Annotated in this window: 44 protein-coding genes, 1 tRNA gene and 2 pseudogenes (1 of these 47 running past the window's edge); 11 read left to right on the forward strand and 36 right to left on the reverse strand. The window is 65.3% G+C overall.

Annotated elements, in window-relative coordinates; genetic code table 11:
- From AC3WMR_RS18740 to AC3WMR_RS18750, 3 genes are all read left to right on the forward strand, one after another.
- A partial coding sequence (locus AC3WMR_RS18740; protein ID WP_492265706.1) for a VCBS domain-containing protein occupies window positions 1-5323 on the forward strand: 5323 nt, incomplete at its 5' end.
- 128 nt (window positions 5324-5451) lie between these two features.
- On the forward strand, window positions 5452-6135 hold the full coding sequence (locus AC3WMR_RS18745) for a transglutaminase-like cysteine peptidase (protein WP_492265707.1): 684 nt from the start codon (window positions 5452-5454) through the stop codon (window positions 6133-6135).
- Between the two features lie 17 nt (window positions 6136-6152).
- The gene (locus AC3WMR_RS18750; protein ID WP_492265708.1) at window positions 6153-8120 is read left to right on the forward strand and encodes a bifunctional diguanylate cyclase/phosphodiesterase; all 1968 of its coding nucleotides are present in this window, start codon (window positions 6153-6155) and stop codon (window positions 8118-8120) included.
- A 64-nt stretch (window positions 8121-8184) separates the two neighbouring features.
- On the opposite strand, the gene AC3WMR_RS18755 is transcribed toward AC3WMR_RS18750, so the two are convergent.
- The 3 genes from AC3WMR_RS18755 to AC3WMR_RS18765 are packed head-to-tail and all read right to left on the reverse strand — an operon-like array spanning window position 8185 to window position 11639.
- Window positions 8185-9024: a M48 family metallopeptidase gene (locus tag AC3WMR_RS18755; RefSeq protein WP_492265709.1), complete on the reverse strand. Its 840-nt coding sequence runs from the start codon at window positions 9022-9024 to the stop codon at window positions 8185-8187.
- Between the two features lie 42 nt (window positions 9025-9066).
- A complete protein-coding gene (aroC, locus tag AC3WMR_RS18760) occupies window positions 9067-10134 on the reverse strand; it encodes a chorismate synthase (RefSeq protein WP_175192609.1) in 1068 nt (355 codons plus the stop codon).
- 38 nt (window positions 10135-10172) lie between these two features.
- Complete coding sequence (locus AC3WMR_RS18765; protein ID WP_492281583.1) at window positions 10173-11639, reverse strand: putative bifunctional diguanylate cyclase/phosphodiesterase; 1467 nt, start codon at window positions 11637-11639, stop codon at window positions 10173-10175.
- 533 nt (window positions 11640-12172) lie between these two features.
- Here AC3WMR_RS18765 and AC3WMR_RS18770 point away from each other — a divergent pair.
- Window positions 12173-14146, forward strand: a complete 1974-nt coding sequence (locus AC3WMR_RS18770) for a bifunctional diguanylate cyclase/phosphodiesterase (protein WP_492266388.1) — start codon at window positions 12173-12175, stop codon at window positions 14144-14146.
- Window positions 14147-14247: 101 nt separating this feature from the next.
- Window positions 14248-15690 carry a sensor histidine kinase gene (locus AC3WMR_RS18775; RefSeq protein WP_492266387.1) on the forward strand — a complete coding sequence of 481 codons (1443 nt, stop codon included), beginning with the start codon at window positions 14248-14250 and terminating at the stop codon, window positions 15688-15690.
- Here the strand turns inward: AC3WMR_RS18775 and AC3WMR_RS18780 are convergent.
- The 3 genes from AC3WMR_RS18780 to AC3WMR_RS18790 all read right to left on the reverse strand — a co-directional run bounded on the left by AC3WMR_RS18780 (window position 15672) and on the right by AC3WMR_RS18790 (window position 18461).
- Window positions 15672-16391 carry a response regulator transcription factor gene (locus tag AC3WMR_RS18780; RefSeq protein WP_025135298.1) on the reverse strand — a complete coding sequence of 240 codons (720 nt, stop codon included), beginning with the start codon at window positions 16389-16391 and terminating at the stop codon, window positions 15672-15674. The two genes, AC3WMR_RS18775 and AC3WMR_RS18780, sit on opposite strands and share 19 nt — an antisense overlap.
- Before the next feature lie 214 nt (window positions 16392-16605).
- Window positions 16606-18093, reverse strand: a complete 1488-nt coding sequence (locus AC3WMR_RS18785; protein ID WP_492266386.1) for a protein adenylyltransferase SelO — start codon at window positions 18091-18093, stop codon at window positions 16606-16608.
- The gene (locus tag AC3WMR_RS18790; protein WP_175192613.1) at window positions 18090-18461 is read right to left on the reverse strand and encodes a DUF2069 domain-containing protein; all 372 of its coding nucleotides are present in this window, start codon (window positions 18459-18461) and stop codon (window positions 18090-18092) included. The genes AC3WMR_RS18785 and AC3WMR_RS18790 overlap by 4 nt, the downstream gene beginning before the upstream one ends.
- A gap of 17 nt (window positions 18462-18478) precedes the next feature.
- On the opposite strand from AC3WMR_RS18790, the gene AC3WMR_RS18795 reads away from it, so the two are divergent.
- Both AC3WMR_RS18795 and AC3WMR_RS18800 read left to right on the forward strand, forming a co-directional pair.
- A complete protein-coding gene (locus tag AC3WMR_RS18795) occupies window positions 18479-19792 on the forward strand; it encodes a YihY family inner membrane protein (protein WP_025135295.1) in 1314 nt (437 codons plus the stop codon).
- A 38-nt stretch (window positions 19793-19830) separates the two neighbouring features.
- Window positions 19831-20289, forward strand: coding sequence for a CBS domain-containing protein (locus AC3WMR_RS18800; protein ID WP_025135294.1), 459 nt, complete (start codon window positions 19831-19833; stop codon window positions 20287-20289).
- Window positions 20290-20349: 60 nt separating this feature from the next.
- Here AC3WMR_RS18800 and dusA read toward each other — a convergent pair whose 3' ends face one another.
- Window positions 20350-21366: a tRNA dihydrouridine(20/20a) synthase DusA gene (dusA, locus tag AC3WMR_RS18805; RefSeq protein ID WP_492266385.1), complete on the reverse strand. Its 1017-nt coding sequence runs from the start codon at window positions 21364-21366 to the stop codon at window positions 20350-20352.
- Between the two features lie 173 nt (window positions 21367-21539).
- Here dusA and AC3WMR_RS18810 point away from each other — a divergent pair, with 173 nt between their 5' ends.
- Together AC3WMR_RS18810 and AC3WMR_RS18815 are read left to right on the forward strand one after the other, a co-directional pair.
- The gene (locus AC3WMR_RS18810) at window positions 21540-22508 is read left to right on the forward strand and encodes a homoserine kinase (protein WP_492266384.1); all 969 of its coding nucleotides are present in this window, start codon (window positions 21540-21542) and stop codon (window positions 22506-22508) included.
- A 64-nt stretch (window positions 22509-22572) separates the two neighbouring features.
- On the forward strand, window positions 22573-23376 hold the full coding sequence (locus tag AC3WMR_RS18815; protein WP_492266383.1) for a BPSS1780 family membrane protein: 804 nt from the start codon (window positions 22573-22575) through the stop codon (window positions 23374-23376).
- 6 nt (window positions 23377-23382) lie between these two features.
- Here the strand turns inward: AC3WMR_RS18815 and AC3WMR_RS18820 are convergent.
- The 10 genes and pseudogenes from AC3WMR_RS18820 to AC3WMR_RS18865 all read right to left on the reverse strand — a co-directional run.
- Window positions 23383-23556 (reverse strand): annotated as a pseudogene (locus AC3WMR_RS18820) (DUF192 domain-containing protein); the annotation flags it as partial.
- A 56-nt stretch (window positions 23557-23612) separates the two neighbouring features.
- Entirely contained in the window at window positions 23613-24485 is an 873-nt protein-coding gene (locus AC3WMR_RS18825) for a type II secretion system F family protein (RefSeq protein WP_492266382.1), read from the reverse strand.
- 10 nt (window positions 24486-24495) lie between these two features.
- Window positions 24496-25341, reverse strand: a complete 846-nt coding sequence (locus tag AC3WMR_RS18830; RefSeq protein ID WP_492266381.1) for a type II secretion system F family protein — start codon at window positions 25339-25341, stop codon at window positions 24496-24498.
- Window positions 25338-27023 (reverse strand): TadA family conjugal transfer-associated ATPase, encoded by a 1686-nt coding sequence (locus AC3WMR_RS18835; protein WP_492266380.1) that lies wholly within the window; start codon window positions 27021-27023, stop codon window positions 25338-25340. Before AC3WMR_RS18835 ends, AC3WMR_RS18830 begins: the two co-directional genes overlap by 4 nt.
- A gap of 4 nt (window positions 27024-27027) precedes the next feature.
- The gene (locus tag AC3WMR_RS18840) at window positions 27028-28389 is read right to left on the reverse strand and encodes a type II and III secretion system protein family protein (protein ID WP_492266379.1); all 1362 of its coding nucleotides are present in this window, start codon (window positions 28387-28389) and stop codon (window positions 27028-27030) included.
- Window positions 28386-29222, reverse strand: coding sequence for a Flp pilus assembly protein CpaB (cpaB, locus tag AC3WMR_RS18845; protein WP_492266378.1), 837 nt, complete (start codon window positions 29220-29222; stop codon window positions 28386-28388). The genes AC3WMR_RS18840 and cpaB overlap by 4 nt, the downstream gene beginning before the upstream one ends.
- Window positions 29219-29809: a hypothetical protein gene (locus AC3WMR_RS18850; RefSeq protein WP_492266377.1), complete on the reverse strand. Its 591-nt coding sequence runs from the start codon at window positions 29807-29809 to the stop codon at window positions 29219-29221. The genes cpaB and AC3WMR_RS18850 overlap by 4 nt, the downstream gene beginning before the upstream one ends.
- A gap of 170 nt (window positions 29810-29979) precedes the next feature.
- The gene (locus tag AC3WMR_RS18855) at window positions 29980-30591 is read right to left on the reverse strand and encodes a pilus assembly protein (RefSeq protein WP_492266376.1); all 612 of its coding nucleotides are present in this window, start codon (window positions 30589-30591) and stop codon (window positions 29980-29982) included.
- Complete coding sequence (locus tag AC3WMR_RS18860; RefSeq protein ID WP_492266375.1) at window positions 30588-32012, reverse strand: hypothetical protein; 1425 nt, start codon at window positions 32010-32012, stop codon at window positions 30588-30590. The genes AC3WMR_RS18855 and AC3WMR_RS18860 overlap by 4 nt, the downstream gene beginning before the upstream one ends.
- Entirely contained in the window at window positions 32009-32275 is a 267-nt protein-coding gene (locus AC3WMR_RS18865; protein ID WP_492266374.1) for a hypothetical protein, read from the reverse strand. The genes AC3WMR_RS18860 and AC3WMR_RS18865 overlap by 4 nt, the downstream gene beginning before the upstream one ends.
- A 423-nt stretch (window positions 32276-32698) precedes the next feature.
- Here AC3WMR_RS18865 and AC3WMR_RS18870 point away from each other — a divergent pair, with 423 nt between their 5' ends.
- On the forward strand, window positions 32699-33889 hold the full coding sequence (locus tag AC3WMR_RS18870) for an acyltransferase family protein (protein ID WP_492266373.1): 1191 nt from the start codon (window positions 32699-32701) through the stop codon (window positions 33887-33889).
- Between the two features lie 29 nt (window positions 33890-33918).
- On the opposite strand, the gene mdtD is transcribed toward AC3WMR_RS18870, so the two are convergent.
- On the reverse strand, window positions 33919-35313 hold the full coding sequence (gene mdtD, locus AC3WMR_RS18875) for a multidrug transporter subunit MdtD (protein ID WP_492266372.1): 1395 nt from the start codon (window positions 35311-35313) through the stop codon (window positions 33919-33921).
- 120 nt (window positions 35314-35433) lie between these two features.
- Between mdtD and AC3WMR_RS18880 the strand changes: the two genes are divergently transcribed.
- A complete protein-coding gene (locus AC3WMR_RS18880; RefSeq protein ID WP_492266371.1) occupies window positions 35434-36354 on the forward strand; it encodes a glycosyltransferase family 9 protein in 921 nt (306 codons plus the stop codon).
- Window positions 36355-36440: 86 nt separating this feature from the next.
- Here AC3WMR_RS18880 and AC3WMR_RS18885 read toward each other — a convergent pair whose 3' ends face one another.
- The 18 genes and pseudogenes from AC3WMR_RS18885 to hisS form a co-directional block, all read right to left on the reverse strand.
- Window positions 36441-37583 carry a glycosyltransferase family 4 protein gene (locus AC3WMR_RS18885; protein WP_492266370.1) on the reverse strand — a complete coding sequence of 381 codons (1143 nt, stop codon included), beginning with the start codon at window positions 37581-37583 and terminating at the stop codon, window positions 36441-36443.
- Between the two features lie 441 nt (window positions 37584-38024).
- Window positions 38025-38312 carry a hypothetical protein gene (locus AC3WMR_RS18890; protein ID WP_492266369.1) on the reverse strand — a complete coding sequence of 96 codons (288 nt, stop codon included), beginning with the start codon at window positions 38310-38312 and terminating at the stop codon, window positions 38025-38027.
- A 997-nt stretch (window positions 38313-39309) separates the two neighbouring features.
- Window positions 39310-39388, reverse strand: a tRNA-Ile gene (locus AC3WMR_RS18895).
- Window positions 39389-39395: 7 nt separating this feature from the next.
- Window positions 39396-41663, reverse strand: coding sequence for an RNA polymerase sigma factor RpoD (rpoD, locus tag AC3WMR_RS18900; protein ID WP_025135231.1), 2268 nt, complete (start codon window positions 41661-41663; stop codon window positions 39396-39398).
- Window positions 41664-42414: 751 nt separating this feature from the next.
- The gene (gene dnaG, locus AC3WMR_RS18905; RefSeq protein WP_492266368.1) at window positions 42415-44475 is read right to left on the reverse strand and encodes a DNA primase; all 2061 of its coding nucleotides are present in this window, start codon (window positions 44473-44475) and stop codon (window positions 42415-42417) included.
- A gap of 19 nt (window positions 44476-44494) precedes the next feature.
- Window positions 44495-44707, reverse strand: a complete 213-nt coding sequence (gene rpsU / locus AC3WMR_RS18910; RefSeq protein WP_006218592.1) for a 30S ribosomal protein S21 — start codon at window positions 44705-44707, stop codon at window positions 44495-44497.
- 291 nt (window positions 44708-44998) lie between these two features.
- The gene (locus AC3WMR_RS18915; RefSeq protein ID WP_025135229.1) at window positions 44999-45541 is read right to left on the reverse strand and encodes a phosphoribosyltransferase; all 543 of its coding nucleotides are present in this window, start codon (window positions 45539-45541) and stop codon (window positions 44999-45001) included.
- 83 nt (window positions 45542-45624) lie between these two features.
- The gene (locus tag AC3WMR_RS18920; protein ID WP_029953375.1) at window positions 45625-46920 is read right to left on the reverse strand and encodes an adenylosuccinate synthase; all 1296 of its coding nucleotides are present in this window, start codon (window positions 46918-46920) and stop codon (window positions 45625-45627) included.
- Between the two features lie 76 nt (window positions 46921-46996).
- Window positions 46997-48154 (reverse strand): ATP phosphoribosyltransferase regulatory subunit, encoded by a 1158-nt coding sequence (locus AC3WMR_RS18925; RefSeq protein WP_492266367.1) that lies wholly within the window; start codon window positions 48152-48154, stop codon window positions 46997-46999.
- Window positions 48155-48399: 245 nt separating this feature from the next.
- The gene (gene hflC, locus AC3WMR_RS18930) at window positions 48400-49305 is read right to left on the reverse strand and encodes a protease modulator HflC (protein ID WP_492266366.1); all 906 of its coding nucleotides are present in this window, start codon (window positions 49303-49305) and stop codon (window positions 48400-48402) included.
- Between the two features lie 18 nt (window positions 49306-49323).
- Window positions 49324-50628, reverse strand: a complete 1305-nt coding sequence (gene hflK, locus AC3WMR_RS18935) for an FtsH protease activity modulator HflK (RefSeq protein ID WP_492266365.1) — start codon at window positions 50626-50628, stop codon at window positions 49324-49326.
- Window positions 50594-51703 (reverse strand): annotated as a pseudogene (gene hflX / locus AC3WMR_RS18940) (GTPase HflX); the annotation flags it as partial. The gene hflK and the pseudogene hflX, both read right to left, overlap by 35 nt.
- Before the next feature lie 81 nt (window positions 51704-51784).
- Window positions 51785-52021, reverse strand: coding sequence for an RNA chaperone Hfq (gene hfq / locus AC3WMR_RS18945; RefSeq protein ID WP_006218585.1), 237 nt, complete (start codon window positions 52019-52021; stop codon window positions 51785-51787).
- Between the two features lie 161 nt (window positions 52022-52182).
- Entirely contained in the window at window positions 52183-53250 is a 1068-nt protein-coding gene (gene hisC, locus AC3WMR_RS18950; protein ID WP_492266364.1) for a histidinol-phosphate transaminase, read from the reverse strand.
- A gap of 3 nt (window positions 53251-53253) precedes the next feature.
- Window positions 53254-54606, reverse strand: coding sequence for a ribosome biogenesis GTPase Der (gene der / locus AC3WMR_RS18955; RefSeq protein ID WP_025135222.1), 1353 nt, complete (start codon window positions 54604-54606; stop codon window positions 53254-53256).
- A 25-nt stretch (window positions 54607-54631) separates the two neighbouring features.
- The gene (gene bamB / locus AC3WMR_RS18960; protein ID WP_175192632.1) at window positions 54632-55789 is read right to left on the reverse strand and encodes an outer membrane protein assembly factor BamB; all 1158 of its coding nucleotides are present in this window, start codon (window positions 55787-55789) and stop codon (window positions 54632-54634) included.
- A gap of 5 nt (window positions 55790-55794) precedes the next feature.
- On the reverse strand, window positions 55795-56433 hold the full coding sequence (locus tag AC3WMR_RS18965; RefSeq protein ID WP_025135220.1) for a YfgM family protein: 639 nt from the start codon (window positions 56431-56433) through the stop codon (window positions 55795-55797).
- Between the two features lie 2 nt (window positions 56434-56435).
- Window positions 56436-57671, reverse strand: the 3' portion of a protein-coding gene (gene hisS, locus AC3WMR_RS18970) for a histidine--tRNA ligase (protein ID WP_492266363.1). 51 nt of this gene lie beyond the right edge of the window; the window shows 1236 of its 1287 coding nt (coding positions 52-1287); its start codon lies beyond the right edge, outside the window; the stop codon is at window positions 56436-56438.

Below are 57671 nucleotides of genomic sequence, written 5' to 3' on the forward strand. Positions count from 1 at the left end.
GGCCGAAGGCCAGAAGGTCACCGACACCATCACCGTCACGGTCGATGATGGCCACGGCGGCAAGGCCACCCAGACCATCACCATCGACATCACGGGCACCAACGACGCCCCGACCCTCACGGGCGCCACCACCGGCAGCGTCAAGGAAGACGCGGCCGACACCACCGTGTCCGGCCAGCTGACGCAGCACGACGTCGATGCCGCCGACAAACACACCTGGTCCGTCAACAACGACGGCAAGGGCACGTACGGCAGCTTCACCGTCGACCAGAATGGCAAGTGGACGTACACGCTGGACAACGCCGGCAAGAACGTCCAGTCCCTGGCCGAAGGCCAGAAGGTCACCGACACCATCACCGTGACGGTCGACGACGGCCACGGCGGCAAGGCGACTGAAACCATCACCATCGAGATCACCGGCACCAACGACAAGCCCACGCTGTCCGGTACGACTACCGGCAATGTCACCGAGGACGGCACCACCACCGCCACGGGCAAGCTCGACGTCGCCGACGTGGACGTGAACGACAAGCACACCTGGACCGTCAACAACGACGGCAAGGGCGCGTATGGCAAGTTCACCGTCGACCAGAACGGCAACTGGAAGTACGAGCTGGACAACGCCAGCGACAAGGTCCAGGCCCTGAAGGGCGGCGAGAAGGTCACCGACACCATCACCGTCACCGTCGACGATGGCCATGGCGGCACGGCCACCAAGGACATCACCGTCACCATCACCGGCACCAACGATGCCGCCGTCGTGACCCCGAGCAAGCCGGGCGCCGACGCGGGCATCGTCACCGAAGACGTCACCGAGACCGCCTCGGGCAAGCTGAACGTGACGGACAAGGATGCCGGCGAAGCGGTCTTCAAGCCGCAGACCGACTTCCAGGGCAAATACGGCACGTTCTCGATCGACGCCAACGGCAACTGGTCGTTCAAGCTGGACAACAACGCCACGGCCATCCAGCAACTGGGCGCCAAGGACAGCCTGAGCGAAACGTTCACGGTCACCACCGCCGACGGCACCACCAGCAAGGTCGTCATCACCATCAACGGCACCAACGATGCCCCGACCATCACCGGCGCCACCACCGGCAACGTCAAGGAAGACGGCACGCAGACCACCACCGGTCAGCTGACCCAGCACGACATCGATGCGACCGACAAGCACACCTGGTCGTTCGACAACGTCGGCAACAGCGGCAAGGGCCAGTACGGCACCTTCACGCTCGACCAGAGCGGCAAGTGGACCTACGTGCTGGACAATGACAGCGCCAAGGTCCAGGCCCTGGCCGAAGGCCAGAAGGTTACCGACACCATCACGGTGCTGGTGGACGACGGCAACGGCGGCAAGGCCACCACCACCATCGTCGTCGACATCACGGGCACCAACGATGCCGCCGTGATCACGCCCAGCAAGCCGGGCGCCGACGCGGGCATCGTCACCGAAGACGTCACCGAGACCGCCTCGGGCAAGCTGAACGTGACGGACAAGGATGCCGGCGAAGCGGTCTTCAAGCCGCAGACCGACTTCCAGGGCAAATACGGCACGTTCTCGATCGACGCCAACGGCAACTGGTCGTTCAAGCTGGACAACAACGCCACGGCCATCCAGCAACTGGGCGCCAAGGACAGCCTGAGCGAAACGTTCACGGTCACCACCGCCGACGGCACCACCGGCAAGGTCGTCATCACCATCAACGGCACCAACGACGCCCCGACCATCACCGGCCAGGCCACGGGTGACGTCAAGGAAGACGCGACCAGCACCACCGTGTCCGGCCAGTTGGCCAAGCACGACGTCGACGCCACCGACAAGCACACCTGGTCCGTCAACAACGACGGCAAGGGCACGTACGGCACCTTCACTGTCGACCAGACCGGCAAGTGGACCTATGTGCTGGACAACAACAGCGCCAAGGTCCAGGCCCTGGCCGAAGGCCAGAAGGTCACCGATACCATCACGGTCACGGTGGACGACGGCAACGGCGGCAAGGCCACCCAGACCATCGTCGTCAATGTCACCGGCACCAATGACGCCCCGACCCTGAGCGGCGCCACCACCGGCAACGTGAAGGAAGACGGCACGCTGACCGCAACCGGCCAGCTGACGAAGTCGGACGTCGACACGAACGACACCCACACCTGGTCCGTCAACAATGAAGGCAAGGGCGCGTACGGCACGTTCACCGTCGACCAGAACGGCAAGTGGACCTATGTGCTGGACAACAACAGCGCCAAGGTCCAGGCGCTGACCGAAGGCCAGAAGGTCACCGACAGCATCACGGTCACGGTGGACGACGGCCATGGCGGCACGGCCACCAAGACGATCGTCATCGACATCACCGGCACCAACGACGCCGCCGTCATCACCCCCAGCACGCCGGGGGCCGACAAGGGCACCGTCAAGGAAGACACGATCGACACGGCCAGCGGCAAGCTGAACGTGACGGACAAGGATGCCGGCGAAGCGGTCTTCAAGCCGCAGACCGACTTCCAGGGCCAATACGGCAAGTTCTCGATCGACGCCAACGGCAACTGGTCCTTCAAGCTGGACAACAACGCCGCCGCCGTGCAGCAGCTGGGCGCCAAGGACAGCCTGACCGAGTCCTACACGGTCACCACCGCGGATGGCACCACCAGCAAGGTGGTCATCACCATCAACGGCACCAACGACCTGCCGACCATTACCGGCCTGGTCACCGGCAACGTCAAGGAAGACGGCACGCTGACCACGAGCGGCCAGCTGACCAAGCAGGACATCGACGCCACCGACAAGCACACTTGGACGGTCAACAACGGCGGCCAGGGCACGTACGGCACCTTCACCGTCGACCAGACCGGCAAGTGGACCTATGTGCTGGACAACAACAGCGCCAAGGTGCAAGCCCTGACCGAAGGCCAGACGGTGAACGACGTCATCCGGGTCACGGTGGACGACGGCAACGGCGGCACCGCGTACAAGGACATCACCGTCACCATCACCGGCACCAACGACATTGCCAAGATCAGCGGCCAGACCACCGGCACGGTGATCGAGGACAACACGCTGCTGACCTCGGGCAAGCTGACGGTGTCCGATGCCGACGCCGGCCAGAGCAGCGTCATCGCCCAGAACAGCGTGGCGGGCAAATACGGCACGTTCTCGATCGACGCCAACGGCAACTGGACCTACTCGCTGAACAACAGCCTGAAGGCCGTGCAGGACCTGGCCCCCGGCAAGGTCCTCAAGGAAAGCTTCGAGGTCACGTCCGCCGACGGCTCGGCCAAGCAGACCATCACGGTCGACGTGGTGGGCACCAACGACGCCCCGACCGCGGCCGACAACGCCACCACCGTCAGTGCGGGCGCCGGCCATGCATTCACCACGGCCGAGTTCAACTTCAACGACGGCGCCGAAGGCAATTCGCTGCAAAGCGTGATCATCACCCGCCTGCCGACCGACGGCACGCTGACCCTGAACGGCCAGCCCGTGACGGTGAACGCCGTGATCTCGGCGGCGGACATTGCCTCGGGCAAGCTGGTCTACACCCCGTCGGCCGCCGGCCAGGACACCTCGTTCGGCTTCCAGGTCCGCGACAATGGCGGCACGGCCTACGGCGGCAAGGACACGTCGGGCGAATACAACTTCGCCATCAAGACCAACAACTTCATCTCGGGCGACAACGACGGCAGCGGCACGGGCACCAAGCCGCCCATCAACGGCGGCAGCGGCGACGACGTCATCCTGGGCGACAAGGGCGGCACCGTCACCACGGTGGAACCGGGCAAGAACTACAACATCGCGATCGTCGTCGATACCTCGGGCAGCATGTCGGACCCGTCGGGCACGAAGGGCCTGTCGCGCATGCAGTTGACGATCGACGCGCTCAAGAACCTGGCCAACAGCCTGAAGGGCCACGACGGCATCGTCAACGTGGCGCTGATCGGCTTCGAGTCGTCGGCCAGCACCAAGTACACGATCGACGGCCTGAACTCGACCAACGTCAATGACCTGATCAAGGCCATCGAGAAGCTGAGCGCCAGCGGCGGCACGAACTACGAAGGCGCTTTCAAGGAAGCGCTGACCTGGTTCAACAAGCAACCCACGACGTCCAATGGCAAGACATTCGAGAACGTCACGTACTTCCTGACCGACGGCGACCCCACGTTCAGCAACAACGGCAACAACGGCAGCGGCACCAGCACCGACTACCGCGACATGAAGGACGCCGTCGACGCCTTCAAGGGCCTGAGCGGCAAGAGCACGGTACATGCCATCGGCATCGGCACCGGCGTGAACGAGGGCTACTTGAAGTTCTTCGACAACTCCAGCGTTACCGGCACGGGTTCCGTCTCGTTCCCGGGCAACTACCCGTGGAGCCCCAGCCAATCCGTCTCGGGCGCCGTCGGCCAGCCCCAGATCGTCAACACCGCCAAGGACCTGGCCGCCGCGCTGCAAGGCGGTTCGTCCAGCACGGACCCGGCCGCCGTCGGCAACGACATCATCAACGGCGGCGCCGGCAACGACATCATCTTCGGCGACACGCTGAACACGGATGGCACGGTGCTGAACTGGAGTTCCGTGGGCGGCCGCCCCAGCGACCTGCTGCAGGGTTCGGGCCTGAAGGCGTTGCAAGTGTTCCTGGAAATGCGTGACGGGCACCCGCCGACCAACAGCGACCTGTACGACTACATCAAGGACCACCACGCCGACTTCAACCTGGCCGACGACCCGCGCGGCGGCAGCGACACGATCCACGGCGGCACGGGCGACGACATCATCTACGGCCAGGGCGGCGACGACATCCTGTACGGCGACGATGGCAACGACATCATCTACGGCGGCGCAGGCGACGACAAACTGTACGGCGGCGACGGCAACGACCTGCTGCACGGCGGTTCGGGCAACGACACGCTGGAAGGCGGCAACGGCAACGACATCCTGATCGGCGGCAAGGGCGATGACATCCTCATCGGCGGCGCCGGCAGCGATACCTTCAAGTGGGAACTGGGCGACCAGGGCACCACTGCCAAGCCCGCGGTCGACACCATCAAGGACTTCTCGCTGGGCAAGCCTTCGGACGGCGGCGACATCCTGGACCTGAAGGACCTGCTGGTCGGCGAAAAGGACGGCACCCTGACCCAGTACCTGAACTTCCATAAGGAAGGCAACAACACGGTCATCGACGTCAACACGCAAGGCAAGCTGGGCACCCAGGGCGCGGACCAGAAGATCGTGCTGGAAAACATCGACCTGACGCAAGGCGGGCAGATGAACAACCAGGCGATCATCAACGACCTGCTGCAAAAGGGGAAGCTGAACGTCGACCACAGCTAAGGCCGTACCCGGTCAGGGCCGCCCGCGGCCCTGACCGGTCTGAAGCACAGGGCGCGGCGCGTTTGCGGCGCGGGGGATTTTTTCCGGATGACACCTGAATCATCCGGAAAAATGTGAAAATCCGTTTCATGCCATCAACCCGCCGTTTCCGCGTCACGCTGAACCTGTGCCGATGGGTTTTGCTTTGCCTGGCGTGCGGCTGGGGCGGCAGTTTCGCCCTGGAGATCAACGCCGACAAATTGCAGAGCCTGTCGGCCAGCCGCTATGGCGCCAAGGGCGCCAAGGCGGTGTCGAACTGGCTGCAACTGCTGCACACCCCGCCCCCCGCGCTTGAGAAAGACAAGCTGACGGTGGCGAACGATTTCTGGAACCGCGCCCTGCTGTCGGGCGATGACATCACGATCTGGGGCAAGGACGATTACTGGGCCACCCCGCTCGAATCGCTGGGCAAGGGCGCGGGCGACTGCGAAGACTACGTCATCGGCAAGTACTTCACCCTGCTGTCGATGGGCGTGCCGGCGAACAAGCTGCGTTTCATCTATGTGCGGGCACGGGTCGGCGGTCCGGCCAGCAGCAGCCAGATCGCCCACATGGTGCTGGGCTACTACGAAACCCCGAACGCGGTGCCGCTGGTGCTGGATAGCCTGATTTCCACCATCCTGCCGGCATCGCAACGGCGCGACCTGACGCCGGTCTTCAGCTTCAACGCCGACGGCGTGTACGTCGACGGCAAACCCGCCGCACCGGTTGACCGCCTCAGCCGCTGGCGCGATCTACTTCAACGCATGGAACGGGAAGGCATACGCCCCTGATGTCCGGAACCAAGACTATGTCCATACTTCGACAGCTCCTGCTCAGCGTCACCCTCGCGATCGTGGTGATCCTGCTGGGGACCCTGGCGCTCAGCGTCAACGCCGCCCGCGAATACCTGTCGGGCCAGTTGCAGGTGCAAAGCACCGATGCCGCCGTGTCGCTGGCCCTGTCGCTGTCGCAACCGGCCAACAACGACCCGGTGGTGCAGGAACTGCTGGTGTCGGCGCTGTTCGACGGCGGCCATTTTTCGCTGGTGCGCCTGGCCGACCCCGAAGGCAAGGTGCTGATCGAACGCCAGGCCCCCTCCGCGGGCGCCTCCGTGCCGCGCTGGTTCCAGGCGCTGGCGCCACTAGACGCGCAGTCGGCCTCGCACGCGGTCAGCGACGGCTGGCGCCAGATCGGCGAAGTGACGCTGGTGGCCAACGACGCCTACGCCTGGGAAGCCCTGTGGCGCAGCAGCTTGCGCATGATCGCGCTGGTGGTGGGCGCGGGCCTGATCTGGGCGTTGTTCGCCTTTGCCCTGGTCGGCTGGATCAAGAACCGGCTGCTGCGCGAGATCAGCGACCACGTCCGCAGCATCGGCCAGGACACGCCGCCGCAGCAGATGCAGGCCCGCGTGTCGGAATTGACCGACGTGGTGCAGGCGCTGAACCAGACCCGCGAGCGCGTCTACGCCAGCGTCGAGGAACAGAACGCCAAGATCGAATCGCTGGAACTGGAACTGAACCAGGACCCGGTCACGCGCCTGCCCAACCGCAAATACTTCGTCAACGAGTTCCGCCGCGCGCTCGAAGCTGGCCCGGTCCAGGGCGGTTCGCCGGCGCGCGCCCCCATCGACGGCGGCCATGTGCTGGTGTTCCGCCAACGTGACCTGGCCGACCTGAACCGCCACATGCCGCGCGAATTCATCGACCAGTGGCTGCGCGCGGCCTGCGAGCGCATCCAGGGGTCGCTCAAGTCGCTGCACGTGGCCAACCCCCTGCTGGCACGCCTGAACGGGTCCGACTTCGCCCTGCTGCTGCCGGGTTGCGCGGCGCCGCAGGCGATGATGATCGCCGAACAACTGCGCGCCGACCTGCATGCCTCGCGCATCCCTGTCGGCGAAGGCCACCTGTGCCGCTGGGCCCAGGCCATGGCCGACTACAGCCACGGCAATCCGGCCGGCCCGGTGCTGGCGCGGCTCGATTTCGGGCTGATGCGGGCGGAAAGCGCCGGCAACGACCAGGTCGTCATCGCAGGCGCCGCCGATGCGCAGTCGCCGTCCGAATCCGGCGAACGCGCGTGGAAGGACGCCATCCTGTCGGCCCTGGAAGGTCGCCGCTTCGAACTGGCGACCGAACCGCTGCGCGCCGCCGATGGCACCGTGCTGCGCACCGAAGCCATGCTGATGCTGCGCACCGCTCCCGACCAGGCACCTATCCCCGCCACCTTGTTCATTCCGCCTGCGGTGCGGCTGGACCTGGTGGCCGAATGCGACCTGCAGGCCGTGGAACTTGGCCTGGACTGGCTGGCCGCCCATGACGGTGAACTGGCCCTGCGCGTGGCCCTGCCCTCGCTGCGCGGCCAGAAATACCTGCGCCAGCTGGCCTTGCTGCTGACCGAACGCCGAGCGCTGGCTCGCCGCCTGTTCCTGGAAATCGATGCCCACGGCCTGGTGGAATGCCACGAGCAGATCGCGGCGCTGGCACGGGTGGCCTCGGAATTCGGCGCGCATATCGGCGTGCGCCGCCTGGCGCAGCAATTCGGGGCGGTGGCGCAGCTGCACACCCTGCCCCTGTCGTACGTGAAACTGGGCGGCGGCTTCGTGGGCGGCATGTCGCAAAGCCCGGGCAGCCAGCAACTGACCGCGTCGGTACTGGAAACCGCCCGCAAGCTGAACATTGCGGTGTACGCCGAAGACGTGCCGGACAGCGAAACGCGCCGCATCCTGGCCGACCTGGGTATCACCGTCATGCGCGGGCCCGGCGTCAAGCTGCCCGCCTAGCCATCCGCGGCAGACGCAAAAAAAGGCATCCGCGGCGACACGGATGCCTTTTTTCTCTGTCCGTTCAGCGAGCCGCGCGGCCCTTGGACTGCTCGTACAGCGGCAGCACTTGCTGCGCAGCGGCCTGCAGATCGGTGATGCGCGACGCGGCCGACGGGTGCGTCGACAGAATTTCAGGCGGCGCATTGCCGCTATCGGCGGCCCCCATCTTCTGCCACAGCGTCACGGCGGCGCGCGGATCGAAACCGGCCCGCGCCGCCAGCTCGACGCCCATGCGGTCGGCTTCGGTTTCGTGGGTGCGGCTGTTGGGCAACGTGAACATCACGCTGGTGAGCTGCCCGCCCAGGTCCGATGCGGCGCTGGACCCGGTGGCGATGGACAGCACCTGCAAGCCCAGGTTGGTGGCCATCTGCTGCGACACGCGCTCACGAGCGTGTTCGCGCAGCGCATGGGAAATCTCGTGGCCCAGCACGGCGGCCAGTTCATCGTCGGAAGGCTTGATCTTGTTGATGAGACCCGTGTAGACCGCGATCTTGCCGCCGGGCATGCACCAGGCGTTGATCTCGTCGCTGGTCAGCACGTGCACTTCCCATTTCCAGCCGGACGCATCCGGCCGGAACACGCCCGCCTGCGCGATCAGGCGCTGCGAGATGGCCCGCACCCGCGCGACCTGCGGGGCATCGCGGTCCAGCAGGTTCTTGGCCTGGGCCTGCTTGAGGATGTCGGCGTATTGCTGGTTGGCTTCCTGCTCAAGCGCCTGCGAGGGCACCATGCTGGACATGTACTGCGTGCGATTGACGCCGATGGCGCCCGACTGGGTGGTATTCATGCCCGTGCAGCCGGCCAGCGCGGCCAGGCCCAGGACGGCCGCCAGGCGGCGCAACGGATAGCGGTTACGGCTCATGTCGGCCTCCAACAGTGGCTGAAATCGGGGACCCGCCGGACCTCAGGCCCGATCGCCGCACTGCCCGCGGTGACGCAGGGCGTGGTCGATCAGCACCAGGGCCAGCATGGCTTCGGCGATGGGCGTGGCGCGGATGCCGACGCACGGATCGTGGCGACCCAGCGTCTGCACCATCACCGGCTCGTTGGCACGGTTGACCGAACGGCGCTCGACCCGGATGCTGGACGTGGGCTTGATGGCCAGCGACACCGTCACCGGCTGGCCGGTGGAAATGCCGCCCAGCACGCCGCCGGCATGGTTGGTCAGGAAACCGTCGGGCGTGATTTCGTCGCCGTGCTCGGAACCGCGCTGCGCGATGCAGTCAAAGCCGGCGCCGATGGACACGCCCTTGACGGCGTTCAGGCCCATCATCACGTGGGCGATGTCGGCGTCCAGGCGGTCGTAGATGGGTTCGCCCCAGCCGGCGGGCAGGTTTTCCGCCACGACCTCGATGCGCGCACCGACCGAATCGCCGTCGCGGCGCAACTGGTCCATGTAGGCTTCCAGTTCGGGCACGACATCGGCGTTGGGCGCATAGAACGGGTTGTTCGGCACTTCGTCCCACGACACGAACGGAATCGGGATGGGGCCCAGCTGGCTCATGTAGCCGCGCACCTTCACGCCGTACTGTTCGGCCAGCCATTTCTTGGCCACGGCGCCCGCGGCCACGGTGGGCGCGGTCAGGCGGGCCGACGACCGGCCGCCGCCACGCGGATCGCGCAGGCCGAACTTGCGCCAGTAGGCGTAGTCGGCGTGGCCGGGCCGGAACGTATCGGCAATGTTCGAATAGTCTTTGCTGCGCGCATCGGTGTTGCGGATGAGCAGGCCGATGGGCGTGCCAGTGGTCAGGCCTTCGTAGACCCCCGACAGGATTTCGACCTGGTCGGCTTCCTGGCGCTGGGTGACGTGGCGCGACGTGCCGGGACGGCGGCGGTCCAGTTCAAGCTGGATATCGGCAGCATCCAGGGACAGTCCCGGCGGACAGCCATCGATGACGCAACCGATGGCCGGCCCGTGGGATTCGCCAAAATTCGTGACGGTGAACAAGGTACCGAGGGTATTGCCGGGCATAGGAAGTCAACAGGTCGTGAGTTTGCAAGCAACCCCGATTATGACACCGCCGAGGCCAAAGCCTGAATCTCGGCGGCCGGCGCGGGCCGGCCCAGCAGGAATCCCTGCATCACGCGGCAGCCCAGCGACTTGAGGATTTCGCGCTGGCCTTCGGTTTCAACGCCTTCGGCCACCACCGGCAGGTGCATCGCCTGGCACAGCCCGAACAGGGCGGACACCACCTCGCGGCTACCCGCATCGGACTCCAGCGCGGAAATGAAGCTGCGGTCGATCTTGACCCAGTCAATGGGCAGGTGGCGCAAGTGGTTCAGGCTGGAATAGCCGCAGCCGAAATCGTCCAGCGCCACGCCGATACCCTTGGCGCGCAACGTGTTCAGGATCTTCACGTGGCGCTCGTAGTGCAGGATGAAAATGGATTCGGTGATTTCCAGCACCAGCTTGCGCGGCGCCAGGCGGGTCGAGGCCAGCACGTCGGACACCAGCTGCACCAGGCTGTCCTCGTTCATCTGCTTGACCGACAGGTTCACGTGCACCCGCCAGGCCGCCGGCCACAGTGCGGCCTGCGAGCAGGCCCGTTCAAGTATCCAGGCGCCCAGCGGCACGATCAGGCCGCTGCGTTCGGCCAGTTCGATCGTCACGGCAGGCGACACGCTGCCCAGTTCCGGGTGGTGCCAGCGCAACAGCGCCTCGCAGCCCTGCACCACGCCCGTGCCGCTGTCGCACACCGGCTGGTAATACAGTTCGAACTGGTCCATGGACGCGGTGGTCAACGCCAGCCGCAGGTCATTTTCCAGGCCTTGCTGGTCACGCTGGCGGGCCAGCATGCGAAAGTCGAACATGTTCCAGCCTGGGCCGCCCCGCTCTTTCAGCGGCACCATCGCGACCTGCACGCAACGTTGCAATTCTTCCACACTGCGGCCGTGGTCCGGATACAACGCCGCCCCCACGCGGAACACCGCGATCAGGGGCCGGCCACCCAACTCGTAGGGCACCGACAGATCTTCGAGCAGCTTGGCCGACACCTGCGCCGCGCCTTCCTCGTCGACCTCGGGGATGCAGACCGTGAACGTGTCGGTGCCGCTACGGGCCACCATGCCGCCCAGCGCGCGCGTGATCAGGCTGAGCCGGTCGGCCACCATCACCAGCAGGGTCTGGTCTTCGCCCGCCCGCAGCATCGCGCTGATCTCGGCGTACTGGTCAAAACTGACCAGGAAGAACGCCCCAATGCCGCGCGCGCCCGTACGGGCGCGCGCAATTCCCAGCGTCTCCCTGTCCGCCTGCGCCGCGCCGCCCGGCCCGAAGGCGCCGCGGCCGGACTGCTTGTCCGCCTGGTTCAGCCAGGCGCGCGCGCGCCGATGCAGCTCCCGCTGGCTCAGCACGCCGGTCAATTCGTCACGCGTCAGTCGACCGCGCAGAACACGTTCCCTGCGGACGAAAAACAAACTTATCGCTGCAAGTGCGCCCGCGAGCGTCAGGCACAGTGCGAGCAGGTAACTCTCACGCACGGAGCCCCCTATCTAGAAACCCTTGGCGTTGTGGTCCGGAAAGAAACCCAAGGGCTGTAACATTTTTTAAATTATGCATTATTTTCGCAAAAAAACGCCACACTTCAGGAGCAACGCGCTCCTTTTCCTTCGATTCCTGCACTGGTCTGATTGCTCGCGTGGGGTCATGACGGTCCTTGGATAGCAGTCGCTGGCCGGTCCCTTGCGCCATGCCGTGCCCTTACTACGACAGCCAGAGCCGGAAAATTAATACGGCCTGTCTCAATAGTTATCATCCGGGCAATTATCACGAACGAAATAATTGCACAGGTTGTCTGATATCGCAGGTGATTTCGTAATATTCTGTATGTTCTGTGACATGCGGAATTACAGCGTACGCGACGACACTGAGGTATTAGTAACGTGTGTCACGTTTCTTATCCAGCATTTTTCCCGATCGGGCACTTTCGCTGCCTGACGTTCCCCCTTTTACTGGCAGGCCGGCATTGCGCGGCACCGGCAACGGTGCGGGCCACGAAGGGAACCCCTACTACATGTCCACATTACGCCGGCTGATCCTCTGCACCGCCCTCCTGATTGCCTTCATTTTGCTCGGTGCACAGGCGCTGGGGATGCTGGCCGCCCATCGTTACCTGAACACCCAGCTGGCCCAGCAAGGCCAGGCTGGCGCCAGCGCCCTGGCCTGGGCCTTGTCGCACGATGCCGGCCGCACGCAGGACAGCGCCAAACTGGCCGATGACCTGTTCGGCGCCGGCCTGTATTCGCTGGTACGGATTGCCAGGGAAAATGGGGACACCTTGGTGGAACGCCGCAACCCGCCCGCCGACGCGCCTGCCCAGGCGCGCGACTGGCGCGACAGCTGGCTGACGATGGCTGCCCCCGCCGCCACCCGGCCCATTGTTTCGGCAGACGGCCGCCCCCTGGGCAGCGTCACCGTCCAGGCCGATGCCCGGCTGGCTCGCGACACGCTGTGGCAAGGCGGCGTGCGCGTGATCGGCCTGGTGCTGGCAGCCGGCGTCTTCTGGACCCTGTTTGCCGTCAACCTGCTGCGCTGGATTGAAGCGCGCACCTCGCGGGATATCTGCGAACGAGTACGGGCGCTGGCGCCGGGCGCAGACCCGACCCCGGGCCGCGCCTGCGAGCTGGCCGGCGTGGACCAGGCCCTGGTCGACGCCCAGCGCAAAGTGGCCGCGACGGTCCAGGAGCAGAACGCGCGCATTGAATCGCTGCAAAGCGAGATCTCGCGCGATGCCGTGACCCGCCTGCCCAACCGCAAGTACTTCATCGACCATTTCCGGTTGGCACTGGCCAGCCAGGAGCCGGACGCGGGCGGCCACGTGCTGCTGTTTCGCCAACGCGATCTGGCGCAGATCAACCGGCATCTGTCGCGCGCCTTCACCGACCAATGGCTGCGATCGGCCTCCGATCGCCTGCGCAAGCTGGTGGGCGATTCGGGCGGCTCGGCCGCCGTGCTGGCCCGCATCGGCGGCTCGGACTTCGCACTGCTGATGCCCCGCACCTCGGCGCCCCAGGCCGGCCTGCTGGCCGAGCGGGTGCGCCGGGAGCTTCGGTCGCTGCGCGTACCGATGGACAAGCACGGCTGGTGCCGCTGGGCCCTGGCGATGGCCGCCTACGCCCCCGGCGACAACATGAGCGACACGCTGGCGCGACTGGACCACGCCCTGATGTGCGCCGAAAGCGCCGATGACGACCAGATCGCCCCGGCCAGCCAGGCCGCCGACAGCACCCGCATCGGCGAATACAGCTGGCACGATGCGCTGTCCACCGCCCTGGAGCAGCACCGGTTTTCGCTGTCGGTGCAGCCTCTGGCCGACATCTCGAGCGACCTGCTGCATTACGAGGCCAGCCTGACCCTGCACGACGCCGCAGGTGCGGACCCGGTGCCGGCCTCGATCTTCATGCCGCCTGCGGTGCGCCTGGGCTTGTCGGCCGAATGCGACATCCAGGCGATCCGCCTGGGCCTGGACTGGCTCTACACCCACACGGATGCGCTCACGGTGCATCTGTCGCGCGCCTCGCTGGCCCAGGCGGCGTTCCTGTCGCGGCTGGAACGCATGCTGGCCGACCGCCCCGCGCTCACGGCACGGCTGATCGTCGAAGTGGATGCCGCCGCGCTGGTGGAACATGACGCCGAAATGCGCCAGCTCTGCCATATCGTGACCCAAGCCGGCGGCCGGGTCGGCCTGTCGCGGCTGTCGCAGCAGTTCGGCGCCATGGAACACCTGCATGAATACCCCCTGTCATACGTGAAGTTGTGCGGCGGGTTCATCACCGGCATCCTGCACAGTCCCGGCAGCCAGCACCTGGCGGCCACCGTCGTCGCCACGGCCGTTTCGCTGAACATGGCCGTGTACGCCGAAGACGTGCCCGATGCCGCCACCCGCGACATCCTCGAGAAAATCGGCATCCGCACAATTCGCGGCGCTGTCGTAAACTTCGCCCGCGCGCCCGACCTCGCGCCTGACCAACAATGGGTTCCTAGTTGACGGAAGGATTGTTTCTTCGCGCCCTCTGGCGCGTGCGCCATCGCCGCGCAAGCCACGCCCGCCTTCAGCGCCCGGCGCGATCAAGCTGGCCGGCATGGCTGATGGCGGCCCTGTCATGGCCCGGCCCGCTGATGGCCGCCGGCCCCGCCCATCCCTACCCCGATCTTCAGGCTGGCCTCGTTGCCGGTGTCGCCCTGGCCTGCGCGGCGGCATTCGCGGCCGCCTGGGCCTACACGCGCGCCGCTCGCTACGGTGCCGCCCTGGCGTTCGTGCTGGTGGAAGGCGTGCTGCGCGTGCAGCCCCTGCTGTTTCCCGCCGGCGCCTTGCAGGCCGGCTCGTTCGCCGCGCTGCTCGCCTTGTCCGTTCCGCTCATTGCCGGCAGTCCTGTCGCCGCCCGGTTGGCCGCGGCATGCCGTTGGGCCTGCATCGGGCTGACGGGCCTGGCGGCGCTGGCGCTGATCTTCGTCTATGACGCCGACGGCGGCCTGCTGCCCGGCCTGATCGCCGCCGTGTGCGCAGCGGCCAGTGCGGCGCTGGCCGCGTGGTTCCTGGCGGCCGCGGCCAGGCGTGGCCCGCACCGGGCCTCTGCGCTCGCACTGGGCGCCGCCTACACGCTATCGGCCTGGGTGCTGGCCCAGGACGCCTGGTCCCCCACTGTCGGCGGAGCGCTCGCGCCCGAATTGGCCCGACTGCTACTGGTGCTGGCCGCCCTGTTGCTGGCCGGTATGGAACGCCAGCCGCGCCAGGACCCGGCCCACACCGATCCCACCGGGATCGACCATCAGATCGAAGGCGAACTGCGCCTGGTCGAAATGGCTGGCGCCCTGGACACCCAGCGCCAGATGAACGCCCTGATCTCGCACGAGCTGCGTGCGCCGCTGGCCACCATCAGCGCGGCGGCCCAGTCGCTGGACATGATCCTGTCCGGCAGCGGCGAGGCGGTCGATAACCGCCTGGCCCGCATCCACCGGTCCGTCACCCGCATGACCGAGTTGATGGGACAACTGCTGAACCAGGATCGCCTGGGCCGCGAGGCCTGGACGCCGCGTGGCGAAGTGGCCGACATGTCGGAACTGGTGGGCGACGTGGTGGCCGCCATGCAGCCGGACACGGCGCACGCCTTATTGCTGCAGACCGACGCCGACACCCTGCCCGTGTATTGCGACCGCCCGCTGACCAGCGTGGTCGTGCGCAACCTGATCCACAACGCCATCAAGTATTCGCCGGCCAGCGAACCCATCCGCATCGACACCGGTCGTACCCTGGAAAACGGCGTACCCATGGCCTGGATGGCGGTTACCGACAGCGGCCCGGGCATCGGTGAAGAAGAACAGGCGCGCATCTTCGAGCCGCACTTCCGCCGCTCGGCGCACCGCGAAACACAGGGAATGGGGATTGGCCTGTACCTCGCCCGGCGCATCTGCCAGGCTCAGGGCGGCTCGCTGACCATGCAAAGCCAGGTCGGCGTGGGCACGCGCTTCGTCATCACCCTGCCCGCGCGGCCACCGGCGGCGGCCGACATGGATCAGGCCGCGAACACGTAGCCCTGGCCGCGCACGGACAGCACGGGCAACTTCAGGCCCGCGCTTTGCGCCTTGGCGCGCAGGCGGCTCACCAGCACGTCGATACGGCGCAACTCGAAGCCCCCGGGGCTGTCAGGCAGGAACAATTCGGCCAAGGCCTGGCGGCTGACTGCCGACCCCGCCGCGTCCATCAAGGCCATCAGGAACGTGCGTTCCTGCGCGCTCAGGTGCAGCGAGGCGCCGTCCGGCGCCACCAGAATCCAGCCGCCATCCTGCAGCGACCAGGCGGTATCGGCCGATGCCCGGGTTTCGGCGTCGGCCGGACGCGGCACCTTGGCAAGGCGCATGCGCCGCGCCAGGCTGCGGATGACGGAACTGAGCTCCAGCAAATCCACCGGCTTGGTCATATAGACGTCGGCGCCGCCTTCCAGGCCGCGCACCCGATCTTCAAGCGCGCTGCGGCCCGTCAGCATCACAATGCCGACCGGGCTCAACGCGCGCAAGCGCGTGGCCACCGAAAAACCGTCTTCGCCAGGAAGATGGGCGTCAAGGATGACGATGTCGCAGGGCTGCTCCTGCAGGCGACGGTAAAAGGCCGCGGCGTTGTCACAGGCAAACGCCACTCGGAAACCGTACCCACCCAGGCCCAACGCCAACTCCTCCCGGAAGTCCGCATCATCCTCAAGCAGGCCGATACACAGCAAACCATCTGCGCCAGGCATATTTAGAGTGCTTTATATTGAAAATTGTCGACAAATGCCCCAAGGACGGGCGTACCGTCCTGAGTGTCCCGCAGGCGACAATCTTACGACTTTTACAATGGAAACGAATGATTGCAGAGAAAAAAACCGCGATTTTTCGTCTCAATGCGCCGATTTTCTACGGTATCCACCTCTAAAAAGACGTTTTGTCGTCAAGAATCGCTCAAAACGAACATCAAGACGAACAACTGACTTCAATGCCATTGGCCCAATCCGGTGGCAGGCTGGCATATTTCTCATAGCCAGCCTGTTCCGTGAACGGCGCGCGCAACAGTTTCATCAGCGTATCGATCTCGCTGGCGTCCCCCGTCTTCGCAGCACGGATCGCCTCTTCGGCCAGATGATTGCGCAATACATATAGCGGGTTGACCCGGTTCATGGCCTGCGCGACCTCATTGGCCGGCCGGCCATCCTGCGCGTGGCGCGCCAACAGCCGATCCAGCCACGCCGCGGCGGCGGGTCGGTCGATGAACAGGTCTTCGAACGGCGCGCGGCGGCCCGACACCGCATCGGCCAGACGGCGCCAGGTCAGGGTGAAGTCCGCCTGGTTGGCGTCCATCAGCTTGAGCAGGTCGTCCAACAGGGGTTCGTCAGCCGGACGCCACGCCGCCAGCCCCAGCTTGGCGCCCATGCGGTCATGGAAGGCGCGCGTAAATACCCCTTCGTACTCGTCCAGCACGGCGCGCAGGCCATCGACGTCCTGCACCAGCGTGTGCAGGCTGCCCCCCAGGCGGTACAGGTTCCAGAGTGCCACGGACGGCTGGCGGTTCCAGGAATAGCGGCCTTCGGAGTCGGAATGGTTGCATACGTGCCCCAGGCGGAAGCCGTCCATGAAGCCATAGGGGCCGTAGTCCAGCGTCAGCCCTAGAATCGACATGTTGTCGGTATTCATGACCCCATGGCAAAAGCCCACCGCCTGCCAATCCGCCATCAATACCGCCGTGCGGCGGGTCACTTCGCGCAGCAGGCCCATGAAGGGTGCGGCGGCATCTTGCGGCTCGCCCGCCGGCGCGGCCCGGCATTCCGGATAGAAGCGGTCGATCACGTAGTCGGCCAGCGCCTTGAGCATGTCCGGCTGGCGGCGCGACGACCAATGTTCGAAGGAACCAAAGCGCACGAAACTGGGCGACATGCGGGTGACGATGGCCGCGGTTTCCACGGTTTCGCGCCACACCGGGTCGTCCGAGGTCACCAGCGCCAACGCGCGGGTGGTCGGCACGCCCAAGCCGTGCATGGCCTCGCTGGCCAGGTACTCGCGCACCGACGACCGCAGCACGGCCCGGCCATCGCCCATGCGGGAATACGGCGTCAGGCCCGCCCCTTTAAGCTGCAATTCCCAGGCGCCCGACGGCCCCTGGATCTCGCCCAGCAAGTGGGCGCGGCCATCTCCCAACTGGCCCGCCCAGACGCCGAACTGGTGGCCGCTGTATACCGCGGCCAGGGTGTCACCGCCCGGCAGCGGATCGGCCCCGGAAAAGACACGCAGGAATTCCGGCGTCTGCAACACCGACGGGTCCAGCCCGACCAGGGCGGCGGCCTCGGCGTTGGCGTGCAGCAAGCGGGGATTGTTCAGCGGCTGCGGCGCCAGCCGCGTGTAGAACGCCTCTGGCAAGGCCGCGAACGAGTTGACGGCCTGCAATTCGGACAAGGAATGGGCGCTCATGCGCGTTGGCTCCTGGCGGCCCGCTTGGCCGGCCGCACGTAGAAAATGGCGCTAAGGAAAAACACGGTGGACAGCACGATCTCGCCCCAGGCCATCAAGACCGACAGCGGTGCCGGATCCGACATCGCCCGCACCGCGCCTTCCATCAGGTACAACAGCGACAGCATCGAGGCCCACTGGTACGTATAGAGATTGCCGCGCAGGATGCCCCGCAGCGGCAACACCAGCGGCAAGGCCTTGAGCAGCATCCAGGAACCGCCCGGGCGCAACGGCGCCACGACCGTTTCCCAGGTCACGCACAACACGATCAAGGCGAACAGCGACACCGATGCCGCCAGGCGCAAGCGGGGGTTGAGTTCAGGGTTCATGCTGCTATTATCGCCTGATGAACCGCCCCGCCGAGCCTGCCGCCGCCGCGCCGGCGGCCACCGAGCCCCCGCCCCCACGCGCTTCGTGGGGCGCCCGCGTGGGCCGCGCCTTCCTGTTCACCGCCCAGCGCGCCGACGAAGAAAAGCTGCTGCAGGTTGCCTCCAGCCTCACCTTCACTACGGTGCTGGCCATCGTGCCGATGCTGGCCGTGGTCCTGTCGCTGTTCACCGCCTTTCCTGTTTTCCAGGAATTCCGGGTCGCCCTCGAAGACTTCCTGACCAACAGCCTGATGCCGCCGTCCGTGTCGGACAACATCATGGAATACCTGAACCAGTTCGCCCGCCAGGCCTCGCGCCTGACCGCGATCGGCGGCGGCTTCCTGTTGGTCACGTCGCTGCTGCTCATCATGACCATCGACAAGGCCTTCAACGACATCTGGCACGTTACCCGGCAGCGGCCGCTGCCGCAGCGCGCCCTGGTGTACTGGGCCGTCATCACGCTGGGGCCCGTGGTGGCCGGCGCCAGCCTGTGGGCCACCTCGTTCGTGGCCCGGGAATCGCTGGGGCTGGTGCGCGACGTGCCCGAAATCGTCAGCGTCGCCGTCTCGTTCATCCCGCTGGTGCTGACCGGCCTGGGGTTCGCGGCCCTGTTCGTGGTGGTGCCGAACCGCGACGTGCTGTGGCGCGACGCCCTGGTGGGCGGCTGTGTCACCGCGGTCGCGCTGGAAGTCATGAAATCGGCGTTCGCCTACTACCTGACCCGCTTCCCCACCTATACCGTCATCTACGGCGCGTTTGCCACGCTGCCCATTTTCCTGCTCTGGATCTACCTGTCGTGGCTGGCCGTGCTGCTGGGGGCCACCCTGGCCGCCAGCGCCCCGCTCATCCGGCTGGGCCGCTGGGAATTCAACCGTTACCCCGGCGCGCCCTTCGTGGATGCGCTGGACGTGCTGCGCGTATTGCGCCGGGCCCAGTCCGAAAGCCCGCCCGGCCTGCCCGCCAACCGGTTGGCTTCCGGCCTGAAACTGCACCAGGACGAACTGAACGAGGTCCTGGAGCGGCTCAGCGACATGGGCCTGATCACCCGCAGCCCGGACGACCTGTGGGTGCTGACCTGCGACGCCCGCGAGACATCCCTGGCGCCCGTCGTCGACCGTTTCCTGCTGGACCGCAGCCAGCCGCGGGTCCGCGACGACGCCGAAATCCTCAAGGTCGCCTCGGCCGTGATTTCCCAGCAAAACACGCCAACGCTGGAAGAACTTTGCGGAGAGGCGCAAAATACCGCAAATGGCATCGCCCCGGTCTTGCAGCTGGAAGCGAACAAGAAATAGCAAATAGCATCAGGGCGCGTTGCGCCCAGGAGAAACCGATGTTGAAGGTCAGCGAGATTCTGCGCGTCAAAGGAGACACGCTTTACACGGCATCGCCGGACATGCCCGTGTCCCAGGCCGTGCAAACCATGAGCGAGCAGGATATCGGCTCGCTCGTCATCATGGAATTCGGCACCCTGACGGGCATGCTGACGTTCCGCGAGATCATCCGCCACATGCACGCGCATGGCGGCGCAGGCGAAACCACCATCCGGTCCATCATGGACGACGCCCCGGTCAGCGTGTCGCCCAACACCAGCGCCGACGAAGTGCAGCGCCTGATGCTCGAAAAGCACGCGCGCTACATCCCGGTCATGGACGGCCCGACCCTGATGGGCGTGATTTCGTTCTACGACATGGCCCAGGCCATCGTGGCGGCCCAGCAGTTCGAGAACAACATGCTCAAGGCCTACATCCGCGACTGGCCCGCCGAAAGCGCCGAACCGGCCAAGTCCTGAGTCCGGCCCGCGGACACTTGCCGCGGACAGAGACGGCCCCTGCTCAGGGGCCGTTATTTATCAGATACCCGCCGGCGCCGCCGTCAACGCGGCGCCGCGCATATCCGGCGCGTGCCGTTGGCTGCGCCAGGCGTCATAGATCAGCGCCGGATTGTTCGCGGCCAACAAGGCCGGGTCCGACAGCATGCGGCGCCAGCGGCGCGCGCCTGTCTGGCCATTCACCAGGCCCAACATGGGCCGCGTCATGACGCGCAGCGGCACGCCCTGCGCCACCTGGCGCGCGGCATATTCCATCATGGCGTCGACCACCTGCGCATCGCTGGGCAGGCGCACCGATGGCCACAGCTGCAATGACACTTCGGACAGCACGCGTGGCGTGTGCCAAGCCGCACGGCCCAGCATGACGCCGTCGAAATCGGCGGCGGCGGCCACGGACTGGTCGGCATCGGCCAGCCCGCCGTTCAGCACGAACACGCAATCCGGGAAGTCCTGCTTGAGCTGACGCACCACGTCGTAGCGCAGCGGCGGAATTTCTCGGTTGTCCTTGGGCGACAGCCCCTTGAGCACCGCATTGCGGGCATGGGCCACGAACACCCGGCAGCCGGTGTCGTAGATCTTGCCGACAAAATCGCGCACGAAAGAATAGGACTCGTCGTAGTCCAGCCCCAGCCGGTGCTTGACGGTGACAGGGATGTCCACGGCGTCCTGCATGGCCTTGATGCAATCGGCGACCAGATCCGGCTCGGCCATCAGGCAGGCGCCGAAAGCCCCTTTTTGCACACGTTCCGACGGACAGCCGCAGTTCAGGTTGATTTCGTCGTAGCCCCACTGGCGCCCCAGCTTGGCCGACTGCGCCAATGCGTCCGGCTCGCTCCCGCCCAGTTGCAGGGCAACCGGGTGTTCGGCCTCGTCGAAGTCCAGGTGGCGGGCCACATTGCCATACAGCAGCGCGCCGGTCGTGATCATTTCGGTGTACAGACGTGCGCGCGGGGCCAGCAGCCGGTGGAAATAGCGGCAATGCCGGTCGGTCACGTCAATCATCGGGGCGACGCACAGCCGCCAGTCGGGGGAGTCCAAGAATCGCTCAGTAAAACAAGGGGATGCGGTATTTTACGGTGCTTGGCCGGTTTGTGTCCGGCAAGCGGATTGCGCGGCCGGTGAACCCCTGCCCGCCATGTGGTCTAAAATTGCGCCGCCGCCGCGTACAGCCATGTCCGCCCGCCCGTTAACTCCCCTCTTTCCGTACATCAATGGCCGTATTCACCCCCGTATCCGACGACGACGCGCGCGCCCTGTTGGCGCATTTCGACCTGGGCGAGTTCGTCTCGCTGCGAGGGATTACGGCGGGCATCGAAAACACCAATTATTTCCTGTACACCAGCCGTGGCGAGTACGTGCTGACGCTGTTCGAGGTGCTGACGCAGGCGCAACTGCCGTTCTACATCGAGCTGATGTACCACCTGGCCAGCCGCGGCATCCCCGTGCCGCAGCCGCAGACGCTGCGCGACGGCACCCGCCTGACCACCCTGCACGGCAAGCCCTGCGCCATCGTTTCGCGCCTGCCCGGCGGCTACGAGCCCGCGCCCGGCGCCGCCCATTGCGCCCTGATCGGCGCCACCCTGGCCCGCGCCCACCTGGCCGGGCAGGACTTCCCGATCCAGCAGCCCAACCTGCGCGGCCTGTCCTGGTGGGTCGAGACCGCCCCCAAGGTCATGCCCTTCCTGGAAGCCGGCCAGGCCCAACTGCTGCAGACTGAACTGGCCGACCAGCAAGCGGCCGCCGCCACCCCGGCATGGCAGACGCTGCCCGCGGGCCCGGCCCACTGCGACCTGTTCCGTGACAACGTGCTGTTCGCCGGCACCTTCGAAGACCCCCTCATGGGCGGCATCATCGATTTCTATTTCGCCGGCTGCGACACCTGGCTGTTCGATGTGGCCGTCAGCGTCAACGACTGGTGCATCGAACGCGATACCGGCGAATTCATCCCCGAGCTGGTCCAGTCGTGGCTCGCCGCCTACGCCCGGGTCCGGCCGTTCACCGACGCCGAACGCCAGGCCTGGCCGCTGATGCTGCGCGCGGCTGCCCTGCGTTTCTGGTTGTCCCGCCTGTACGACTATTTCCTGCCGCGGCCGGCCCAGACGCTCAAGCCGCACGACCCCCGTCATTTCGAAAGAGTGTTGCAGGCGCGCCACCGCGCGGGCCTGCCAGTATTGCCGTAACCGTTACGCCCCCCATAATGGGGGTAGCACGTCCCTTATTGAGAGATCACTCCCCAAGAGAGCCATGCAAGCAGCATTCCTACCCGCGTCCTCCGGCTGGCAATGGGTCCGAGACGGCTTCCGTCTGTTCCGCAAGCAACCCCTGGCCATGTACACCTGGGCGCTGGCCAACAGTCTCCTGGTCATCTTCGCTTTTGCCGCACAGATCGTCGGCCCGATCCTGTTCATTGCCCTGATGCCGTCCGTCACGCTGATGAGCCTGGCGGCCTGCAAGCATGTCGAGGCAGACCGCGTGATGCTGCCCTCGATGTGGGCCAAGCCCCTGAAACAGCCTGGCGTCTTCAGGAAACTGTTCCTGATGGGCCTGCTGTACGCCGCCGTCAGCCTGATCGCCGGCCTTGCCACCTTCCTGCCCTTCTCGGCCGCCTTCGCCGAAGGCATGCGCATCGCCTCCATCGAAAACAGCATGGAACCCATCTTGCAGGCGTTGCGCACGCCGCTCATCATCTTCACGGTGCTGTACGTGATCATCGCGGCGCTGTTCTGGTATGCGCCCGTGCTGGTGGCCTGGCATGGATTGCGCCTGATGCAGGCCCTGTTCTTCTCCGGCATTGCCTGCTGGCGCAACAAATGGGCCTTCCTGGTGTACGCCGCCACGTGGGTCCTGATTGCGCTGTTCCTCGATCTTTGCTCGGGCCTGCTCGTCTACATCGGACTGTCACCGCAATTTGCCAGCACGCTGCAGATTCCGTTCACGATCGCGGCGGCCGGCGTGTTCTATTGCAGCTTCTACCCGTCGTATACCGCCGTGTTCGGCATCAATAACGCCAGCCCGAACCTCGACAACGGCCACAGCGCCCAGGCATGACGCCACCCTGCGGGGCGCCAGCGCCCTGCAGACCTTCATCACCCGCCCCTCGCGCGACACGAAGGCCACGTCAATGGCGTGGCGCATGCCGAAGGTATGCACCGCCCAGCAAGGCGCCAGCAAAATGCCCGACCGCGGGCCCGGCGGGCGGCGTCCCAACAGGCCGCGCATCCTGCCCATCCAGCCCGACACCCGCAAGAGGCGCAGCCGCGTCCGCGGCAAAGGCGTCCGGCCGGTCACTGCGTCCCCTGCAGCAGTTGAATGGCGATGGGAAATGCCAGCACGATGAACGTGCACGGGAAGATGCAGGCAATCAGCGGCAGCAGCATCTTCACGGGCGCCTGCATCGCCAGTTGCTCGGCGCGCACCTGGCGATCATTGCGGCTTTGCGCCGCCTGGGCCCTCAGCACCGGCCCCAGGCTGATACCCAGGGCGTCCGCCTGGGCCAGCGCCGCGGCCCAATTGCGCGCCAGTGGGCTGTCGCAACGATCCGCCAACGCCTGGATGGCGGCCGTGCGGGAAACGCCCGCGCGCATGTCCGCCAAGGCCCCAGCCAGGGCATCGCGAAGCGGCCCCTTGGGGCCATTGGCCGCGGCCAGCTGCAACGCGCCATGCATGCTCAGGCCGGCCTCGACGCAGAGCGTCATCATGTCGAAAACGAACGGCAAATCGCGTTCGACACTGCGGCGCCGTTTCGCGCCCAGCCCTCTCAACCATAGGCCAGGCACGGCGCCGGTCACGGCTGCGGTGCCCCCGGCCAATGGCACCCAGGCCAGCACGCCGCCGTCCATCAATGCCCATGCCAATGCGGCCGCCGTCCCTGCCCCCGCCAGCGCAGCGGTCACTCCCAGGGCAGCCATGTGCTCGTAGCGAATTTCCGCGGGCAAGGCGGCCCGCTCGATAGCCCGGTCCAGCCGGCGCCGCCACCGCCAGGAACACAGCGGTGCCGCCAAGGGCGCCACCGCGAAAATCCAGGGCCAGGCCATGCGCCACCACCATGGCATGGCGCTGGCCACTGCGGGTTCGTCCAGCAACAAGGGGCGAAACACAATCCACGCCCACCAGGCCGTGCCCAACGCCGCCAAACCCATTCCCAGATACAGCCACATGGCGCGCCTCTCAGAAGTCAATCCGGACGATGCGCCGGATCAACAATATGCCTGCGGTTTCCAGCACCGCCAGGACGGCCAGCACCGCCCACCCCAGCGGCGTGCGCCACAACAACCCCATGATCTCCGGCTCCATCTGGTCCAGCACCGCCAGCAACAGCAAGGGCAAGGCCCCCACGATCCAGGCCTGCATGCGCCCCTGCGACGTCAGGGCCCGCAACTTGGCCTGCAGTTGCAGCCTGGCGCGCACCGTCTGGGCGATGCTTTCCAGCGCTTCCGCCAGGTTGCCGCCCGTCTGTGCGGCGATGCGCATCGCGGCCACGACCAGCGCGGTGGAATCGGCCGCCATGCGCACGTTCAGGTTCTCGAGCGCCTGGTCCCACGGCACACCCAGCCGTTGCTCGCGCAGCATCAGGCCGAATTCCTGGGCCAGCGGCGCCGCGCCCTGATCCACCATGTGGCGCAATCCGGTCGTCAGCGCCACGCCGGCTCGTAGCGCCGACGCCAGCATCAGCAGCGCCATCGGCAGCTGCTGCTCGAACCGGCTGGCACGCCGGCGCCGCAGGCCGTCCACCAGCATGCGCGGGGCACGCAGCGCGGCCAGGCCGGCCACGGCGGCAATGATGCCGCTGGCGGTCGCGGCGAACGCCAGCAAGGCCGTCAGGGTGGCGCCGACCACCGCCCCCACCCACAGCTGCGCCGGATCGATGAACAGGAACAACTCGCCCAGCTTGACGCCGGCTTCCTGCGTGTAGATCGCGCGGTAGCGCCGCAACGCCGGCGCGAACCAGCCCTGTGCCCACCAGGCCAGCACCATGACGCACACCATTGCCCCGCCTGCGGCCAGCCAGATCATGCCAGGCCCGTCGGATAGCTCGGCGCCGCATTGCCCGGATTGTCCATCTCGCCCGCCCCGCAGAACCAGGCGGGGTCCAGCCCCGCAGCCGCGTCCCGCCATTCCTGAGCGAAACTGGGCACCGCCCCGCACCCGACAAAGCCACCCGACCGTTCGTGCCGGAATAGCTCCTGCAACTGGATACGGCCGCTTTCCATGCCGGTCACCTCGGCCACCGAGGTCACCACGCGACGCCCGTCCGCCAGGCGCGCCTGCTGCACGATGATGTCGATGCTGGCGGCAATGTGCTCGCGCACCACCGCCAAAGGCAGATCCATCCCCGCCATCAGAATCATCGATTCCAGGCGGGCCAGCGCATCGCGAGTGGAATTGGCATGCAACGTGGTCAATGACCCCTCGTGCCCCGTATTCATGGCGGTCAGCATGTCAAAGGCCTCGGCGCCACGGCATTCACCCACCACGATACGGTCCGGCCGCATGCGCAGGGCATTGCGCACCAGCTCGCGGATGTCGATGCGGCCTCGCCCTTCCTGGTTGGCCGGTCGCGCCTCCAGCGCCACCAGGTGTTCGTGGTTCAGCCGCAGCTCGGCGGCGTCTTCGATGGTGACCACGCGCTCGCCATCCGGGATCTCGTTGGACAGGATGTTCAGAAGCGTGGTCTTGCCCGAGCCCGTCCCGCCGGACACCACCAGGTTCTTGCGCATCCGCACGCACAGCGCCAGAAACCGCGCCATGGCCTCGCTCAACGAGCCTGCCGCCAGCAGGTCGGGCATACCGGGCCGGCGCTGCGGGAATTTGCGGATGGTCAGGCTGGCTCCCTTCAGCGCGACCGGCGGAATGATGGCGTGCACCCGCGAACCATCCGGCAGGCGGGCATCCACCATCGGAGAGCTTTCGTCGATGCGGCGCCCCAGCGGCGTGACGATGCGTTCGATGACCCAGCGCACGGACTGCTCGCTGGTGAAGGCGCCTGCGTGCCGCCAGAGCCGGCCTTCGCGTTCGATGTAGATTTCGTCGTACCGGTTGACCATGATCTCGGTCACGCCCGGCGCGGCCAACAGCGGTTCGAGCGGCCCCAATCCCACCGCTTCATCCAGCACTTCGCGGCACAGCGCCACACGATCTGCCCCTGGGGGTAAATCGCCGTCGTCGGCCACGATCTGCGTCAACAACCTTTCGGCTTCGGCGCGCAGCATCGCGTCACTCATGCCGGCGACGTCGCGCCGACGCAAATCCAGCGCGCCCAGCAACGCCGCATGCAATCGCCGGCGTTGCTGCAGGGACGGCAGCGCCGCCACGACCAAGGGCGCAGGCATGCCCGCATCCGGAACCAGCGCCGGGACAGACTGCGCCAACGTGGCGGCATCGGCCGGCTCGCCCTCCGCCCCGTCCGGCTGCGCCCACGCCACGCGCAGGCGACATGGCCCGATCAGAATCTCGTCTTCAGGTAAGACGGGTGAATGGCGCACCACCCGCTGCCCGTTGACGAGCGTGCCGCCCAGCGTGCCTAAATCCTCGAGCACGATCATCGACGCCTCGTGCAGCAGCCGCGCATGCTGGCGCCCTACCCGCCAGTTGGCGATGCGCAGCCCGCACTGCGTGCCCCGGCCGATGAGAATCGGCGCGGCCACGGTGATCTTGCGCGTCGCCGCGTCTTCGTAGGTCATTTCGATTTCAAGCATGGCGCTATTCCTGGTTGATCGCGGTCATGTCGCGGCTGCCATCGGCCCACTGCGAGCCGGCCCCCGCATAGGGGTCCCATCCCCCCGCCGTCGGAACCGCCGTCCCCAGCCGCGGGGATTCGGGAAACGCGGCATCCACCACTTCACGGCCACGCCGCACCCGGTCGGCCATGGCGGGTTCGTGGCGCGAGACGATCTTGGGCGTGACGAAAATGGCCAGCTCGGTTTCGCGCAGCTGATAGCGGCGCGACGAAAACAGGGCGCCAAGAATCGGGATGTCTTTCAGGCCGGGCAGACCGGTGTGCTCGTCGGAACGCTCGCGCGACAGGAAGCCGCCGATGACCAGCGTGTCGCCCGACCGCACGTTGAACTCGGTGGATGCGCGACGCGTGCGCAATGCCGGCCCGCTGGGCGACGTCAGCGCCATATCGACGGAACTGGCCTCGACCTCGATCAACGAGCGGATGACGCCGTTGCGATCGATGCGCGGCGTGATCCGCAGGGACACGCCATAGGGCTTGAACAACGTCGTGGGATTGCCGCGCGAATCGGTGGACGTATAAGGCACCTCGCCCCCCGCCAGGAACGTCGCGCTGGCGCCGCTACGGGCCAGCAGCTGGGGCTGCGCCAGCATGACGGCCTCGCCGTTCTGGGCCAGGGCGGCAATGCGCGCCGAAAGCAGCGCGTTGACGCCGAAATAGCCCGCCGCCGACGACACCGGCGCCGGGGTCTCGATCACCTGCTCTCCGGGGCGGCTCATCCTGCCACGCGACCCGCCATCCCAAGCCAGGCCGGCATTCACGCCGCCTTGCGTCATGCCGTCCCAGCGCACGCCAAACTCGCGCAGCCGGGAACTGGGAATCTCGACCACCTGCACGTCCAGCAACACCATGCTGTCCCAACCGACCTGCCCGGTGAAATCCAGCACATCCGGATAACGATCGGCCAAGGCGGCAATGCGGGCGCGGTCGTCATCGGACAGATCGTCGCCTTCGATGACGATGCGGCCGCCCACCAAGGTGCTGCGGGTACCCGGAATGCGCGCCAGCAGGGATTCGACCTCGGCCCGCAAGCGCGGCGCCCCCGCCGGCACCACCCGCACGTCGTAGGCCTTGACTCGCCCAGCCGCCCAAAGATGCACCGAGGACACGCCCTCGGCACGTGCAAAGACGACGACCTCGCGGCCTTCGGTCGCGACGGCGCTGAGCACCTGGCCGTTGCCGATGGCGACGCGCGTCACGCCCGGCTGCGACAGCACACGGGTTTCGCCGACCTGCATTTCCAGCGCTTCGTCGGCGGGCCAGGCGGGTGCGCAGACCAGCCCCAGGCACAGCGCGGACACCGCGGCCACGTATCGAATGATCATGGATGCTCCGCTTCGAAACCGGCCACGCCAGCGCCCTGCACGCCGCTCTGCGCGCCCAGCTGGTCGCCGTACAGGATGACCACGCCCGGCTTACGGCGAGGCTCGCGGTTCAGGCCGATCAACGAAGCCAGGTCGCTTTGCGGCGCCGCGCTGACGGCCGCGGCGTCGTCGCGGTTGCGCAGCATCGCCGTCAGCGTTCCGGCCTGCCTGGCCGCGATGTATCGCATGGCTTCATCCGGACTGGCCGCCAGCGTGACGTGGGCGGCTCCATCGCCTCCTGCCGTGTCCACCGCCGTCAACACCCGCATGCCTTGCAATAGCGGCACCGTCACCTCGCGATCGCGATACGAGAAGGACACGTAGATGTCGATGGCGTCTCCGGCTCGCAGCATGTCCGACAGACCGCCCAGGTCGCCCGCGGCAACCATCAGCGCACGCTGTCCGGGTTTGAGCCGCGAGGCCAGCGCCGGTACGGGCAAGGTGAAGGCCAGATAGGCCTTGAGCACCGGTTCGCCCTGGGCCAGGTCAGAAGTCAGTTGGGCGCCCAGCACGCCGTCGATGTCTGATGGCTCGACGCTGGCGGCGGGCGCCCATTGCGCCGGTATGTCTCGTATCGCCAGATGCGATTCGCCCAGCGTCGTGCCGGCAGGCAGATCGTAGGCCGCCACCAACCGGCTGACCTGCGGCGTGCGCGCCTCGGCTTCAAGCGCCAGCACGCGTTGCTGCACGTGCTCGCGCACCGCCCAGGCGGACAACAAGCCCGCCGCCAGCGCCAGCAGATACACGGCGGCTTTGCGCAAGCGCCGCACACCCTGCGTGAAGAAGCCGGTCATGGCGTCCACCGCCTGACCCACAAGCCACTGCCCGCGTCCAACGGCACCAGCAGCCATTGCAGCTGCGTCCCTTGACGGCGCCAAGACTGCCGTGCCCCGCCGGCCGAATCGTTTTCTACCCGACGCCATCCCTCGCGCAGCAACCCCTGTTGCAGCCGCAACGCCAAGCGCCCAGGCGGCAGAGGATGCTGCCAAATATGTTCAGACACCTTCATACCCCCTTCCAATACAGTGAAATCCAATCTGAGACGAGCGTTGGCCGGCAGCCAGGCCGGCGGGGTCGAAGCCGGCAACGGTTGTGCATGCAGCACAGAAATGCTGCCGACACTGCGCCCGGCTTCCGGACTTTCCATCTGCGCCACCCACCAGGCATCGCCGACCAGGCCAGACAAGATGGCCTGCCCCGGCAGTACCTGAAGATCGCCCAACGCCGGCTGCTGGCGTGACAGCTCGCGGATCAGTTCAGGCGCATTGACAGGCGCATCGAACACGATCACCTGCACGGGCGTGCCGCTCAGCCACATGCGGTCGGCCAATGGCTCGACTCGGGAACCGGGCGGAAAGCGCAGCGCCGACAGCGACGTCACGCCGGAAGCCACATGCGGCCTCATTGGCTGCGGTACCGCGCCCGCTGTTACGCCAGGCCCGGCAGGCCAGGCCAGCCAGGCAGCGGCAACCCACACACGCCATGGACGCCGGGTGCAGCCCCCGGCCATTGGGCCGGCACGCCGACCGCATCGCGTCAGGGAAGGCGCGTTCATGGCGTCATCCTGCCGCGCTTGCCCAGGCGATCGGCGGGAACCAGATCCGCCCAGGGCGACAGCCAATCCGTGGTGATCGCAGGCCGGCCCCAGGGCGAATCCACGCGCCCCACCCTGCCCCCGATGCTGCGCGCCAAGGGCAACGAACGATCGGCCGCTTGCCTCCAGGCCGTCGGGGCGGCCCCGATGCGACGCTGCGCGTCGTCATCGCCATGCGCGTATCCCGCCCCCGCGGCAACACTGGTGCGGCGCGCGATGCGCACCGCATCCCAAAGCGCCGAGCCGGACAACGCCGTTCCGGCCGTGACAGCCAACAGTTGCAGGTCCGCCCCGAACCATTCCACTTGCAGACCGGCATTGCCGGACGCAGCGGCGCCCGGCATCGATTGCGAGCGGCCCGCCTGTGCTCCTGCCCCAATCGGGCGTGCCAGGGGCGCCCCGGCCGCGGACGCCATCACCGCCCGGCGGCTGGCCTGCGCCATTTCCTGTGCGGCGAACTGCAACTTGCCCACCCACGCCACGGCCAGGAAGGCCATCGTCAGCAGCGGCAACATGAGCAGCGCCTCAACCAGAGCCTGGCCGCGCTGACGAAGATAGGCGGGCATCATGGCGCCCCCTTGGCCGCCAGGGCCTCGGCCGGGGTGACGGCCGACAGCCGTGCCAGCCAGTACGGACGGAACAGCGTGGCCCATTCGCCACGCCCGTCGCCCCGGGCCTGCGGACGCGCGAAATAGGTTTCGGCGGCACTGGTGACCGTCAGCCTTCCGCTCCCGCCCAAAGCGGCATGACGAAACCGGCCGACAGGCGCAGCGACCGTACTGGCGGCGTCAGTGGTGGGCAACGCACGCCCTGCCAGGCTGACCGCCACGGCAAAGCGCAAGGGCGCCTCGCGGCGACTCAATGCGACCTCGCGATACCCCGGCAGCCCCAGGCCAGGCCAGCGCTGCACCTGCGCCATGGCATAGGAATTGGCCATGGGATTGGTTGCGCCATCGAAGATGTTCCAGTTCGTGGACAGTTCCACCCAGCGCCAGAAATCCTGTGCGGAAAAATCCTCGGGTGGCGATTCCACGTAATCAAGATCAGGCGGCGGCCTGGATTTTTGGCCTTGGGCCGTGCCCCAGCCCATGGCGTATTCCCGGTAATAACACCCGACCCACCGGTTGGACCGCAAGGCATGAAACGACTGCGTGTCCAGCGCCCCCCATCGGCCGTCCGGCCCCAGCCAGGTCGATCCGCGCCGCCGCAGTTCATGCCGCAAGATCGGGCAATACATGCTGACCGGCCAGGGATTGCGGCGCGTCTGGTTGCGGCGATCCAGGAAGCCGAAGCGCCCTGCCGCCTGCTCCACCGCAGGACGCAGGCCGCCTTGCCGCGTGGCGGAGTGGCGCGCAACGAAACCCGGCCAACCGTCGCTCAGCAGCCGGATGACGGGCTCAGCCCGCGCCGACGAAGACAGACCAAAGCTGCCGGCCGCATCGGCGTAGTTGTCGTGCAGGACAGCGCGCATGAGCCGGTCACGCGATGCCGGCAAATGCTTCACCGCCGCGGCCGCGCCGGCGTCCAGCACCCGGTGCACAATGCGGTCGTGCTCAGCATAGGCGCGCGCCAGATCGGCCTCTGCGCCAGGTTGACCCCGAGCCATCGCGTAGGCCAGCCCGGCATCGGGGCCGAACAGCATGGATATCAGCGCCATGGGCGGGTTGTTGCGGTTGCGCTGGCCCGCCAGCGTGCGCAGGTACTGCGCCCCAGCCCCCAGGGTGACCAGATGCGCCATCGCCACCTGGTGGGCGATCTGGGTACGGTTGACGTAGGCCAAAAAATTCAACTGGCGTGCCTGTTCCAGCGCACCGCTATAGGCTGCCGCATCCGCGGCGTGGGTCAGGCTCGAGCGCGATTCCACCGTGCGCCCCAGGTTGTAGAGCATGACCAGCGACACCGATACCGTGGCCGCCAGCAGCATGCCCAGCACCAATACCTGGCCTTGCTGTGAGGCGAATGGCGCAACGCGCTCGAGCCGGGCGTTCACTTGTCGGCCGCGGCGTTGCCGGTGAAGTACTTGAGCGACCGCGCCTTGGTCTGCGCAGCGGCCTTTTGCGCGGCCTTCTGCGCATCGCCCGACTGCTTGGTGCCGTCTTCGCCGGCCAGCTCGCGCGCCATTGCCGCGGTCTGCGACCGCACGACCTGTCCGAAGTACTGGTACACGGCGATAGCCGCCACCGCCACCAGGGCCACGACCACGATGTATTCGGTCATGCCCTGCCCTGTCTGTCGCCTGCGAAATGCCAACATTTTCAACCTCTGCTCGCTGTGAATGAGGGTCTCAGTGTCGGCTTGGCCGCAGGGGCCAACAATTCGCGGATGCCGAGGCGGACAAATGCGGCGCGAAGCTCTTGACGAACTCGCCGCGCAAGCCGCCCGCCTTGGGCCGCACCGGAAAAAATGTTGTAACCCCCTAATTTCACTGGGGTTTTCCCTATTGTCCGAGCATAGGGGCAGCAGTAGATTGGACTTGCCGGGCTGTCTGACACCCATCGCGTGCGAAGCCGGGCAGGAGCGCCTCAGACTCATCTCGAGCTGAGGCGCTCTTCCATTTCGAAGGCCCGCAAACGGGCTCCAGCGCCTGCCGCGGCATTACAAAATCTATACACAGTCGCCCAATTCCCTGACAGGGCCGTGGCTAGCATGGCGGTTTTCCCCTGGACAGACCGACTCATGCCCGCCTACGCCCCAATGCCCAGGGCCAAACGCCCCGAGCCGGGCGAATCCCGCAACCCCGCCATCGATGCCTTGCGCGGCCTCGCCATCCTGTGCGTCGTGCTGCTGCACGTGCAGATCCACATTCCGCAAGAGCAAAGCCTGCTGGGCAAAGTGTTGCCCGCGCCGCTGTTCAACATCGTCTTTCGCAGCGGTTACTACGGCGTCATCATTTTCTTCGTCATCTCGGGCTTTTTGATCACACGCACTTGCCTGGCACGCTGGGGCAGCCTGGCCGCCGTGCCGTGGGCGCCTTTTCTGTGGCGCCGGTTCGCCCGCATCTATCCCTGCCTGCTGTTGCTGCTGCTGGTGCTGGCGGGCCTGCATTGGGCGCAGATGCCCGGCTTCGTGATCGAAGACACTTCCGTGGCACGCGCCACCGCGGCCGCAGTGACGCTGCACCTGAATTGGCTAGAGGCCCAGGTCGGCTATCTGCCCGCAGCCTGGAACGTGCTGTGGTCGCTCTCCATCGAGGAAGCCTTCTACCTGGCCTTTCCGCTGCTTTGCCTCGTGTCCCTGGCGGTGGGGCCGCGTGCGCTGCGGCTGACGCTGCTCCTGTTCGTGGCGCTCGGTCCGTTTGCCCGCGTCGCCTTCACCCAGAACGAGATCTGGGCCGATCACTCGTATCTCTCGGGCATGGACGGCATCGCCATCGGTTGCCTGGCCGCGCTGGCCGCGGCACGCCTGAACCGCGCTCGCCACTCTTACCGCCGCGGTCTGCTGCTCACGGGCGCGGCCTTGTTCGCGCTGGTGTTCTTGCTCAGGAAGGCGACGTCCTGGCTGGGCCTGACCGCCTTGGGATTGAACGTCACGCTGCTGGAAATCGGCGTGGCCTGCCTGCTGATCGGCTGGAGCCTGCGTACCGCCCACCCGCCGCGGCACAACCCCGCGATGGCCGCGCTGCGCTGGATCGGCCACAACAGCTACGAGATATACCTGACGCACATGTTTCCGGTGCTGCTCCTGGCGGCCGCTTCATGCCGCAATTCCGGTGGCGCCGTGTCGACCTGGTGGCGCGCGGGCGCGCTGACGGCAGCCAGTGTGCTGGCGATCCTGCTGGCCGCCATGCTGGGCGGCCTGGTGGCCCGCTATTACTCGGCCCCCATGCGTCGCTGGCTGATGCGGCCCGGATGGGTTGCCCTGCGGTGAATTCCCCGCGGCGCCATCGCGGGCAGCCGTCAGCCGGCTGCGGCGCGACCGCCCGTGGAGCCGTTCAGGCTGTCGGCATCCAGGCGCCTGAACACCAGGGCCGACAACAACGTGATCGCGCCCACGCACAGGAAAGTCAGCGTGAACGCCCAGCCCAACGCGGCATTGCCCGGCCCGGAAAACAGGCCCACCAGGCCGCCGCCGATCGTCACGCCCAGGCCAATGGCCAGCATCTGCACCATCGAAAACAGGCTGTTGCCGCTGCCCGCGTCGCGCGTGCTCAGCCCCTTGAGGGTGACGCTGTTCATGGCCGCGAACTGCATCGAGTTGGCCGCGCCGAACAAGGCCAATTGCGCCACTTGCAGCGCCATGGGCCAGCCCTGCGAGATAGCCGCGAACGACATGATGGACGCCCCCACGAGCAGCGTGTTGGCGAGCAGGAACGTGTCGTAGCCGAACCGCCGCACCAGCGGCGCGATCCAGGGCTTGGACACCGTGCCGGCAATCGCGGCCGGCAGCATCATCAGGCCGGACTGCAGCGGCGTATAGCCCAACTGCAACTGCAGCAGCAGCGGCAACAGGAAGGGCACGGCGCTGCTGCCGATGCGGCACACCAGGTTGCCGATCAGGCCCACGCTGAAATTGGGTTCACGAAACAGGCGCAGTTGAAACAGCGGGTTGTCGCGCCGCCGAGCGTGCGCCACATACAGCGCCACCGTCAGTGCGCTCAGCGCGAACAGCCCGGCCGACCAGGCCGCCCGCCCCTCACCGGCAGGCAGGTCCAGCGCCAACGAAAACGCCACCATGCACAACGACAGCAAACCGCAGCCCAGCACATCGAACGGCGCGACATCGGCCAACGCGTCCTCCGGCAGATAGCGACGCACGGCGAACAGGCCCGCCAGGCCGATCGGCACATTGATCATGAAAATCCAGTGCCAGCTGGCCACCTGCACCAGCAGCCCACCCAGCGTCGGCCCGAAGATCGGCCCGACCTGCCCCGCGATGGACACGAACGCCAGGGCCGAGATGTACTGATCGCCCGGCACCCGCCGCAGCACCGCCAGGCGTCCGATGGGCAACAACATCGATCCCCCGACGCCCTGCACCACGCGGGCGATCGTCAGTTGCGTCAGGCTCTGCGCCAGGCCGCAAAACACGGACCCCACCGCAAACACCAGGATCGCCGCCAGATAGACGCGGCGCGTGCCGTAGCGATCCGCCAGCCAACCCGATGCCGGCGTCAGCATGGCCATCGTCAGCGTGTACGCCACGACCACAGGCTTGAGCGCCAACACGTCTTCGCCCAGGCTGCGCGCCATGGCGGGCAAGGCAGTATTGACGATGGTGGTGTCCAGCGTCTGCATGAAAAAGCAGGCGGCGACCACCCAGAGCAGGGCGCGTTGCGAAGAGGGTGCAGGCATGCCTGAATCGTACTCCCGGCCAGCCAACGCGTTGCTGACAGCGCCGGGACGCGCACGCCTGTTCGGGCATGGCCTGTGATCGGTTATCCTCCGGGTCATCGAAAAATTGGAAGATTTGCCGTGAGCCACGCTCATCCCCTCCCGGCCGAAAAAACGGCCCTGGTGCTGTCGAACCGGCTGGGCGATTCGCTGTACCAGATGACTATCGCCAACAACCTGCGCAAGGCAGGTCGGGCCATCTCCGTCTATGGTGTGCACGGCTATGCCCTGAGGGAATGGTTTCCCGATTTCGACATCCAGCCCCTGCCGTCGGACATCAACGACCTGGCGGGCTACGACACCATCGTGCAAATGGACCCGGACAGCCCGTTCGATGGTCTCGGCCGCGTCTGCAAGCGCTTTCTCAGTACCAAGGCGTGGGGCCAGGCCCAACCGACGCCGCGCAGACACAGCTCGCCCAACGGTATCCTGGATGAGTTCCGCAGATTCTCTTTCGACGCCTTCGGCCTGACCCGCTGGAGCGACGACAACGGGCTGAAGGCCCCTGCCCGGCTCAAGGGCCGCAACCACCCCAAGCGGGTGATCCTGCATCCGACCTCCAGCGAGGCGGAACGCTGCTGGACGCCCGGCAAGTACGTCATCGTCGCCAAGCGCCTGCGCGCCATGGGTTACGAACCGGTGTTCGTGCTGGCCCCGTCCGAACGCGAATATTGGTTGCCGCTGCTCGAGCCCGCGCATGCCGGGCACGTCCAGGCGCCCTCCATCGAAGGCGTCGCCGCGGAAATCTATGAATCCGGCTGGTTCATCGGCACCGACTCCGGCATCGGCCACCTGGCCTCATGCTGCGGCCTGCCTACCGTCACCATCGTTGATCGTCCCCGCAACATGCCACGCTGGCGCCCGGCCTGGGCCGCCAACATCATCGTCAAACCCTGGTGGCTGCCCCTGCGCACCATGCGCCGCAAATACTGGCGCGAAGCCACCACCGTCTCGGCCGTGATGCGCTGCTTTGGCCGCATGGTGCACCGCCAGCATCCCTGAGCCACAACGCAACAAGGCCGGCTGCCGAATCATCGGCAAGCCGGCCTTGTCGTCTTTGCACAAGCCGCTATGAAATCGATTCGGTGTCAGACGACCGCTTCGACGTTTCGCGCCAGCTTGGCGTGCTCCATCGCAACCTGATACGCGCCCAGCGTTTCCGCCATTTTCTGAGGCAGCATGAAATGCCGGTCGGCATAGCGGCGAGCCTGCTCGGCAATCTGGGCTGCCGGCCCCGGATTCGCCCAGATCCAGGCCAGATGATCCGCAAAGCCCACCACGTCGCCCGCCGGCGCCAGCCAGCCGGTCTCGCCGGGATACACGATCTCGGGCAAGCCGCCCACCGCGCTGGCCACGACAGGGCATCGCGACGCATACGCTTCCGGCACGACCCGCGACCAAGCCTCGTTCACGGACGGCACCAGTATTGCGTCAGCCGTATGCAAGACATTGGCCACGTCTTCGCGATGCCCGGCGAAGGTCACATAGTCACCCATCCCCAGTTCAACGACCAGGTCTCGCAGTTGTTGCCCATATGACGCCGTCGCTCCCGTAGGCATGCCCACCACCAACGCGTGAGCCGGAATGCCGCGCTGTCGTAACACGTTCACGACCCGCAGCAGATCCTCCTGGCGTTTATCGGGACGCAGCATGCCGATGGTCGTCACGACGAACGCGGCGGGATCCAGGGCCAGCTCCTTGCGCATTGCCTGGCGTACGGCCCGTTTGTCGGTGTCGGAGAAAAAACCGTGCTCGGCCCACTCTCCCACGACGCTGATGCGCTCACGTCCCGCAAAGCCCGCCGTGACGATATCCTGCGCTCCGCCTTCGCTGGTGGTGATCACACGGTGGCACCCCAGGCGCCACTCCAGCCTGCGGCGCCACGACGTGCGCAACGGACGGGAGAAATGCCAGGTCCTGACCAACGAGCACAGATCCCGGCACAGCGCGCTGGCCTTGGCATCGGGCGTGCCATGGGCATCGATGACCTGGATGCGCAGGTCCTTCACGATCTGGCGCAGCTGCATGGCGCCTGACCACGAATACGGTGAACGGAAATCCATGCCGATCGTCGCCAGCCCCCAACTACGAGCCAGCCTCAGCGTCTCGCTGGCCGGCGGCGCGGCGATCGCCACGGCATGGCCATGCTCGCGAAGCCAGCGCGCCTGATCCAGGACGCGAAACTCCATTCCGCCCAGATTGGGGCCCGAAAGGGTGTGCAGGATTTGCATGGGGGACCTACGGGTACAAAGACAAGCGGCCGGCATAAGCCGGCCGAGACAACGACAGCAGCGCCCGCCCCGTCCCCCGTCGCATGGCAATTGATAGCAATGCGCTGCGGCAAAGGCCGCAGACGAACCGAGGAAATCGCAACAACATGGGTGGGCGCGCTTGGTAAACTGCGTTCGTGCTGTCTGTCTCGAAAGGCCGCAACCCTTTCGAAATCGACTGAAACGCCATTTTTGTTAAATTCAGCAATCAGCCAGAAATATAGGCGCGCGCCCGGGCCCAAGTTGGAGTATTTGTTTAAGCTTTGTTAAGTTCTTTGCTGTTTTTGTAACTTTTTAATTCTTGAACAGACAAAATAACGCTTTGATAGACACAGGCAGGGTGCGTGCGCTCAGTCGCAGACCAAGCGCCTGAAATGCACCATCAGGCCGAAATCAAACCCCTCAGAAAACGCACGCCTTCTGCGAACATTCGTACAGAAAGCCCGCCACCCGAGCCGCCGGATACAGCACCACCACGGCCGTGGCCAGCACCCACCAGCGTCGCTGCCTGCGAATGACAAGTCCCGCGCAGACAAGCCAGACCAGGACAGCGGCCCAATACGCCGGGAAGTACGGCCCCAGCCCCACCATCAGCCAGTCAATTCGAGTCAGCGCCACCAATACCGCCAACGCGATCAGCACGATGAAGAACGTCAGCCGGTTGCCGGATCGATACACCGAATGAGACATGCATTACCTTGCGTAGATAGCGGGCGGGAAGAAGTCGTTGATCGTAGCCGATGCCCAAAATAAAACTGCCGCCATGACTGGCGGCTGTCGGTACCTGATTTCGCAGGATTTCTTTGGCAGCCCCCGAGTTTGCGGATTGTCTGCCCCAGGCGGACAAGGCCGCTCCGGTCTGCTCTTGCCCCACTGGTGATGGGTCCCTGCGCTGGCCGTGCGCTGTCCATCCGCCAACGGAGCACGGCACCCACCCCACCAAAGGTGGAGGGCGAGAATGAATAGCCGTCAGCGTTTACACACCCACATGGCAATGCACAGCATGCCGATGAGGGTACCGCCTATAAATAGCGCAGCTCGTTCCGCTCGATCAGAACCAACAACATACAAAGTACATACCGTGGAAGCGGTGAGCACTATCAGGACGCCCAGCGCGAAGGGGCGCCAGTGCCTTCGCGCGACTCGAAGTACTTTGCTCAAGGCAACTCTGAGTTTGCTCATGGGCTTCCGCGTGGAATTAAGGCCGGGCTTTGATTCTGCCAAATATCCCACCAACGGAACAGAGAATTCTAGAAACTCAACCAATAGGCATTCTCATGGCTGACTTGCATCTAGCCTTTAAGGGCGAATACTTCGACCCCATCAAGGCAGGCACCGAACCGTTGTGATGCTCTACAACGATCAAGCCGGTCAATGGACGAATGACCCGGACCTGGGGCTAAAGATTTCCAGGAAGATGAGCTTCGCCATGGGGACTGCCACCAAGCCACAGGAAGTGGACCTTTCCTACGGGCGAATCATTCACTCCCAGCAAGCAGACTGCCAGGAATAGGGTGTCTTCAATACAGGGTCGGCACTGTCCTGGACCACAAGTCTGCAGCCAGCACCAAGCGTTATAGCCACTTGGCTACCGAGTCGATCAAACAAGCGCTTGGCGAAATTGGCAAGAAATTCCCCACGCAAAAGAAAACGGGCCTCGGATTGCTCCGAGACCCGCGACTTTCTTTGGTAGGCCCCCCGAGAGTCGAACTCGGCACCAACGGATTATGAGTCCGCTGCTCTAACCAGGCATGAGCTAGAGGCCCAGGAAACTTACTGCCCTTCCAGGAAGCTCTTCAGCTTGTCGGCCCGGCTCGGGTGACGCAGCTTGCGCAGCGCTTTAGCCTCTATTTGGCGGATGCGCTCACGCGTGACGTCGAACTGCTTGCCCACTTCTTCCAGAGTCTGGTCGGTGCTCATTTCGATACCGAAACGCATGCGCAGAACCTTGGCTTCCCGCGGGGTCAGAGAGTCTAGCACTTCCTTGACCACGTCGCGCATGGAACCATGCAGCGCGGCATCGGAAGGCGCCAGCGTCGAAGTGTCTTCGATGAAGTCGCCCAGATGCGAATCGTCGTCGTCGCCGATCGGCGTTTCCATCGAGATCGGTTCCTTGGCGATCTTCAGGATCTTGCGGATCTTGTCCTCGGGCATGTCCATCTTCTGCGCCAGGGTCGCGGGATCCGGCTCGGCGCCGGTTTCCTGCAGAATCTGACGGCTGATCCGGTTCATCTTGTTGATCGTTTCGATCATGTGGACCGGAATACGGATGGTGCGTGCCTGGTCGGCGATGGAACGGGTGATCGCCTGGCGAATCCACCACGTCGCATACGTCGAGAACTTGTAGCCACGGCGGTACTCGAACTTGTCCACCGCCTTCATCAGGCCGATGTTGCCTTCCTGGATCAGGTCCAGAAACTGCAGGCCGCGGTTCGTGTACTTCTTGGCGATCGAGATCACCAGACGCAGGTTGGCCTCGGTCATTTCGCGCTTGGCCTTGCGAGCCTTAGCTTCGCCGGTGGCCATGCGCTTGTTGACGTCCTTCAGGTCCTTGAGCGGCAGCACGACGCGCGTTTGCAGGTCGATCAGCTTTTGCTGCAGTTCCTGGACGGCGGGGATCTGGCGCTCGAGCGTTTCGGCGTACGGGTGGCCGGCGGCCACTTCGTCCACGACCCACTGCAGATTGGTTTCGTTGCCCGGGAACACCTTGATGAAGTGCGTGCGCGGCATGCCGGCACGGTCCACACACGTGTGCAGGACGGCGCGTTCAAGCTGGCGCACTTCTTCGACCTGGTTACGCAGCGTGTCGGCCAGCTTTTCCACCATCTTGGCGGTAAAGCGGATGCCCATCAGTTCGTTCTGGATCGATTCCTGGGCGCGCACGTAGACGTCCGACTTGTAGCCGTCCTTCTCGTACGACAGGCGCATCTTGTCGAACTGCTTGCTGACCTCGTCGAACTTGGCCAAGGCCTTCACGCGCAGGTCTTCCAGCTGCTTGCTGGACATGCCACCGGCGGGGCCGTCGTCGCTTTCGTCTTCGTCGGCGGTGACACCGGCGCCGGCGTATTCTTCGCCGTCTTCCGGATCCACCAGGCCGTCGACCACTTCGTCGATTTGCGCTTGACCATCACGAACGCGCAGGATGTGCGCCAGGATTTCGTTGATGGTGGTCGGGCAGGCCGAGATGGCCATGACCATGTGCTTCAGGCCGTCTTCGATGCGCTTGGCGATTTCGATTTCGCCTTCGCGGGTCAGCAGTTCCACCGAACCCATTTCACGCATGTACATGCGGACGGGGTCCGTGGTGCGGCCGAAATCGGAGTCCACGGTGGTCAGGGCGGCTTCGGCTTCGTCTTCGACGTCATCGTCGTTGGACGCGACCGGTGCGTTTTCGCTCATCAGCAGCGTTTCGGCATCGGGCGCCTGGTCATAGACCGCGATGCCCATGTCGCTGAAGGTGCTGATGATGCCGTCGATGGCTTCCGCGTCGACGAGGTCGTCGGGCAGATGGTCGTTGATTTCGCCGTAGGTCAGGTAGCCGCGATCCTTGCCCAGCTTGATCAGCTGCTTCAGGCGGTTGCGGCGGGCTTCGTATTCTTCGGGCGTGACGGGGCCGCGGGCGATCAGATCCTTGGGATCTGCCTTGCCGCGCTTGCCACCGCGCTTGGGCGGCTTCAGGTCAGGCAACACTTCGCCTTCGCCGTCCATCGCGTCATCGAAACCGTCGGAATCGTTGTTCGCGTTCTTGGCGGGGCGGCCCGGACGGCGGCCGCTAGGGACCGGACGCGCGCTGCCGACCAGGTCGGCGAGCTTGTCTTCGGCCTTCTTGGCGCGAGCCTTGGTCACCTTCTCGGGCTTGTCTGCCGCTGCCGTCTTCGCCGCCGCCTTCTTGGCGGCCGTCTTGGCTGCAGGCTTGGCGACCTTCACCGCCGTCTTGGCGGGCGCTTTTTCCGCCGCCATGCTGACGACACGCTTGGCCGTCGTGGCCTGCGTGTCGGTCGCATCAATTGCAGAGGAGGATTTGCCGGTGGATTTGGTCATAGTCGCTTCCGTGGTCGTCGCAACCCGTTTGGGCATGTTGCACCGTACAACGCCGCCTCCGGGCAAAGGCCCTTTGCGGCGTCAATACGGGTAAAACTGGTGAATCGGCTGAGGCCCTGCGGCTGCGTTGTTCGCAGCGCCAGCTCTTGCGAGCCCGCTTGGCGCCGTTCCGGTGCAATACCGGCTGGGCGCCTGACGTGCATGGCCTCATCCGGCGGCGGAACCCGGGCGTTGGGGGGGCTGTCTGCCTATAAATAGGCTGTGCTTGCTAACGGGTCATTGCCCTTGGCAGCTAGATAGACACAGCACCCAAACCACAAACGCTACACGGAGATACCCGTCGCCGAACTGCGTAATTCACCGCTCAGCTATAGTAATTAACTATGTAACAAATTTGACGCGCACGTCCGCTTTTTTTCCGCTGCGTCGCCCTGGGACTTTCCCGATCATCCGGTACTGGTCCGGGTCTCTCGCCCGAACTACTGGCGATGCCACTGGCGACACTACTGCCATTACCATTACTGCTGGCAAATACCTACTGGCGGATACTTCAGCCTGCCTGCCCGTCAAACTGATTAACTATTAGATTCCGGCAGAGGAAATAGATTCCGCTCGCCGTATTTTTTCCTGTTCTCTTTTCCCTGCCCTCGAGCTACTGCTCTAGGCCACCCACAGATTCAGCTGATATTCAGTACTGCAAAATCTGCTACCAACGCCTGTTCGCTGCGGAAAACCCTTGATTTTACCGCATTTACCGCACACCGGCACCTTTCAGTACCGCCATACGGCCAGACAGCTCCAGATAGCGCTTGCGCTGCTCGTCGGTCGTCAAACCCGTGGCCGCCAATTTCGCCATTTCGGCCTTGGCCCAATCGAATTCGATCCTGCGCAGGGCGTCATCCCACTCGGTCTGCGGATCAGGCAGATCCTCTTGCGACAGGATGTCGGCGCGCAGCCCCTTCAGCACGGTCGCCAGGTCCGAATCCGGGTCTGCCGCCTCCAACAGGGCGCCCACATGGCGGGCGCCGCTGGATTGCGCCAGCATGATCAAGTCCCTTACCAATCCTAGATGGGGGCCATGGTCGATGACTTCAAGCTGCTGGTCTCCCATGGAGTCCACCAGCTCAGGGTGAGCAAGCAGCAGTCCCAGCAAGCGCTTGGCCAGCGACGGCATGGTGCGACGGCCCTCGAAGCCACCGACATCGTCGCGACGCTTCCAATTGCCTTTGCCGCCTTTCCAGTCGCCCTTGCCCTTCCAGTCGCCCTTACCTTTCCAGTCACCCTTGCTTTTCCAGTCTTGCTTGCCGGAACCGCCGCCCCAATTGCCCCCGCCGCCCGGCTCACCGCCCGGCGATGAAAACTGGCCGACATCGACGTATTCGCCGTCGTCGGCGGGGATGTCGTGAAAATCGTGCCCGCCAAAATCGTAGCCTGCATCCGGATGGCCACCATCGTGCTGGGGCGCGGCCGGGTGGGCCTCGCCCGCCGCGGGTTTGGCCGGCGCACCGAAAGGCTTGGCCGGCTGCTGCGCCAGCACCTGCGCCATTTCTTCCGGCGTCAGTTGCACCAGCTTGGCCATCTCGCGTTCGATCTGCACGCGCAACGCACACTCGGGGATAGCCGCCAACAAGGGCTTGGCTTCATGCAGGCAACTCGCGCGACCCTCGGCCTCGTCCATGTTGTGCCGCGATGCCAATTCGTCGAGCAGGAAGCGCGACAGCGCCACCGCCTCGCCCAGGCACGCACGGAAGGCCTCGGGCCCCAGCTCGCGGACGTACGAATCCGGGTCGTGCTCGGTCGGCAGGAACAGGAATCGGATGGCGATATCGTCGCGCAACACCGGCAGGCAAGCCTGCAGGGCGCGCCACGCGGCACGCCGGCCCGCGCCGTCGCCATCAAAGCTGAAGATGACCTTGTCGCTGGAACGCAGCAGCTTCTTGACGTGATCCGGCGTGGTGGCCGTGCCCAGCGTGGCCACCGCGTTGGCAATGCCCTGCTGCGCCAGGCCCACCACGTCCATGTAGCCTTCGACCACGATGATCTGCCCTTCCTGGCGAATCGCCTGGCGGGCTTCCCACAGGCCGTATAGCTCCTGGCCCTTGGAGAACAGCGGGGTTTCGGGCGAATTCAGATACTTGGGCTCGCCTTTGCCGATGATGCGGCCGCCGAAACCGATCAGGCTGCCGCGCGCATTGCGGATCGGGAACATGACCCGTTCGCGGAAGCGATCGTAGCGGCGGCCGTCTTCGGATTCGATGACGAGTCCTGACTCCACCAGGGTGGGGTCGTCGTAATTGGGAAAGACTTGCGACAGCCCGTGCCGATCGGTGCCCGACCAGCCCAAGCCGAAATGCGCGGCAATCTCGCCGGTCAGGCCACGCTGTTTCAGATAGCGGATCGCCGCCGGCGATGCGCGCAACTGTTTCAGATAGTGGGCCTGTGCGGCGTCCAGCACCTGCGTATGGCGGGATTCCTCGGCCTTGCGGCGCGCGGTTTCCTGCTGTTGGCGGGGGCTGCGATTTTCTTCGGGGACCGTCATTCCCGCCGAAGCCGAGAGCGTACGCACGGCTTCGGGGAAACTGGCGCCCGTGTGTTCCATCAGGAAGGTGATGGCGCTGCCATGCGCTCCGCAACCGAAGCAGTGATAAAACTGCTTGGTGGGGCTGACAGTGAACGATGGGCTTTTTTCGTTATGAAAGGGGCATAGGCCAAGCAAGTTGGCCCCACCCTTTCGCAACTGCACATACCGCCCGACTACGTCGACGACGTCGACCCGGGCGAGTAGTTCCTGGATGAATGATTCTGGAATCAATAGATTCTGGAATCAAAGATCAATACAGGCGCGGGGGCAGTTGTTGGCTACGGATGCGCTTGTAGTGGCGCTTCACAGCGGCGGCATGCTTGCGCTTGCGCTCGGCCGTGGGCTTCTCGTAGAACTCGCGCGAACGCAGCTCGGTGAGCAAACCGGTCTTTTCGATGGTGCGCTTGAAGCGGCGCAGAGCGGCTTCAAACGGTTCGTTTTCCTTCAGTCGAACGATAGGCATAAAGTGATTGGCCTGCTTGTAGGGTAACAAAAGTTGATGACAAACCTGGCTTGCTTGCCAGCAGCGCTGCATGGTTTCGTGTGGATTCCGGCAGGGACAAACCCTGCCCCCAGACGCCTTGCAGCGCTAACTTTGGCTGGCTGTTTCCGTTACCCAAAGACTACCCAAAGAGTAACAAGCCAAGTTCGGTTTAGCGATAACCAGCGATTCTAGCATGGTCACGGCCGTTTTGACTACCAGGGGAACGGTCTGGCGCCATACATTGCCAGGCATTCCGTCCCCTGAAACACTTCAACCCTTCGACCCTTTGCGGATCCAGGCCTCAAGCTGATGCGGGCGCAGGCTGTCGTAGTCTTCGAACGGCTGGTGAATCCAGGGATTGGTGGGCAGCTTGTCGACGTAATAGTCGGGCTGCGCCTGGGAATGCCCCTTCCACCACAGCACGGCGCTGCGCAATTCGGTGATGTCGGCGAACTGACTCTTCAGGTGGTCGTACACCTTCATGAACGTCTTGCCGGTATCGACCATGTCGTCCACCAGCAACACCCGCCCGGACAAGGTGCCACGCGTGATGGTGATGAACTGCGCGATATCCATGTCGCCCTGCTTGGTGCCGGCCGCTTCGCGGTAGCTGCTGGTCGCCAGAATGCCCAACGGCACATCAAAAATACGGGACATAACGTCGCCGACACGCATACCGCCGCGCGCCAGGCACAAAATCTTGTCGAACTCCCAACCGGACTGATGCACCTGCAAGGCAAGGCGCTCGATCAAGCGGTTGTAGTCGTCCCACGTCACCCACAGATGGCTATCGTCATTGGTCGGCGCGCTCATAGGCAAGGATCTCCTGCGTGAAAATACGAAAAGGCCGCCGCCGGTATGAGACCGGCGGCGGCCTTGGGAATAATAACCCGATGTCAGCCCTTCAGGGGGTGACGCAGCACAATGGTTTCGTTGCGGTCGGGGCCGGTGGACACCAGGTCGATCGGCACGCCGCAGACTTCGGCCACGCGCTCGAGATAGCGACGAGCGGCTTCAGGCAGCTTGTCGTATTCGGTGATGCCGACGGTCGATTCGCTCCAGCCAGGCAGCTCTTCCAGCACCGGTTGCGCCTGAGCCACGGCGTGGGCGCCGTAGGGCAGCACGTCGCGGAACTCGCCATTGACGCGGTAGCCGACGCCCAGCTGGATGGTTTCCAGACCGTCCAGCACGTCCAGCTTGGTGATGCACAGGCCGGTGATGCCGTTCAGGCGCACCGAACGCTTCAGGGCGGCGCCATCAAACCAACCGCAACGACGCGGACGGCCGGTGACCGAACCGAATTCCTTGCCGATGGTGGCCAGGCGGGTACCGATTTCGTCGACCAGTTCCGTGGGGAATGGGCCCGAACCGACGCGTGTCGTGTAGGCCTTGGTGATGCCCAGGACGTAGTCCAGCGACTGGGGACCCACACCCGCGCCCGCCGAAGCGGCGCCAGCAACGCAGTTGCTGCTGGTGACGAAGGGGTAGGTGCCGTGGTCGACGTCGAGCAATGCGCCTTGCGCGCCTTCGAACAGCAGGCGCTTGCCTTCCTGTTGCATGGCGAACAGCGTGCTGGAAACGTCCGCGACCATCGGGGCGATCGCCGGGGCCAGGGCCATGGCTTGATCGCGCACTTCGTTGGCCGAGACGGCTTCGGCGCCCAGGTACTGGGTCAGCACGAAGTTGTGGTAATCCAGCACTTCGGCGAGCTTTTCGTCGAACAAAGCGGGGTTGAACAGGTCCTGCACGCGCAGCGCGCGACGAGCAACCTTGTCTTCATAGGCCGGGCCGATACCGCGACCGGTCGTGCCGATCTTGCCTTCGCCCTTGCGCGCTTCGCGCGCCTTGTCGACGGCCACGTGGTACGGCAGGATCAGCGGGCAGATCTCGGAAATGCGCAGGCGCGAGCGCACATCCAGGCCGGCGGCCTCGAGCTCTTCGATTTCCTTGAGCAGGGCTTCCGGAGACAGCACGACACCGTTGCCGATGAAGCACGTGACGCCGGGATGCATGATGCCGGACGGAATCAGGCGAAGAATCGTCTTCTTGCCATTGATCCACAGCGTATGGCCAGCGTTGTGGCCACCCTGGAAGCGGACCACGCCCTGGACGGATTCCGCCAGCCAGTCAACGATCTTGCCCTTGCCCTCGTCACCCCACTGGGTGCCGATTACGACTACGTTCTTGCTCATGTTACGAATCAATATCGAGTTTCTCGGGAAATCCGGAAATCTCCCCGCGGCCCCCTCGTTACCGAGAGGGAGTTAGTCACAGCGTTCTGACCGTCCAGGCGCCGTCTTGCAGCGCCAGCTCGCGATCGCAAACGAATTCGTCCTGATCCTGCTCGTGACCGGGCAATACCTGAACGACAATCTCACCCGACCGGCGCAGGCGGCGAACCGCCTCGGTCAGGGCGGGGGCTTGCCCCCAGGGCGCGCGAACCGCACGCGCCCGTTCCGCTGGCGGCAAACCTGCCGCCAGTTTGCGTAAATCAAGACTGAAGCCGGTGGCCGGACGCGCACGCCCGAACGCCCGGCTGACATCGTCGTAGCGGCCGCCAGACACCAGCGCATCGCGCCAGCCTTCGGCGTACAGCGCAAACTTCACGCCCGAGTGGTAGCCGTAGCCGTTGACGTCGGCCAGATCGATGCCGAACGCCACGTTGGGCATGGCATCCACCAGCACCTGCAACGCATCCAGCGCGGCAGCCACATCCGGCAGCAAAGGCAGGTCACGGCGCGCCTGCTTGAGCACCTCGGGACCACCATACAGCTTGGGCAGCAGTTGCAGCGCCTTGAGGGTTTCGGCGCGCATGCCGGGCTTGCGCTCTGCCAGCTCGACCAGGCCCGGCACGTCTTTTTCACGCATCAGGCGGATGATGTCCTGGGACACGGCCGCGGCAGCAGGATCCGATTCGACGATGCCGCGCAGCACGCCCGGATGGCACAAGTCCAGACGGGGATTGCGCACGCCGGCGATGGCGACCGTTTCCAGCACCAGCTGGATGATTTCCAGGTCGGCTTCAAAGCCGGCATGGCCGTAGATTTCAGCACCGATCTGCAGCAACTCGCGGCTGGACAGCAGGTCCGCCGGGCGGGCATGCAACACGTTGCCGCAATAGCACAGGCGGGTAACGCCGGCGCGGTTCAACAAGTGCGCGTCGATGCGCGTCACCTGGGGAGTCATGTCGGCGCGTACGCCCAACGTGCGACCCGACAGCTGGTCGACCAGCTTGCAGGTACGCAGATCCAGATCGCTGCCGGTACCGGACAGCAATGAATCGATGTACTCGACCAGGGGCGGCGCGACCAGCTCGAAGCCGTAAGTACGGTACAGATCGAGAAGTTCGCGGCGCAATTCCTCGATGCGCCGGGCCTCTGCCGGAAGTACGTCGGCAAGGCTCTCGGGCAGCAACCAGTTACCCATGAATGTTTACCTGAATAACGCCTAGAGATGCGTGGGCGTCGCCCAAACGAAAAAGCGGCTGAGGGGGCGTAAGCCCGCTCAGCCGCTGCGGAATGTTTTCTAGCTTACGCGGTATTGTACATGGTTCAGCCGTGAGCGCCAGCCGGGGTATCCAGGGCGTAACGCCGTCCCCTATTGCGCAATCCGGCAGAAAAAAGCCCCTTGGCTGACCAAGGGGCTTATGCGCTGCCGCGGGCGGTAAAGCCTTATTTCGCGGCGGGCACGGTGACCGGCGTCAGGGCCTGGCCCGCCGGGTCCTTCATGAACTGGAAGAAGCTGGAGCTGGGGTCGACCACCAGCACGTCGCCCGGCTTCGAGAACGAAGCGCGGTAGGCTTCCAGGCTCTTGTAGTACGTGTAGAACTGCGGGTTCTTGCCGTAGGCCTGGGCATAGATCGCGGCGGCGGCGGCGTCGCCCTCACCCATGATGCCCTGGGCCTTGGCATAGGCCTGGGCCACGATCACTTCGCGTTGGCGGTCGGCTTCGGCGCGGATCTTCTCGCCCTCGGCCGCGCCGATGGAACGCAGTTCGTTGGCGACGCGCGTACGCTCCGCTTCCATACGGCGGTACACCGATTCCGAGATCTCGGGTGCGAACTCGATGCGACGCAGGCGCACGTCGACGATCTGCACACCCAACGGCTCGGCGCGTTTGGCGACGTTGGTCAGGATTTCGGCCATGATCTTGTCGCGTTCGGTCGACACCACGTCGCGCACGGTGCGCACGTTGACCGAGGCGTTCAAGGCATCGCGGATCTGGGCTTGCAGGCGCTCTTGCGCCGCACGCTCGTTACCGCCGAAGGTCACGTAGTACAGGCGGGGGTCCGCGATGCGCCACTTGACGTACGAGTCGATCAGCAGGTTCTTCTTTTCGGAAGTCTGGATACGCTCGGCTTCGTTGGTTTCGATGGTGAGAATGCGCTTGTCCAGCGTCACCACGTTCTGGAACGGAGGCGGCGCCTTGAAGTACAGGCCGGGTTCATTGATGACCTTGCGCACTTCACCCAGCGAGAACACCAGGGCGTAGTCGCGCTCGCGCACCACGAACACGCAGGAAGAAAGGGCGGCCAGCACGATGAGCAGGCCGACCAGGATAGGCATAAGACGTTGCATGATCAGGACTCCTCCGGGTTAGCGCGACGTACGGTCGCGGGGCAGCGCGTTGCTATTGCTGCTGCCGGAAGGCTGGGGCACCGGCACCGCACTGCCACGCAGGGGCGGCTGGACGGGCGGGCTGATCAATGCAGGCGAACCGGGGTTGCCTACCGCGGACTTGCTGGCGTCCTGAGCCGCCAGATGCATGATCTTGTCCAAGGGCAGATACAGCATGTTGTTGTTGCTCTTGGTGTCGACCATGACCTTGCTGGCGCGCGTGAAGATGTCCTGCATGCTCTCCAGGTACATGCGCTGGCGCATGACGACGGGCGACTTCTCGTATTCGCCCAGGATGCTGGTGAAGCGCGACGTATTACCTTGCGCATCGCCCACGACCTTGGCCTTGTAGCCTTCGGCCTGTTCGGTCATGCGCGAGGCCTGACCACTGGCCAGCGGCACGACCTGATTGGCGTAGGCCTGGCCTTCGTTGATCTGGCGCTCGCGGTCCTGGCCCGCCTTGACGGCGTCGTCGAACGCGGCTTGCACCTGTTCGGGCGGCTGCACGTTCTGGATGGCGACCGTGCTGACCTGCACACCGGTCTGGTAGCGGTCGAGAATCTGCTGCATCAGCGTCTGGACCTGCGAAGCCACGGTCGTACGGCCTTCGTACAGGACGAAGTCCATGGACTGCTTGCCGACCACTTCGCGCATGGCGGTTTCAGACGCCTGGCGCACGGAGTCGTCCGGGTCGCGGGTCATGAATAGGTAGTCGGGTGCGCCATCCGCACGCAGGCGATACTGCACGACGAACTGCATATCGACGATGTTCTCGTCCGTCGTGAGCATCAGCGCTTCAGGCAGGACCTTGTTGCGCGAACCGCCACGGAAACCGACTTCGAACGTGCGCAGTTGCGACACGTTGACCATTTCGTGGCTTTGGATGGGATACGGCAGGCGCCATTGGAAACCGGCCTGCGACGTGCTCTTGTACTTGCCGAACTGGGTGACGACGGCGACCTGGCCTTCCTGGACGATATAGAAGCCACTGGCCGCCCAGATGCCGACCGCGACCAGGGCGATCACTCCCAGTCCGATGCGTGCGCCGCGCGGCGAAGGCGGCGTCATGCCGCCCCGATTGCCGCCCGGGCGATTGTTGCCGCCCCCGCCCTTACGGCCGAATAACGATCCGATGCGATTATTGAAATCGCGCCAGACCTCATCGAGGTCTGGGGGACCGTCTCCGTTGCCTTGAGGCCGCTTGGGCGGCGGCTCGGAGCCATTGTTGTTTCCACGACCCCAACCGGGGTCATTCAGATTGAAGAGTTTGATAATTCGAGGCATTGTTTCCCACAATCTGTCCGGTCTCCGCCATTGCCCCGCGCAACGCGTCCAGACCGGCGCGCTCGGTGGCGCTTACAAATACTCGCGCAATCGTACCATGGGCGTCGCGCTCCACTCGGGGTTCCAAACCGGCCCGGTCGATCTTGTTGTATACCAGAATGGTCGGAACGTTGGCAGCGCCGATTTCAGCCAGGACTTTATTGACCTCGAAAATCTGTTCGTCGCGCTGCGGGCTGGCCGCGTCGACCACGTGCAGCAGCAGGTCGGCGTGCACCGTTTCTTCAAGCGTGGCGCGGAACGCGGCGATCAGGTCGTGAGGCAGGTCGCGGATGAAACCCACGGTATCCGACACAACGACGTTGCCCGCCCCTTCGATCCAGATGCGGCGCGTCGTGGTGTCCAGCGTGGCGAAAAGCTGGTCCGCCGCGTAGGTGTCGGCCCGGGTCAAGGCATTGAACAGGGTCGACTTGCCCGCGTTGGTGTAGCCAACCAATGACACCGACAGGGCGCCGCCGCGCGCCCGGGCACGCCGTTGCGTGACCCGCTGGCGTTCGACCCGGTCCAGGCGCTCGCGCAGCGTCTTGACCTTGGCGCCGATCATGCGGCGGTCCATTTCGAGCTGGGATTCGCCGGGGCCGCGCATGCCGATGCCGCCGCGCTGACGTTCCAGGTGGCTCCACATGCGCGTCAGGCGCGTGGACAAGTGCTGCAATTGCGCCAGTTCGACCTGCAGCTTGCCTTCATGGCTCTTGGCGCGCAGCGCGAAGATATCGAGGATCAGCGCGACGCGATCCACCACGCGCAGATTGAACAGGCGCTCCAGGTTGCGCTGCTGGGCGGGCGACAGAGGCTGATCGAACAGCACGATATCGGCGAGCAGCGCCTGGGCCATACCGACGCCTTCGTCGGCCTTGCCGGAACCGATGAAGAACTTGGCGTCGGGACGGTCGCGGCGAGCAGTCAGGGTGCCGACGATTTCGGCGCCCGCCCCCTTCGCCAGCATCGCGAATTCTTCGGCGTGGGCCGTGAAGTCGGGATCACCGAGATCCACGCTGATAATCAGTGCGCGCATACATGCACCATATTGGAGCCAAAGCGAAAATGCCCGCCGACGTCGACCGTCCGGCGGGCAATAAAAGGTACTTCAGGAGCGAGATTACTCAGCAGGGACTTCCACCTGGAAATTCACGGCGCGGGCGGGAACAACGGTGGAAATGGCGTGCTTGTAGACCATTTGCGTGACCGTGTTACGCAGCAGCACCACGTACTGGTCGAAAGATTCGATTTGCCCTTGAAGCTTGATGCCGTTCACCAGGTAGATCGACACCGGCACATGATCTTTGCGCAGGGTGTTCAGGAACGGATCTTGCAGAGTTTGCCCTTTATTGCTCATTGGCCAGGCTCCATTTGTTTGTTATTGAGTGGTGGCGCGCCGTGTACTGGTGGAGCACGCCGAAACATGTACTCTACAGGGTTTTCCCGGCCCGTGCCACTTGTGTCGGAAGTGAAGATGACACCAGAGTTTTCCGCCGGAAAAGCCTTGCTGGCCGCGGTTCAGACGACCTCGGCGAGCGCTTTCAGAAGCAGTTCGCACTGCTCATCGGTGCCCACTGTAATACGTAGAAACTGGTCTATGCGCGGCTGCCGGAAATGGCGCACGATGATGCTGCGTGCGCGTAGTCCGGCGGCCAGTTCCGCGGCATCCCGGGATGCATGCCGCGCGAACACGAAGTTCGCGCTGGACGGCAGCACCTCGAAGCCCAGCGACGCCAGACCCGCCGCCATCCGTGCACGAGTCTGGATCACGGCCTGGCGGGTCTTCTCAAAATACTCTGTATCCTCAAGCGCCGCCACTGCCCCAGCCGACGCCAGGCGATCCACGGGGTACGAATTGAAGCTGTTCTTGACCCGCTCCAGCCCATCGATGAGCTCGGGGCTGCCCACGGCGAAGCCCACCCGCAGACCGGCCAGCGAGCGCGATTTGGACAGTGTCTGGACCACCAGCAGGTTGTCGTAGCGTGCGGTCAGGGGAATGACGGACTCGGCGCCGAAATCGACATAGGCCTCGTCCACCACCACCACGGCGTCCGGATTGCCGGCCACGATGCGCTCGATTTCCGCCACCGTCAGCGCCCGCCCGGTGGGGGCGTTGGGATTCGGGAAAATGATCGCGCCGGCCTGGCCATGGCGCGCGGGCAGGTAGTCGTCGACGTCGATACGGAAATCGTCCGTCAGCGGCAAGGTCTCGTAGGCAATGCCGTACAAGCCGCAGTAAACGGGATAGAAGCTGTAGCTGATGTCGGGAAAGCGCAGCGGACGCTCGTGCTTGAGCAGCGCCAGGAAGGCATGGGCCAGCACTTCGTCAGAACCATTGCCCACGAACACGCGGGACGCTTCCACGCCGACCGTGGTCGCGATCGCCTGGCGCAGGCGATCGGACGACGGGTCCGGATACAGCTTGAGGGTGTCGTCGCTTGCCGCGCGGATCGCCTTGAGCACCTTGGGCGACGGCCCGTAAGGATGCTCGTTGGTGTTCAGCTTGACCAGGTTCTGAAGCTTGGGCTGCTCGCCCGGGACATACGGGCTGAGCGTCCCGACCACGGGACTCCAGAAACGGCTCATGGGTCAGTCTTCCTGCGCGTAGGGGTTGTGCGAGGACTTGAATTCAATGCGCAGCGGCGTGCCAGCCAGATCGAACGCATTGCGGAAGCGAGTTTCCAGGTAGCGGCGATAGGAATCCGGAATGGCGTCCAGCGCGTTGCCGTGGATGACGACCAGCGGCGGGTTCTGTCCGCCCTGGTGCGCATAGCGCATCTTGGGACGGAAGATGCCCTTGCGGGGCGGCTGCTGCTGCTCGATGGCGGCCTGAAGCTCGCGCGTGAGCTTGGGCGTGGACAGTTTGGCAAACGCGGCAGCGTGGGCCGAGTTGATGGACTTCAGCAGCGGCTTGATGCCCTGCCCGCGCAAAGCCGAAATGGTGTGCACCCGGGCAAACGACAGGAAACGCAGCTTGCGCTGGAATTCGCGTTCGATGCGTTCTTTTTCTTCGCCATCCAGGCCGTCCCATTTGTTGACGGCGACCACCACCGCACGGCCGGTTTCCAGCACGAAGCCCGCGATGTGGGCGTCTTGCTCGGAAATCTCGGTTTGCGCGTCCAGCATCAGCAACACGACGTTGCTGGCCTCGATGGCCTGCAGCGTCTTGATGACCGAGAACTTCTCGACGGCTTCGAACACCTTGCCGCGCTTGCGCAGGCCCGCGGTGTCGATCAGCGTGTAACGACGGCCATCGCGGTCGAAATCGATTTCGATGGCGTCACGCGTCGTGCCGGGCATGTCGAATGCAATGACGCGCTCTTCGCCCATCAGCGTATTGATCAGCGTCGACTTGCCGACGTTGGGGCGCCCCACTATGGCCAGCTTGATGCGGTGATCGTGCTCGCCCTCTTCGGCGACTTCCTCTTCGGCCGGCGGTTCGGCCAGGTCCTTGAGCGCGAGCTCGATCAGGTCGACGATGCCGTCGCCGTGCGCGGCCGAGATGGGATAGGGTTGCCCCAGGCCCAGCTCGTGGAACTCGGAGATGGCCGGGCCCAGGCCCATGCCTTCGGCCTTGTTCACCGCCAGCAGCACACGCTGCTGCCCGGACTTGCGCAGCAGGGTGGCGATTTCGTGGTCGTGGGCATTCAGGCCCGCGCGGGCGTCCACCAGGAACACCACCACGTCCGCCTCGGCGATGGCCTGCCGGGTCTGGCGGGCCATCTCCAGCAGGATGCCGTCCTTGGCGACGGGCTCGAAACCGCCCGTGTCGATGGCGATGAAGGGGATATCGCCCACCCTGCCCTCGCCATAGTGGCGATCGCGGGTCAGGCCGGAAAAATCGGCCACCAGCGCGGCGCGCGATCGCGTCAGGCGGTTGAAAAGGGTCGATTTACCCACATTGGGGCGACCGACCAGGGCAACGACAGGCTTGAAGGACACGGTGTAAGGCTTTGTTTTTTAGGGTTTAGTTGGTGCCGATCAGGACGAGATTGCCATTGCCCGTCTGGACCAGCACACCTTGGGGAGTCGTCTGGGGCGGCGATACGACGGCGCCGCCGCCAACCGACAGGCGCGCCATCAGGCTGCCGTCGCTGCGCGACAGGAAATGCACGTAACCATCCAGGTCGCCCACTGCGAGTGCGCCGCCCAGCACGGCAGGCGCCGTCAGTTGGCGGTTTTTCAGCGCAGCCTGCTTCCAGACGTTGCCGCCGTTATCCAGCGCGAAAGCGTTGACCACGCTGTTCTGGTCGGCCGAGTAGGCAAAGCGCTCGTCCAGCGTCATGCCGGAAACGCTGGAAAAGTCCTTGGCCCAGATCGGACGGCCGCCAGCCGTGACGTCAAAGCACACGATACGCCCTTGGTAGGCCACCGCGCAAAGCAGGTTGCCGGCAATGCGGGGCGCGCCGACCACGTCGGTCAGACGTTCGAGGTCGCTGGCGCCGCGCGGGGTGGCCACGGTGCCTTCCCATTGGACGTTACCACTATCCGACGCGATGGCCATCAGCTTGCCGCCCGGCAGGCCGGTGATGACCAGGCCTTCGGCCAGGACCATCTGCGCGACACTGCGCAGGGCCAGAGCCGGACCGGGGCGCTGGACGCTCCAGAGGCGCTCGCCGTTGTTGGCGTCGAAGGCCTGGATGCGATAGTCGCCGCTGCGCACGACGACGATGCCATAACCCACCACCGGCGAGATATTGACGTCGCTGGTGGCGCGGACCTTCCATTTGACCTTGCCGGTGTCGTCGAAAGCGACCACGTCGCCGTCGGGCGAAGCCACGGCAGTAGTGGTGCCGTCGCTGCCGGCGCCGGCGGTGAGCTTGACGCCTGCCTGGGCCTTCCAGATAGGGCGACCGCTTTGCAGGTCGAACTTGCCGACCGAGCCGTCGGGCGTGGCGGCGTAGATCGCGCTGCCCAGCACGGTGGGCGCAAAGCCCAGGCCGGAACCGCTGCCAATGGATGTGGACCAGACCTGGCGCACGGACATGCCGGCCTTGTATTCGGTCAGCGGAGCGGGGTCGTAACGGCCGTCGTCATGGGAAAACAGGCCGCAGCCACCCAGGGCCAGCAGGCCCGTCAGGCAAACCGCGCCACGCCACGTACGGCCAAAGGCAAATTTACGCATTACAGTCAGGCTCCGCTCAGGGCATCCAGTTTCAGTTGCACAACCTGGGTCAGCGGATTTGCCGTACCCAGGCCATCGATGGCGCTTTGCCATGCGGCACGCGCTTCATCGCGCTTGCCTTGCGCAGCGAGAATATCGCCGCGGCGATCGGCAAACAAGGCCGCGAAGGCTGCCGGGGCATTGTTCAACTGCGCCAGGGCGCCATCGTATTGCTTCTGGTCGAGCAGCAGGCCCGCCAGGCGCAGGCGCGCCACGGCCTGCATGGCCGGGTTCTTGGCCTGCCCTGCCAGCCATTCGAGCTGCTGGCGCGCGCCGTCGAGGTCTTTCTGGGCTTGCAGCGCCTGGGCCGCCACCAGGGCGCCGCGGGCGGCGTAACCGGTGGAACCATATTGGTCACGCAAGGTCGCCGCGGCGGCCTTGATGCGCACGGACGAATCGGCACCGCCCAGGCGGGCCGCGTCTTCCAGGGCTTCGAAGTAGCCCATGGCCTGGTTCGCGCGGTGCGATTGATAAGCCTTCCAGCCCCACCAGCCGCCCCACGCCACCACCACAGCCGTCAGCAACGACACCATCAGGGTGCCGTAACGAGCCCACCATGCCTTGATGGCGTCGAGTTTTTCCTGTTCTTCGAGATCGTATGCCATGCCTAACCCTTGTGATTCAATACTTCGGCCAAGGCCGCCAACGGGACTTGCTGCTGCGCGGCGTCGCCCTGGGCGTCGGCGCGCAGGAATTTGACGCTGGCGGTCTGCGAGGCCACTTCATCGGCGCCAAGGATAACCGCAACCCGGGCGCCACTGGCGTCCGCGCGCTTGAATTGGGACTTGAAGCTGGCCGAACCGGCGTGCACGACCACTGACAGGCCGGCATCGCGCAGGTCTTCGCCGACCCGGGCAGCCAGGCGCTGGGCGTCTTCGCCCTGGTGCACCACATAGACGTCGCATTCGGCCGGGGCATCGACCTGCACGCTCTGTTCCCAGAGGTCAAGCAGGCGCTCCATGCCGATGGCAAAACCGACCGCGGGCGCGGCCTTGCCGCCCAGCAGTTCGATCAGGCCGTCGTAGCGGCCGCCGCCGCAGACCGTGCCCTGGGAGCCCAGGCGGTCGGTGACCCATTCGAAGACGGTCAGGTTGTAGTAGTCGAGTCCGCGCACCAGGCGCGGGTTCAGGCGGTATTCAATGCCGGCGTCGGTCAGGCGCTGGCAGACGCCGTCGAAGTGCGCGCGGGATTCCTCACCCAGGAAGTCGAACAGGCGCGGCGCGCTGTCGGCCATTTCCTGCATGGCGGGATTTTTCGTGTCCAGCACGCGCAGCGGATTCGTGTACAGGCGGCGCTTGCCGTCTTCATCCAGGATGTCGCTGTGCTTTTCCAGGTGGGCGATCAGGGCGGCGCGATGCGCCGCGCGTTCGGCAGGCTGGCCCAGCGAATTGAGTTCGAGGCGCACGTCGGTCAGGCCCAGCAGCTTCCACAGGCGAGCCAGCATGACGATGAGCTCGGCATCGACGTCAGGGCCGGCAAAACCCAGGGCTTCGACGTCGATCTGGTGGAACTGGCGGTAGCGGCCGCGCTGCGGGCGCTCGTGGCGGAACACCGGACCGATGGAGTAGACGCGCTGCGGGCGGTCGTACAGCATGTTGTGCTCGATCGAGGCGCGCACGATGCCGGCCGTCATTTCAGGCCGCATGGTGAGCGATTCGCCGTTGAGCGCATCGGTGAACGTGTACATCTCTTTTTCGACGATGTCCGTCACTTCGCCGATGCCGCGCGTGAACAGGCGCGTATGCTCAAGCACGGGCGTACGCACATTGCGATAGCCGTAGCCGCGCAGCCAGCCGCGCACGATTTCCTCGAATTGCTCCCAGCGGGCGCTGGGCCCGGGCAG

It is taken from the genome of Achromobacter sp. FW305-C-28, from assembly GCF_058783235.1.

Coding starts and splice junctions, on each gene's coding strand:
- AC3WMR_RS18745 (WP_492265707.1), top strand. CDS start 5,452: ATGCCATCAACCCGCCGTTTCCGCGTCACGCTGAACCTGTGCCGATGG.
- AC3WMR_RS18750 (WP_492265708.1), top strand. CDS start 6,153: ATGTCCATACTTCGACAGCTCCTGCTCAGCGTCACCCTCGCGATCGTG.
- AC3WMR_RS18755 (WP_492265709.1), bottom strand. CDS start 9,024: ATGAGCCGTAACCGCTATCCGTTGCGCCGCCTGGCGGCCGTCCTGGGC.
- aroC (WP_175192609.1), bottom strand. CDS start 10,134: ATGCCCGGCAATACCCTCGGTACCTTGTTCACCGTCACGAATTTTGGC.
- AC3WMR_RS18770 (WP_492266388.1), top strand. CDS start 12,173: ATGTCCACATTACGCCGGCTGATCCTCTGCACCGCCCTCCTGATTGCC.
- AC3WMR_RS18775 (WP_492266387.1), top strand. CDS start 14,248: ATGGCGGCCCTGTCATGGCCCGGCCCGCTGATGGCCGCCGGCCCCGCC.
- AC3WMR_RS18780 (WP_025135298.1), bottom strand. CDS start 16,391: ATGCCTGGCGCAGATGGTTTGCTGTGTATCGGCCTGCTTGAGGATGAT.
- AC3WMR_RS18785 (WP_492266386.1), bottom strand. CDS start 18,093: ATGAGCGCCCATTCCTTGTCCGAATTGCAGGCCGTCAACTCGTTCGCG.
- AC3WMR_RS18790 (WP_175192613.1), bottom strand. CDS start 18,461: ATGAACCCTGAACTCAACCCCCGCTTGCGCCTGGCGGCATCGGTGTCG.
- AC3WMR_RS18795 (WP_025135295.1), top strand. CDS start 18,479: ATGAACCGCCCCGCCGAGCCTGCCGCCGCCGCGCCGGCGGCCACCGAG.
- AC3WMR_RS18800 (WP_025135294.1), top strand. CDS start 19,831: ATGTTGAAGGTCAGCGAGATTCTGCGCGTCAAAGGAGACACGCTTTAC.
- AC3WMR_RS18810 (WP_492266384.1), top strand. CDS start 21,540: ATGGCCGTATTCACCCCCGTATCCGACGACGACGCGCGCGCCCTGTTG.
- AC3WMR_RS18815 (WP_492266383.1), top strand. CDS start 22,573: ATGCAAGCAGCATTCCTACCCGCGTCCTCCGGCTGGCAATGGGTCCGA.
- AC3WMR_RS18825 (WP_492266382.1), bottom strand. CDS start 24,485: ATGTGGCTGTATCTGGGAATGGGTTTGGCGGCGTTGGGCACGGCCTGG.
- AC3WMR_RS18830 (WP_492266381.1), bottom strand. CDS start 25,341: ATGATCTGGCTGGCCGCAGGCGGGGCAATGGTGTGCGTCATGGTGCTG.
- AC3WMR_RS18835 (WP_492266380.1), bottom strand. CDS start 27,023: ATGCTTGAAATCGAAATGACCTACGAAGACGCGGCGACGCGCAAGATC.
- AC3WMR_RS18840 (WP_492266379.1), bottom strand. CDS start 28,389: ATGATCATTCGATACGTGGCCGCGGTGTCCGCGCTGTGCCTGGGGCTG.
- cpaB (WP_492266378.1), bottom strand. CDS start 29,222: ATGACCGGCTTCTTCACGCAGGGTGTGCGGCGCTTGCGCAAAGCCGCC.
- AC3WMR_RS18855 (WP_492266376.1), bottom strand. CDS start 30,591: ATGATGCCCGCCTATCTTCGTCAGCGCGGCCAGGCTCTGGTTGAGGCG.
- AC3WMR_RS18865 (WP_492266374.1), bottom strand. CDS start 32,275: ATGTTGGCATTTCGCAGGCGACAGACAGGGCAGGGCATGACCGAATAC.
- AC3WMR_RS18870 (WP_492266373.1), top strand. CDS start 32,699: ATGCCCGCCTACGCCCCAATGCCCAGGGCCAAACGCCCCGAGCCGGGC.
- mdtD (WP_492266372.1), bottom strand. CDS start 35,313: ATGCCTGCACCCTCTTCGCAACGCGCCCTGCTCTGGGTGGTCGCCGCC.
- AC3WMR_RS18885 (WP_492266370.1), bottom strand. CDS start 37,583: ATGCAAATCCTGCACACCCTTTCGGGCCCCAATCTGGGCGGAATGGAG.
- AC3WMR_RS18890 (WP_492266369.1), bottom strand. CDS start 38,312: ATGTCTCATTCGGTGTATCGATCCGGCAACCGGCTGACGTTCTTCATC.
- rpoD (WP_025135231.1), bottom strand. CDS start 41,663: ATGACCAAATCCACCGGCAAATCCTCCTCTGCAATTGATGCGACCGAC.
- rpsU (WP_006218592.1), bottom strand. CDS start 44,707: ATGCCTATCGTTCGACTGAAGGAAAACGAACCGTTTGAAGCCGCTCTG.
- AC3WMR_RS18915 (WP_025135229.1), bottom strand. CDS start 45,541: ATGAGCGCGCCGACCAATGACGATAGCCATCTGTGGGTGACGTGGGAC.
- AC3WMR_RS18920 (WP_029953375.1), bottom strand. CDS start 46,920: ATGAGCAAGAACGTAGTCGTAATCGGCACCCAGTGGGGTGACGAGGGC.
- AC3WMR_RS18925 (WP_492266367.1), bottom strand. CDS start 48,154: ATGGGTAACTGGTTGCTGCCCGAGAGCCTTGCCGACGTACTTCCGGCA.
- hflC (WP_492266366.1), bottom strand. CDS start 49,305: ATGCAACGTCTTATGCCTATCCTGGTCGGCCTGCTCATCGTGCTGGCC.
- hflK (WP_492266365.1), bottom strand. CDS start 50,628: ATGCCTCGAATTATCAAACTCTTCAATCTGAATGACCCCGGTTGGGGT.
- hfq (WP_006218585.1), bottom strand. CDS start 52,021: ATGAGCAATAAAGGGCAAACTCTGCAAGATCCGTTCCTGAACACCCTG.
- hisC (WP_492266364.1), bottom strand. CDS start 53,250: ATGAGCCGTTTCTGGAGTCCCGTGGTCGGGACGCTCAGCCCGTATGTC.
- bamB (WP_175192632.1), bottom strand. CDS start 55,789: ATGCGTAAATTTGCCTTTGGCCGTACGTGGCGTGGCGCGGTTTGCCTG.
- AC3WMR_RS18965 (WP_025135220.1), bottom strand. CDS start 56,433: ATGGCATACGATCTCGAAGAACAGGAAAAACTCGACGCCATCAAGGCA.